Below are 57,671 nucleotides of genomic sequence, written 5' to 3' on the forward strand. Positions count from 1 at the left end.
TCCCGTATATAAGTTTTCGGGGCTCCATCCCTTCAGCCATTTGGTTTTCGGCCCACTGTCTTGCTGTCTACGCTTAAAGATAGGAGTTACCTCCAACCCTCCAAGACTCGCTACAGGTGAATGGCTAGTTCTTACCTGATGGGGTTCCCACCCATTATGGAATATCACCTATGCTCGGACGCTCTATACTTTCTTACCTTTTAAAGAAAACTTGGCTAGCACCAAGCCTTAGCGCAGGCGATCGCCTTAGTTGCGCTTATACTATAGAAAGTATTTTTTATACTTTCTTAACGTGTGAAATAAATGCGGTTACAATTCTATCTTTTCCGTTAATATCCTTGATGATCTCAACCTTAGCACGGGGTCCGAACGTCTCTCTCAACCTATCGCCAACGGTCTGCGCCTGATCATAACCTACTTCAAATGCAATGAACGCTTTTTCAGCGATTACAGAAGGAATTTCCTCTATCAGTCTATTGTAAAAAAGGTAGCCATCCTCACCGCCAACGAGCGCCCTCACCGGTTCATGCTCTCGAACGATGGACGATAAAGCCTCAATATCCGCTTCTGGAATGTAGGGTGGGTTTGACACGATCACATCAAAATGTTCAGTACCGGACTGAAACGGCTGAAGAAGATCGCCATGGATGAAGCGAACATCGGCCTGCAGACTTCTGCTGTTTTCAGTGGCAACTTGTAAGGAAGAAAGGGCGATATCGACACCTGTTACTTGGAGTTTTGGATTTTCAAGCTTTAGCGTTACTGCGATTGCCCCACTGCCTGTCCCGATATCAACTACGTTTAACGTTTGGTCAGCCGCAAAATAATCCTTGATACGTTCCAGGACAGCAAGTACGAGCTCTTCAGTTTCAGGACGCGGGATCAGCACCTCGGGATTCACAGTAAATTTTCGCCCGTAAAACTCCTCTGCGCCAATAATGTATTGGACCGGAACTCCATTAGCATGTTGTTCGATCATTTGTTTAAAAGCGTTTATTTCGGATTCTGTTAAAAGACGATCCAGCTTTGAAAGTAGCTCACTGCGTTTCATATCGAGGACATCGCCAAGCAAAAGCTCACCAGCCCTCGCTTCCTTTCCCTCTTTCGTTAAAAAAGAAGAAGCCCAGCTCAGGGCTTCGCTCACCTTCATCCTATTCATTAAGCATCTTCCCTCATTGCACTTGTCTGTTCTTCTAAAATCAACGCTTCAATAATCTCTTCAACTTTTCCCTGAAGGATTTGGTCAAGCTTTTGAATCGTTAATCCAATCCGGTGATCCGTTACGCGATTTTGTGGAAAGTTATACGTACGAATTCGCTCGGACCGGTCCCCTGTACCAATCGCTGACTTACGGTTGGCTGCGTATTCATCTATCGCTTCCTGCCGAAACTTATCATAAATACGAGCACGCAATACTTTCATTGCTTTATCTTTGTTCTTAATCTGTGACTTCTCATCCTGACATGAGACAACGGTACCTGTTGGTACGTGCGTTAAACGGACAGCTGACATTGTTGTGTTAACGCTTTGTCCCCCTGGTCCACTAGATGCAAACGTGTCGACACGAATATCTTTTTCGTGAATATCTACTTCAACCTCTTCTGCTTCTGGTAACACGGCAACAGTAGCCGTTGAAGTATGGATACGTCCACCTGATTCTGTGGATGGAACCCGTTGAACCCGGTGTGCACCATTTTCGTATTTAAGCTTCGAATAAGCACCCTGTCCATTGACCATAAAAATAATTTCCTTGTATCCGCCAAGCTCCGTATAGCTTGCTTCAATAATTTCAGACTTCCAACCCTGAACCTCGGCATAACGGCTATACATTTTGTAAAGATCTGCAGCAAACAACGCTGCCTCGTCCCCACCTGCTGCACCGCGTACTTCAATAATAACGTTCTTGTCATCATTCGGATCTTTTGGAAGAAGTAAGACTCTCAATCGTTGCTCGAGTTCTTCATGGCGGGCCTTTAATTCTGACAGTTCCATTTTAACCATTTCACGCATCTCTGCATCGAGTTTCTCCTCAAGCATTTGTTCTGCACCTTCACGTTCTTCGCTCACTTCTTTATATTCCCGGTACGTTGTTACGGTATCCTCGATGCCTGATTGTTCCTTCGAATACTCACGCAGTTTCTTCGTATCACTGATAACATCTGGATCACTCAGCAATTGGTTCAATTTCTCATAACGATCTTCTATCGACTGTAAACGTTCTAACACACCAGCTCACCATCCCACATAATGTTCATGCCTTTTCATTTATATTCAAGTTTAAGCGATAACACCAAGTCGATGTCCCGCAATCATGTTCTGAAAGAAAGAGTTGCTTAACATTCATATTATAGTATACGTCTACAAGACCGTCAAAGGCATTCATGAAGTGAAAGTGAAGAAATACTGTTTATAGAGGTTGTTCAAAGAGTAGCGGAGGAATTAGATTTTTGCATTTTCCTTTATTCTTGCGTAGTCACTCCTACTTTGATTCATACGAATTTCAGCTGTTAACGATTCAATTACGGTTTTTTCATCGGTTACAATACTAAACACATAGGAGGATGTTGCAAAGTGTCCAAAAAACTGTGTACAGCCTTCAAATCGTCGTTTTTCCGCAGAAGTTCCTGTCGGTTGATAAGGGACAATAAAGTTTCCCATCTCTTCATAAATAGGATCAAGTGGTTCGGTTTGGAGTCGTTTTATTAAGGCTGGGATATTTTCAGGTTCAGTAGTGCTCCATTCCAGCCCGTTCGCATCAATGTATAACATATGTACAAAAACCCCTTTCTTCTTGTATGTTTCGAAAGGTAAACCGCGTTCTTGAGTGTATAATAAAAGAAGTCAGCTAAAGCAATACTGTTAATAGAGGAGTTTTCCAAAAGAACTTTATGATTATAAAAGGAGCCGTGATGATTATGCGCTATGTGATTATTGGTGGGGATGCTGCAGGAATGAGTGCGGCGATGCAAATTGTTCGCAATGAACCGAATGCTCAACTTTTAACACTTGAAAAAGGCGGGATATACTCTTATGGGCAATGCGGGCTTCCGTATGTGATCAGTGGAGTAATTCCTGAAGCAGAAGATCTGATTGCGCGGGATGTTGAAACATTTCGTGAAAAATACGGCATTGATGCAAAGACATATCATGAGGTTGAACAGGTTGATATCGAAAAGAAAACGGTACATGGGACCCATTTAGAGACCGGAGAAGATTTTACATATGAGTATGACCGCCTACTGGTAGCAACAGGAGTACGACCTGTCATGCCCGATTGGGAGGGGATTGATTTACCTGGTGTCCATTCATTGAAAACGATTCCTGATGCAAAAGCGATCATGGATGACCTTAATCACGATGTGAAACAAGTAACCATTATCGGAGGCGGCTATATTGGTCTTGAGATGGCTGAAAGTTTTGTTCATGCTGGGAAGTCCGTTCGAATGATTGAGCGAAATGAACAACTGGCGAAGATATTCGATCAAGACATGGCGTCTTATATTCACGATGAAGCGAAGAATTACGGGATTGAGCTTTGTTTCAATGAACAGGTAGAGGGATTTGAGGGTGATGAGCGAGTCGAAGCTGTTATTACCGATCAGAAGAAGTATCCAACCGATCTTGTGCTTGTAGCAATTGGTGTCACACCGAATACTGAGTTTCTTGAAAAAACGCCTGTACTGCGAAACGAACGTGGCGCTGTTGTTGTGAATGCCTATATGCAGACGAATGTCGAGGATGTCTATGCTGCTGGGGATTGTGCGACACATTACCATCGCGTTAAGAGAATTAATGACCATATTCCACTCGGCACGACTGCCAATAAGCAAGGACGAATTGCTGGTCAAAACATGATCGATCAGGCTAAGGTATTTCGCGGTATTCTTGGTACTTCCGTCATCAAGTTTATGGATCTGACACTTGGCAGGACAGGGCTTTCAGAAAGAGAAGCAAAAGCATTGAACATCCCATACGACACGATAAAAACAGAGACGAAAGACATTGCGGGTTATTATCCTGGTGCAGAAAAATTACATGTAAAGCTTTTATATAATACAGAGAATCAGCGTGTTCTTGGCGGTCAATTTATCGGAAAGCATGGTGTGGACAAACGGGTCGATGTGTTAGCAATGGCGCTTTTTCATAAAATGACCTTACATGACCTTGAGGACCTCGACCTTAGCTATGCCCCACCGTATAACGGGGTTTGGGATCCAATTCAGCAAGCAGCAAGACGAACGAAGTAAGTTATTCTCTATGATGGATTGTGAAATTGAAAAACTGATGAAGTTGAGATGAAGCACAGGTTGTAGATTTGAAGTTAGATTCCTATCCACTGAATTTGGAGATGGACCTGTATTTTCGGAGTTACGATCGTATTTTTGGAGTTACGACCGTATTTTCGGTGTTGGACCTGTAAATCTGAAGTTAGACCTATATTTTCGGAGTTACGACCATAGTATCTCTCCTCTAGAATACAAATTAAAGACAAAACGGACAAATTCTGCTTTGATCTTATCATTTTTAATGAGTTTTTAAACTTTCACTTCTTCCCTAAGACCTAAAAAAGGGAACTTAGACTCTCTCTCCGCCAACATTTAGTTGAAAAAACGTTGATTTGGAGATCAAGCCTAATCCCTAATTGTCTAAACCTTAACTATCGGTTATCTAATCGAACATGCAGATCATATCGCGGTACGGAGGTAGCAACAGCCTGTTCAATTTTGTCACGAAGCTCTTTTTGTTCTGCTTTCGTGTAGCCACGGGGGACATTCACATGGACCCAAGCATTGTTTCCGTTAATAGTAACGAATTGTGGCATTATACCACTGGCGTCCTTTGCAGCTTCGCGAATTTTATCTTGATCATCACTGATCGTAAACCGTTTAGAGGTCAAATTTCGATAGCTGTTTGGGTTTTGGTTCGTGTCATACATATTGCTACGATCTTGTCCCTGGTTCGTCATGTGATAGTTAATAATCCCATGCCCGATTAGTGGATTTTTATCTTCTTTCGTTTCATATGCAGAGGGTTCCCTGCTGGAAATATCTTCTGTAGTGGGAGACTCCATAGGTGAACAAGCAGCCAAAAGTGAAACCGCACTTAAGAAAATAGCTTTTTTCATTGATTGACACCCCCGTACAATTAGCATAACCTGTCACGTTTTAAACTATACGAGGGTTACTGGGGTTCAGGTACTCACTTGAATCCTTATCTCCAAATGGTTTTGTGGTGGGTGTCAAGCAGAGAAACATAAAGGACCAGAAACCAACGCTCGGTTCTGACCCTTCAAGTTAATATGTTGTATTCGTTTGTTCTTTCGTGTTGAGGTTCGGATGTTCTGGTACTTCATGGCAATGTCTACATCTTGGTTCGTATGATTCCGAAGCACCAACCATGATAATTGGGTCGTTGTAGGATGCTGGGTTTCCATTAATTAATCTTTGTGTCCGACTTGCAGGGCTGCCGCATACTAGACAAACAGCATGCAATTTAGTTACACTTTCTGCTAATGCAAGCAATTCAGGGACCTGTCCAAATGGTTCTCCTCGAAAATCTTGGTCAAGACCCGCTGTTATAACGCGCTTACCTCGATCTGCCAGGTGCTGAATCACATTTATTATTCCATCGTCAAAAAACTGAACTTCATCGATCGCAACGACTTCTGTATCAAATGAAACAAGGTTTGAAATGTCTTGAGAGGACTTGACAGGTACTGCTAAAACCGATGTTCCATTATGTGAAACAACAGATTCTTTACTATACCGATTATCCATTAAAGGCTTAAAAACCTGAACCTTCTGTTTTCCAAACGTAGCACGTCGAACGCGTCGGATCAATTCCTCCGATTTCCCTGAAAACATACTTCCACAGATTAACTCGACCCAACCGTCCTTTTTCATTACATACATGCCCGTCTCTCCCTTCACCAGTTACCGATCCTTCTATATGAAGTTTTCTTTGTTTCCGCTTTTCTATGATGTCTAACTTCAACGCCCAGGTATTCGAGGTCGCTTCGATTCTTCCTCAAACACATAAAGCGTGTTGTGTTCCAGAATCTCCAGCGCTTGCACTAAAGCATAAGTGCAACTAAGGTAATCGCCTAAAAGCTTGGCGTTTACCAAGTTTTCTTTATCAAACCTGAACAGGGCGTTTCCGCTTTTCTATGATGTCTAGCTTCAACGCCCAGGTGTTCGAGGTCGCTTCGATTCTTCCTCAAACACATAAAGCGTGTTGTGTTCCAGAATCTCCAGCGCTCTTCACACCTGAACAGGGCGTTTCCGCTTTTCTATGTATTCTTTCTCTATTGTAACAAATCATAAGTGTAAATAATGAAGTGTTTATTGAACACTCACTTCTTTTAAAAGTAAAAAACAGGCAAGAGGGCGATCCCCTGCCTGTTTTGAGACCTTATTATTTAAGGTTGTATTTTTTCTTAAAGCGATCCACACGTCCACCAGCGTCTGCAAATTTCTGACGTCCTGTGTAGAACGGATGACATTCGGAACAAATTTCAACGCGAATATTTTCTTTTACTGAACCTGTTTCGAATTCATTTCCGCAGGCACAAGTAACTTTCGCTAATTTATAATTTGGATGGATTGCTTGTTTCATCCTTATTCATCTCCTTCTGCCCTGAACCCTTTAGGAACAGAGTTATTTACGCACATGATGTAGTATATCAAGATTTACTACAAATTTCAACACCCTTATTTAACAGTCATTTTCCGATTTTGTCCAGTACGTTCTTTTTCAAACATATCGAAAAACTCTTGATTCGTTTTTGTTTTCTTGATTCGTCTCATAAAATGATCTGCAAAATCGTAGGAGTCATCCATTGTTTTTCGGATTGCCCAAAGATGTTCAAGATGCTCTTTCGGAATAAGCATTTCTTCTTTTCTCGTTCCGGAACGACGGATATCGATTGCAGGGAAAATTCTGCGCTCTGCAAGTTTGCGGTCGAGGTGTAACTCTTGGTTACCTGTTCCCTTAAACTCTTCATAGATGACATCATCCATACGAGAACCGGTGTCGACAAGGGCTGTTGCCAGAATTGTTAAGCTGCCCCCATCTTCAATGTTACGTGCAGCACCAAAGAAACGCTTTGGTTTATGGAACGCTGCAGGATCGATACCTCCAGATAACGTTCTTCCACTTGGAGGAATTACAAGGTTATAAGCACGAGCAAGCCGAGTAATACTGTCCATCAAAATAACGACATCTTTCTTGTGCTCAACAAGTCGCATCGCACGCTCAAGAACGAGTTCTGCAACTTTTATGTGGTTTTCAGGCACTTCATCGAACGTTGAACTTACTACATCACCGTTTACCGATCGTTCAATATCCGTTACTTCCTCTGGTCGCTCATCGATTAACAGAACAATTAGCTCTGCTTCTGGATGATTCGTTGATACACTGTGAGCAATTTCTTTTAATAACATTGTTTTACCAGCTTTAGGAGGTGCAACAATTAATCCACGCTGCCCAAACCCAACTGGTGCAATCATATCCATGATCCGAGTTGAAATGTTTTTCGAAGTCGTCTCAAGGGTCATTTTTTGCTCAGGATACAATGGAGTTAGAGCTGGGAAGTGGACGCGTTCTTTCGCAGTATCCGGGTCTTCACCGTTCACTGCTGCTACGTGTAATAACCCATAATACCGTTCGTTTTCCTTCGGAGGACGTACTTTCCCTGACACTTTATCGCCATTTCTTAAATCAAAACGGCGAATTTGAGATGCGGAAATATAGATGTCCTCTGAACTTGGTGAATAGTTGATCGGTCGCAAAAATCCAAATCCCTCAGAAGAAATGACTTCTAGAATTCCTTCCATAAATGAGAGATCTTCCTTTTCGGCTTGAGCTTTTAAAATCGCAAAAATCAGTTCCCGTTTCGTTAGTTTACTGTAGTATGAGACCTTAAACTCACGGGCCTTTTCATATAAATCTTTTAGTTTCATATTTTCTAATTGTGATAAATTTAATGACATAGTACACCACTCTTTTATTCAATTTAAATGAGAACCCTACTCGAAAAAAGGATTCGTGTTTTTTCTGAAGTTCTTTCACAATAGATCGTAATTCTTCACAAGTCATGCAAGGGACAATTCTACCTACATTTTTATTAAAAAGGAAGTCATTTACCGTTTCATCACTGTTGACCTAGGAACATGCCTTCGGAAGGAAAAATGTTGTATGAAGTGATTACAGAAGTAGAGTTTGTTGAAGCAAATCATAAAGCTACTCTTATTTTACCCAATTTCACATCAATTAATCAAGAAAAAAGAGGTTGGCCTATTAAGAGTATCTTCTTGACCCTATGCAGGCCATCCTCTTTTTATACTTTTCTAACGTATGAAAAATAGAATAAGTTCGTCTTCCCTATCGCCTTTTCAATAAAGCTCTAGCGTGCTCAATATACTTTTTATGGCTTGATTACAAGATTAGGCTTCTTCTTTAGACTATGCCGACCATCAATAAAGCGGACCGTACCTGATTTAGCCCTCATAACAACGGATTGAGTTGTTCCGGCTGTTCCTTTAAAGCGGACTCCTTTTAAAAGCTCACCGTCTGTTACACCGGTTGCCGCAAAAATAGCATCTTCGCCTTTGACAAGATCGTTCATCATAAGCACACGACTCACATCAGAAATCCCCATCTTTTTGCAACGTGCGAGTTCCTTATCATCTTGAGGCAGCAGCTTTCCTTGAAGCTCACCGCCGAGACATTTGAGTGCTACAGCAGCCAAGACTCCTTCAGGGGCTCCGCCGCTTCCAAATAAAATATCCACTCCAGTATCTTCAAATGCGGTGTTAATAGCAGCAGCAACATCCCCGTCCTGAATTAATTTAATTCGGGCTCCTGTATCACGGATTTCTTCAACAATCTGCTCATGACGTTTTCGATCCAGTACCACTGCTACAATATCTTCGATGTCTTTATTTTTCGCTTGGGCCACTGCTTTTAGGTTGTCAATAATTGGAGCGTTAATGTCTACTTTACCAACAGATTCAGGACCAACTGCAATTTTCTCCATATACATGTCCGGTGCATGAAGGAGGTTGCCGTGATCTGCGACTGCTATGACTGCCAATGCATTCCATGTCCCACTGGCAACGATGTTCGTTCCTTCTAAAGGATCAACTGCAACATCGACACGAGGGCCAAATCCAGTCCCAAGCTTTTCGCCAATATAGAGCATTGGTGCTTCATCCATTTCACCTTCTCCGATAACTACGGTTCCTTTCATCGGTACTGTATCGAAAACATCACGCATGGCAGATGTTGCTGCATCGTCCGCTTCTTCCTTACGACCTCTTCCCATCCATCGTGCAGATGCAAGAGCTGCAGCTTCTGTGACACGAACAAGTTCCATTGATAAACTTCTTTCCATACCTTTCCCCTCCTACAGTAATTCTCTCTTAGCTACTAGGTAGCTTTTTGGACTTCCTCTTCCATGTCGAAATTTTCACGCCAAACCTTCGCACCAAGCCCTTTGAGCTTTTGAACGAGATTTTCATAGCCGCGATCAATATGTTCTAATCCCGAAACCTCTGTTACTCCCTTAGCCATTAACCCTGCAACAACTAATGATGCACCTGCCCTTAAATCAGATGCCTTTACTTTTGCACCTTCTAATGACGAAGGTCCGTTTATAATTGCAGAACGCCCTTCCACTTTAACATTAGCCCCCATACGACGCAGCTCGTCGATATGCTTGAAACGAGAACTGTAAATCGTATCGGTTACAATGCTTGTCCCTTCCGTACTTGTTAAAAGAGCAGTAAACGGTTGTTGTAGGTCTGTAGCAAATCCAGGATACACGAGCGTCTTGACATCGACACTGTTTAAACGATCGCTCCGTTTAACATATACCGAATCATCGGACTCATCGATATGAATGCCCATTTCTCTAAGTTTCGCAATCAATGACTCAAGGTGCAATGGAATAACGTTGTCGATCGTTACACCATTCCCCATTGACGCTGCCATAATCATATATGTTCCAGCTTCAATTCGGTCTGGAATGATGGAATGACGGCAACCATGCAGTTCGTCCACCCCATCAATTCGAATGACATCAGTACCCGCGCCTTTAATTCGTGCACCCATGCTTGTAAGCAAGGTGGCTACATCAATAATTTCTGGTTCCTTTGCAGCATTTTCAATAATTGTACGTCCTTTTGCGCGAACAGCTGCAAGCATAATGTTGATGGTTGCGCCAACACTAACTACATCTAAGTAAATTCTAGCGCCAACAAGTTCGTCAGCACGCAAATAGATCGCACCCTGCTCATTCGTCACTCGAGCTCCAAGTGCTTGGAAACCTTTTATATGTTGATCAATTGGCCGTGGACCAAGGTTACATCCACCTGGGAGTCCGATGACAGCCTTTTTAAATTTGCCAAGCATCGCGCCCATCAAATAATACGAGGCTCTTAGTTTCTTTACCTTTCCATTTGGAAGCGGCATCGAGATCATATTTTCTGGATTCACAGTGAGTGTATTGTCTTCGAGCACTGCTTCACCACCAATTTCCTCTAGTAAATCACGTAAGATGGCTACATCCGAGATGCTTGGGAGATAGTCAATCGTAACAGTCGAATCAGCAAGTATAGCAGCAGGGATTAATGCTACCGCACTGTTTTTAGCACCGCTAATTTGAACCGTTCCTTCTAATGGATGTCCACCTTCAATCATTAATTTCTCCATTGTCTTCTCCCTTCCTAGTCGTAAGAAGTCTATGTTGGCTTATCATTATTGTAAGCAAAAACCATCGTTTCATCCAATATTTTCCGGATTTTTTAAGATAGTCTTCTTCTTTTTAGATTTGATGTAACAAAAGGCCAATCTCTACAATTACTGTTGCCTAACATTCTCCTGGAAGTCTGATACATGAGAAGCCCTTTGAATGGTTTTGCAATCGCTTTCGTTTTTTGGGAATAAAAAGAAACGGGAAGCACACAGAATAGCATTGAGAATACTACCGAATAGCGGATCGGTTCCATCATCAAGTTACCGACTTTGCCAACCCTGTGTTTATCCCTTTACTTTTTTCAGCCTTGATTTTGAGCGCTTTTCCAATCTGCTAGGAATTTTTCAATACCTTGATCGGTTAATGGATGTTTGATTAATTGGGAAAGGACTTTTGCTGGTATCGTGGCAATGTGTGCACCGCGAAGAGCAGCTTCTGTAACGTGGATCGGGTGTCTGATAGATGCTGCAATAATTTCTGAAGGAATGTTGTGTACAGCAAAAATTTCTGCAATTTCAGATATTAAATTCAGTCCATCCTGACCGATATCATCAAGTCTACCGAGGAATGGTGACACGTAAGCAGCACCTGCTCGAGCAGCTAATAATGCCTGGTTAGCTGAAAAAATCAGCGTTACATTTGTTTTGATTCCTAATTCCGAAAACGTTTTAACTGCTTTCAAACCATCCATTGTCATCGGCACTTTAACGGTAATATTAGGTGCGATTGCGGCAAGTTCTTTACCTTCTTTAACCATTTCATCGTAAGTTAAACCAATTACTTCTGCGCTGACAGACCCTGAAACAAGCGATGTAATTTCTTTCAGGCGTTCATGAAAGTCTATACCCTCTTTCGCAACAAGTGATGGGTTTGTCGTTACCCCTGCAAGAGCTCCTAGATCGTGTGCTTCTCGAATCTCATCTATGTTTGCAGTATCGATAAAAAACTTCATCAATTCCACTCCTCTTTCGCCTGACTGATGTTCCAGATTCCTGTTCATCACATAGAGTTAAATAGATCAGTAAACATCAGTGTTTAATACAACATTGAAAAATTAATGTTGATAAAAATGAAGGAGTCTGACCCATGAAGAATCAGCCCCATCTAATATTCTTTAATTTATGCTTTATTGGAAGAACCAAACTCACGCATTTTTCCTTTAACTGTTTCCTTAATCGCATCACGTGCAGGTCCTAAATACTTACGAGGATCAAATAGTTCTGGTTTTTCGCTTAAAACTTCACGTACTGCTTTTGAAGCAGAGATTTGGCTTTCTGTATTTACATTAATTTTTGAATGACCGTAAGAAATCGCCTTCTGGACGTCCTTAGTCGGAATTCCAGTTCCACCATGTAGAACAAGCGGTACACCTGTAAGTTCGTTGATTTCTTTCATGCGATCAAATCCAAGGTTTGGCTCCCCTTTATAAGGTCCATGTACAGAACCAAGTGCAGGGGCAAAACAGTCGACACCCGTTTCGTTAATTAGTTTTTCACATTCAGCTGGAATTGCATAGGCCGCTTCTGCATCTTCAACAACAAGATCATCCTCTTGACCACCAATGCGACCAAGCTCAGCCTCTACTGATACTCCAACCGCATGCGCAACCTCCACTACCCTTTTCGTAAGAGCAATGTTTTCATCAAGTGGGTAATGTGATCCGTCAATCATAACAGAAGTAAACCCTGCATGAATCGCCTCTACACACTTTTCAAAACTAGATCCGTGATCAAGATGAATCGCTACAGGTACGGTTACGTTATAATCTTCCATTAATGCTTCGACCAACTTGACCACGGTCTTGAAACCACCCATATAACGAGCTGCACCCTCAGAAACACCGCAAATTAATGGGGACTTTTCCTCTTCTGCTGCTTGAAGAATAGCTTGTGTAAATTCCAGATTGTTCAGGTTAAACTGACCGACTGCATATCCTTCAGCCTTACCCTTTTCTAACATCTCTTTCATTGAAACTAAAGGCATAACTAATTTCCTCCTTAAAAACGGGCTTATATATCCCTTATATTCTACATGATGGAGCATCTACTCCACATCATTTCTAGCTAACAAAACCAATTATAGCATATCAATTTTAAGGAGGAACCGCAATGTATCACGCCTTTCACTGTGTAAACGCTACCATCGAACTTATGCCTGTATAATTAATAGTTTATGATTTTTTAAAAAAGCGGAAGCGCCCTCGAACACCTGGGCGCTGTAGCTAGACATCACAGAAAAGCGGAAGCGCCCTGTTCAGGTGTGACAAGCGCTGGAGATTCTGCAGCACAACACGCTTTTTGTGTTTGTGGAAGAATCGAAGCGACCTCGAACACCTGGGTGCTATAGCTAGACACCCATCTATGCAGCAAATTTCCATACTTTCTTTGCTTGCAAAAAAGCTCGAACTACTGCTTTACGACCGTATTGGCAAATGTTTCCTGACTACATCACGAATTTCATCAATATCGAAAGGCTTGGCAAAATGAGTAATCGCCCCCAGGTCCATTGCTTCATGAATCATGTCCAATTCACCATAGGCAGTCATAATAATGACGTTTACACTTTCATCAACTTTTTTTACTCTGCGTAAAATTTCTAGCCCATCCATCCCAGGGATTTTCATATCAAGAATGAGTAAATCCGGTTTTTCATTTTTCACGATTGATAATGCCTGAACACCGTTTGCTGCTTGATACGTTTGATAGCCTTCTTTTTTAAAAATTTCATTTAGCAAAATCCGTATTCCGTATTGATCATCGACGATTAAAATTTTACCTTTCATTACAATATCACACCCTAATTTCATGTTGATGTTAGTGCATTCATCTGTATCTATTAATGTATTTCGTGAAGTATCTACAAAATCCTTCTGTGTCAACAAAATATTCCAATTTTCGCACTCGCGATGGATTACGTTTCATGCTGATGCAGAGGGCGGTTATACTAGCAGTAGAGGTGAGAAAAGATGTTAAAAATATTTACAACCCAATTGTTTGGGGTCTTTCGCAACATCCAAGAGAAGAATGAGGAGACCATCGAGGATTGTTCACGGTTAATCGCCCAAACGGTTACAGCCGGTGGGAACATATATCTTAAAGGATTCGATGAACTAGGAGCAGTTACAACCGCAGCAATTGTAGGTGACGAAAAACTTCCGAGTGTCGCCCCTTATAATAACGAAATGAGTCTCGGACCTACCGATTGCTTACTTATTTTTACCAAAACAAGCGATGATCCGCGCTTAGAGGAAATGTTAGCAATAGCCCATCGTTCAGGGGCTTCTTTCATAACTGTTGGTGCCATTGTCGAAAATGAAGAACTCATAAATAAGGACTTCCATATCGACACGACCCTTGTCCAAGGTCTTGTCCCAACAGAAACAGGAGATCGTAGCGGATATCCGACTGTAATGTGCGGGCTCTACATTTATCATGCACTCGTTTTTAATACACTCGAAATGCTAGAAGAATACAACGATTAATTTAATATAATAAAAAATATTATTAATTTTAATATTTTAGAAGGAATATGTTAAGTAGTGCAGAATTACTATCTTTAGAACGAAAATTGTCGTTCTACCCGCCTATATGCCCAACAGTCAAATCCCATAACCCTCCCATTCACAGCCCACACCCCTTAACTCCTCAAACAATGGACGTTTGCGAAGTGTTCATTCCAAAGTGAACACAACTCGATTTGATACTGCTTACTTGACTGTAACAGGGTCCACAATACATATGTGGTACGGACCAGAACTGGTTATATTCGATTGTTCCCCCTCGACCAATCGATATAGCCTTTTTTTGGTTGTTCATAAGGTTCGTTAATGGTGCAAAGGGGCTAACTCAAAAGTTTGCAACAGAACTTTTTTGATCAGCCGCTTTTTAGATTAGACATTTCGGTTCCGGTCCTTACTAAGAAGAGAAAAGACTCTCCACCATCCTGTGGGTGGTAACGTTTCGCGGCAAAAACCATCTCCGCGGCATATAGCCAAGTTCCGCGGCAAAATCAACTTTATCGCGCCAAGTTGCCTCGGTTCCGCGGCAAACTATCTTTTCACGGCTAAATTCTTTGGTGAAGAACCGGAAAAAACCTGACTTTATACGTTTTAAGGACGTTTTACACGTGTTTTGTAATCGTTCCATAAAATAGGGCCCATAAACTGAGATAATGACTTCAAAACAGAGAATTCAGGCATCTGCAACACAACATTTTGACGTTATTAAACCTAGATATTACAAAAACTACGTTAGACGTATGGATCCGGATACTTTTGAGTCAGCCCCTTTGATCAGCCTATTTTATTTCAGTGGTTTAACTGCTGGCAAATACTTAAATCTAGCAGGAAGATCGCTTATTTGGCTATAAACTCGAGTTGGCTAGAAATGTGTTGCAGCTAGAGAGTGCATTTATGCATTCAAAAAAGGACGATCCACAAAATGGTTCGTCCTTTTCTTTCAAGTAAAGAAAGTATAAAAATTTGCTGCATAGAAGTGATGTCTAGCTTCAGCGCCCAGGTGTTCGAGGTCGCTTCGATTCTTCCACAAACACAAAAAGCGTGTTGTGCTGCAGAATCTCCAGCGCTTTTCACACCTAAACAGGGCGCTTCCGCTTTTCTTGTTTATTTTTTTAATGAAGCGCGGATAAAGTCACGGAATAATGGCTGCGGGCGAGTTGGTCTTGATTTAAACTCTGGATGGAACTGACATGCCACAAACCATGGATGGTCCTTCAATTCAATAATTTCAACAAGTCTGTCGTCTGGACTTGTGCCAGAAAAGAGGAATCCGGCATTCTCCATCTCTTCACGGAATTCGTTATTAAATTCATAACGATGACGGTGTCGTTCGTAAACCACCGCTTCTTCATAAGCAGCCATTGCATTTGTATCCTCTTGCAGCTTACAAGGATAAAGGCCGAGACGAAGTGTTCCGCCAAGATCTTCAATATCTTTTTGTTCAGGAAGCAAGTCAATGATCGGGTGTGTTGTCATAGGATTAATCTCTGCAGAGTGCGCATCCTTGTATCCCAATACATTGCGAGCAAATTCAACGGATGCGAGTTGCATACCAAGACAAATGCCAAACATCGGAACCTTTTGTTCACGTGCGTAACGGATGGCTGCAATTTTCCCTTCGATGCCTCTATCTCCAAAGCCACCAGGGACAAGGATTCCATCAGCACCCTTCAACAGCCCCTCGACATTTCCTTCTGTCACAGTTTCAGAATCGATCCAATCAATTTCAATATCGGTATCGAACTCATAGCCAGCATGTCGAAGTGATTCTACAACAGAAATATATGCATCTGGTAACGATACGTATTTCCCAACTAAGGCAATTTTTGTAGTCGTTTTCAGATTACGTACTTGGTTAACAAGTGCTTTCCATTCCGTCATATCTGCTTCATTACAATCGAGCTTCAAATGTTTACAAACAAGCTTGTCCAAGTTTTGCTTTTGGAGGGCGAGGGGAACCTCATACAACGTATCTGCATCCATAGCTTCGATAACTGCATCAGAATCAATATCACAGAATAATGCAATCTTGTCTTTCATATCTTGTGCGAGCGGCATTTCATTACGAACGACAATGACGTTTGGCTGTATACCAAGACTGCGCAGCTCCTTCACACTATGTTGTGTCGGTTTAGTTTTCATTTCACCCGCTGCTTTAATATATGGAACGAGCGTACAATGGAGATACATCACATTTTCCGCACCGACATCACTCTTAATTTGTCGAATTGCTTCTAAGAACGGCAAGCTTTCAATATCCCCAACTGTGCCTCCTATTTCAGTGATAACAACATCAGCCTTCGTTTCTCTTCCGGATCGGAAAACACGTTCCTTAATTTCGTTCGTAATGTGCGGGATGACCTGTACAGTTCCGCCTAGGTAATCCCCTCGACGTTCCTTTTTTAGTACCGTCGAATAAATTTTCCCTGTCGTTACATTGCTGTATTTATTTAGATTAATATCGATAAAACGCTCATAGTGCCCTAGATCAAGGTCTGTTTCAGCACCATCGTCGGTTACGAAAACTTCCCCATGCTGATATGGGCTCATCGTTCCAGGATCGACGTTGATGTATGGATCGAACTTTTGAATCGTTACACTGATTCCTCTATTTTTCAGAAGACGGCCTAGTGATGCTGCCGTGATTCCTTTTCCGAGTGAAGATACTACTCCCCCAGTAACAAAGATGTACTTTTTACTCACGTTTAGTTCCCCCTAGAGATCGAGTTTGATTTTCGTGTCTAAAATTCTCTCTTAACAGTATGCCGAATATACCTGCTTTCAAAACGGAGTGCTTGCAGTCTTCTATTTTTAGTTTCATTCGGTGACTTTTTGAACATCCTTCAATAAGAGTTCAAAAATTGACGAATCAGAAACAAGAAGTTCAACTAGTTCGTAACGTCCTGTTACAACGTTGAACTGACTCACATCGTGTGAGCCCAAGGCACGACAGTTTTGAGGACCAGAACGTATATATAATACGTGAGGCCCGGAAAAACCGAGTAACGCAGAAATTCGCCGTTTATCAACGAGCAGTACTTACATATAAACTACGAGTTGTACCGAGGAAGCTTACATCCTAGAATACACTTGTAGACGCAGGTACATGGGCTCTTGGTGACTTTTTGAACATCCTCTAACAAATAAAAAAAAACAAAAGCGACACCAACCCTACAAAAAAAGGGGGGCACTTTTGTTTTGATATCAAAATGGGTTATTATTCAATTTAAAAATAGACTATAAGTAAAGCCCAAAAATGATTCTATCGGCTTTCCTCATAATTGTCAAGGTCAACTATTTATCTTTCTTCGCGTCATCTTCTAAATCGTACTCATCTTCATACTCTTCTTCATCTTCATCTTCTTCGTCATCATCACCATCAGTTTCCACTTCACTATCGACTGGATAATCGATAAATTCTTCGTCTGCAGCGTCAACATCTTCTTCGTCATCATCTATATTGTCTTCATCAAGGTCATCATAGTCTTCTTCGAGGTCTTCATAGTCTTCAAAATCCATATCGTCATCGCCGGCCTTCGCCTTGGCCTTTTTACGCTTTTTTGGTTTAATTGTTGTAGCAAGTTCTTCCTCACTACTTTCGACCGGATACCATGATTTTAATCCCCATTGATTGTCGCCGATACATACGAAACGCCCATCAATATTAATGTCGGTGTAAAATTGAGCAATGCGTTGTTTTTGCTCCTCTTTGCTCATTTCACGGATTTTTGCTACCTGATCCGCTAATTCAGTGAATGGAACTGGCTTCTTAGTTTCTCGAAATATAGTAAGTGCGATGTCAAGCATAGAAACTTCTTTTATTTCTTCCTTCGTATACGTATCCAACATACAGGCACGTCCTTTCTACTCATCTATCGAATCAATTGGTCCTATAAGAGGTTGTTTATAGTGGCCAATTGGCAAACAAAATTCAATCATACCATTCATTATAAACAAATTTTCGGAAGATATGCTATAGGTAGGCATCATTTTTTTAGCTTTGTTTTCATACGAAGAACCACCTCGGTCAGAAACTGAAAATCGAAGTGGTCCTTTTTATACGATTTGATGCTTTGTACTACATATTGCGGCGATACTTCCCGCCTACTTCATATAACGCACGTGTGATTTGTCCGAGACTGGCGTATTGGACCGTTGTCATCAATTCATCAAACAGGTTCCCACCGGATAACGCTACCTGCTTCAAACTACGCAATGCTTCCGTTGTTTGACCCTCGTGCTTTTGTTGGAATGCTTGTAAATTGTCAATCTGTTGTACCTTTTCCTCTTTCGTTGCACGTGCCAACTGAATGTTAAAGTCTTCTTCAGATGGTGGATTCGGATTCAGGTACGTGTTCACTCCAATAATTGGTAGTGTTCCATCATGCTTCTGCATTTCGTAATACATCGATTCTTCTTGGATCTTTCCGCGTTGATATTGGGTTTCCATTGCACCAAGTACACCGCCACGGGAATTGATACGTTCGAACTCTTGTAAAACGGCTTCCTCGACAAGGTCAGTCAGCTCTTCAATGATAAACGATCCTTGTAAGGAGTTTTCATTTTTAGCCAGACCGAGTTCCTTCGTAATGATCATTTGGATCGCCATCGCACGACGAACCGATTCCTCTGTCGGTGTCGTAATCGCTTCATCATAAGAGTTGGTATGCAGCGAGTTACAGTTATCATAAATCGCCATTAATGCCTGTAATGTCGTTCGAATATCGTTAAAATCAATTTCTTGAGCGTGTAGAGAACGGCCTGAAGTTTGGATATGGTACTTCAGCTTCTGACTTCGCTCATTCCCTTTATATTTATTTTTCATAATCGTCGCCCAGATTCGTCTCGCTACCCGGCCAATCACTGTATATTCCGGATCAAGACCATTACTGAAAAAGAATGAGAGATTCGGAGCAAACGTATCAATGTCCATACCACGGCTTAAATAGTATTCAACATACGTAAATCCATTCGCGAGTGTCAAGGCGAGCTGTGTGATCGGATTCGCTCCAGCTTCAGCGATATGGTAGCCGGAAATCGATACAGAATAATAGTTTCGAACTTTGTGGTCGATGAAGTACTGCTGGATATCTCCCATCAGGCGCAACGCGAACTCGGTTGAGAAGATACACGTATTCTGTCCTTGGTCTTCTTTTAAAATATCTGCTTGCACGGTACCGCGAACGACGGCCAACGTCTTTTCTTTGATATCGTTTGCTTCTTCGTCTGTCGGCTTACGACCATTTTCTTCCTCACAACGGTTAAGTTGCTGATCGATCGCTGTATTCATATACATCGCTAGGATAATTGGTGCTGGACCATTGATCGTCATTGAAACCGAGGTCGAAGGTGAGATTAGGTCAAAGCCGTCATACAGCTTTTTCATGTCCTCAAGTGTACAAATGCTTACACCACTTTCGCCGACCTTTCCGTAAATATCTGGACGGTAATCAGGGTCTTCCCCATATAACGTTACCGAATCAAACGCCGTACTTAAACGCTTCGCTTCCTCATCCTTCGAAAGGTAGTGAAAACGACGGTTCGTTCGCTCTGGTGTTCCTTCTCCGGCAAATTGACGTTTCGGGTCCTCTCCTTTTCTCTTAAAAGGAAAGACTCCTGCTGTGAACGGGAATCGACCAGGAACATTTTCAAGCATCGACCAGCGGATGATTTCTCCCCAGTCTTTATACTTCGGAAGTGCGACCTTAGGAATATTAAGGCCCGATAAGCTTCTCGTCTTCAATTCTGTGACAATTTCTTTATCCCGAATTTTAGTGACAAGCTGATCCTGAGTGTATTGCTCTTTAAGTGTATCCCATCCATCAAGGATTTCCTTCGTTTCAGGATAAATCTTCTTTTCATAGCCGCCTTTTAAATCAGTGAGTGTCTTGATCGTGATGTCACCGTTTTCAGTTGTTTCCCCAATGGCTTCAAGCGTCCCGTTGATCTGGTATACCTTTCTCGCTGTCTCAGATTGCTCTGCGACAAATTCATGATAGTTACGAACAGTCTGAACGATCTCGTTGAGGTACCCTGTTCGATCAGGTGGGATAATCATGTTTTGCTTTTCGACCTTCCCATCACTGTTAAAAGATGTCTTCCATCCGAGATCAAACTTTTCGTTCAACACGTTTACAAGGGCATTGAAAAGGATATTTGTTCCTTCATCGTTAAATTGGCTAGCAATTGTTCCGTATACTGGCATTTCATTAAGATCCTTATCAAAAAGCATTCGACTGCGTTGATATTGTTTCTTTACATCTCTTAATGCGTCTTCGGAACCTTTTCGATCAAATTTATTGATGGCAATCAGGTCAGCATAATCAATCATATCGATTTTCTCAAGCTGGGAAGGTGCACCGAATTCACTTGTCATCACATACATTGATGCATCTGATATTTCCGTGATTTCTGCATTCCCTTGCCCAATGCCGCTTGTCTCGACAATTATCAGGTCATAGCCTGCTGCTTTTACGACCGCTAATGCATCTGAAATTGATAGGGATAGCTCTGTTTTCGAGCCTCGTGTTGCGAGACTACGCATATAAACTCGCGGGGAGTGGATCGCATTCATTCGAATCCGGTCACCGAGGAGTGCCCCACCCGTCTTTTGCTTAGTTGGGTCGACAGAAATGATCGCGATCGTCTTATCCTCGTACTCCGTTAAAAAACGGCGCACTAATTCATCGGTTAATGAGCTTTTTCCAGCTCCTCCAGTACCTGTAATTCCGAGCACAGGAACGTCATGCGCCATTTCCTTCATCTTTGTAAGGGCCTTTTCTGCTGTAGCTGCCATTTCATTTACGGCTTGCCGTTGATTTTCTGCAACGGTAATTAGCCTTGCTACTGCCCCTGGCTCGCGAGTTTGCAACCGATCCATTTCATCATTTAGCTGGGTGTAGGTCGGGAAATCACAATCTTTGATCATCCCATCGATCATACCTTGTAGTCCAAGTTCACGACCATCATCTGGTGAGAAAATGTGAGCAACACCATATTCATGCAGCTCTTTAATCTCCTTAGGGATGATTACTCCACCACCGCCTCCATAGACACGGATATGGGAAGCATCGTGTTCTTTGAGCAAATCGATCATATATTTAAAATATTCGACATGGCCGCCTTGGTAGGATGAGATCGCAATTCCTTGCACATCTTCTTGAATCGCAGCCTGAACAACTTCGTCAACGGATCGGTTATGCCCGAGATGAATGACTTCCGCTCCGCTTGCTTGAATAATTCTTCTCATAATGTTGATGGAAGCGTCGTGTCCATCGAACAAACTAGCAGCTGTGACAAAACGAACATGGTTCTTCGGTTTGTAAATTTCTGTTTGCATCTGCCTTTCTCCTTTCTGTGAAAAAACGTTAGTTCCGTTTTTGTACGAGCCATTCAGATCCCCTACACCGAGCTTTTCTCTGTTTCTGTCTGAGTCCGCCCCAAATCAATTCCGTGCATGAGCAATTGAATTTGCAGCTCGGTGTATTCTTCGAGTGTATATTCTTTCTGTAATACCCAGCGCCGGAATGTCCACATCTGTCCTTGGATTAAAATGTTGTGGGCCAATAGACTGACTTCCTTTTTAGAAAGTGATAAATGACCTGCCTCCACTGAGCGCTGAATCAATGCTTCAAACATCCCAGTCATTTCGATCTCTTTTCGCAAGACATAAGGCAATGCCTCATTGGAAAGAGACTTTACTTCCTGATACATGACAAGAACCTCATCCTGCATCTCATCTACTACTTTAAAATACGCAGCGATCGCTTCTCTGAGCCTGTTCATACCTGGCTGATCCATAACGATCTCGCTTTGTAGGCGAGTACGCACTTCGTCGTAAATTGAATCACATACGAGGTAAAGAACATCTTCTTTCGTGCGGATGTATTCATACAGCGTCCCTATACTGAATCCTGCTGCTTTTGCAATTTCTCTCGTTGTCGTCCGGTGAAACCCTTTATCCTTAAAAAGGGTAACGGCTGCTTTTACCATTTCCTCACGACGTTTTTGAATGAGCTTCTCGTCTTTAACTAACGACGGTACATTTTTTTTACCCAACCTCATCCCTCTCTCGTGTTGGTATCGTTTCGAACTGAGCTTTTCCATTCCGATAAAATATTTCCGGCTGCTGTATAGGGATCGATTTCCCCCGAGCGAACCTGGTCTCTCCACTTACCATGCTGGTACTTCTCTTCAACCTCTTTCACGAGCTCATAATGTACAACCTCAAGAACTTCCTGCTGAAGGATTCGGTTCCGCTTACGCTCACCTTCACCACTTTCCTGAAGATACTCCTCATGCTTCTCAACTTGTTCCCAAACCTCTGCCAATCCTTTGTTCTCAATTGAAATGGTCTGAACGATTGGAGGACGCCATGGTGAATCGTGTTTAACAAGATCGAGCATACCTTCTATCTCAGTCATCAATTTAGATACTCCTGGTAAATCAGCTTTATTAATAATAAATAGGTCGGCAATTTCCATAATTCCCGCCTTAAATACTTGAACGACATCGCCGCTTCCAGGATTTAATACGACAGCCGTTGTATCAGCGATCTTCATGATGTCAAGCTCCGACTGCCCAACGCCAACGGTTTCAACGAGAATAACGTCAAACCCATAGGCATCCATTACACGAACCGTTTCTTTTGTCGTTCTAGCAAGACCACCAAGACTACCACGGGTCCCCATACTACGAATGTACACACCTGGATCTGTAAAATGCTCCGCCATACGAACACGATCGCCAAGTAGTGCACCACCGCTAAACGGACTCGTCGGGTCAACCGCTACGATTCCAACCGTCATCTCTTTTGCACGCAAAAACTGTACAAACCGATTGACGAGCGAGCTTTTCCCCGCCCCAGGAGAGCCCGTTATTCCGATCACATGGGCTCCCTTGCGGTGAGTATGGAGATCCTGCAAGATGGTCAGCTTATCAGGATGATCGTTCTCTAGGTAGCTGATTCCTCTTGCCAATCCTCTTAAATCCTTGTTCACTATCCGTTCAGCGAGGGCGTGCATTCATGGTCCTCCTTACGTAACCTTGCTCTCAATTTTTGTCTAGCTCCAGCGCTCAGCCTCTCGCAGCACTTCAAACCCCCTGCGGCGGCCACAGCCTCCTCGGTGGTCCTCCAGTGTCCTTCGCGGCTACCCGGAGCGCTTGCGCTTTTCTTGTCTAGCTCCAGCGCTCAGCCTCTCGCAGCACTTCAAACCCCCTGCGGCGGCCACAGCCTCCTCGGTGGTCCTCCAGTGTCCTTCGCGGCTACCCGGAGCGCTTGCGCTTTTCTTGTCTAGCTCCAGCGCTCAGCCTCTCGCAGCACTTCAAACCCCCTGCGGCGGCCACAGCCTCCTCGGTGGTCCTCCAGTGTCCTTCGCGGCTAACAGAGCGCTTGCGCTTTTCTTGTCTAGCTCCAGCGCCCAGCCTCTCGCAGCACTTCAAACCCCCTGCGGCGGCCACAGCCTCCTCGGTGGTCCTCCAGTGTCCTTCGTGGCTAACAGAGCGCTTGCGCTTTTCTATCAATCAGCTAAAAGCATTCTAGAAATAACAAGACGTTGAATTTCATTCGTTCCTTCATAGATTTGAGTAATTTTCGCATCACGCATATAGCGCTCTACCGGGTAATCCTTCGTATAACCATATCCACCAAAAACTTGTACCGCTTCGGTTGTAACTTCCATTGCTGTATCTCCAGCGTAAAGCTTCGACATTGCAGATTCTTTTCCGTACGGAAGCCCTTCGCTTTCTCTCCACGCAGCTTGATACGTTAAAAGCCTAGAAGCCTCTATCTTTGTCGCCATGTCTGCTAGTTTAAAACCAACACCTTGCTGCAAGCCGATTGGTTTTCCAAACTGTTGACGCTCTTTCGCATAACTGACCGATGCATCAAGTGCACCTTGAGCAATTCCGACTGCTTGAGCAGCAATTCCGTTACGGCCGCCGTCAAGTGTTTGCATCGCAATTTTGAACCCTTCCCCTTCTTCTCCAAGACGGTTTTCAACTGGCACACGACATTCTTCAAAAATAATTTCAAGCGTAGGGGACGAACGGATACCCAATTTCTTTTCCTTTTTACCAAATGAAAAGCCTGGAGTTCCTTTTTCAACAATAAATGCTGTAATTCCTTTATGCTTGCTGTCCGCATCAGTAACAGCGAAGACAACATAAATCTCAGCATCGCCACCATTTGTAATAAAGATTTTTGAACCGTTGAGGATATATTCTTCACCCTCTAGACGAGCCGTTGTTTTCATTTTTGCTGCGTCCGATCCAGATCCAGGCTCTGTTAAACCATAGGCACCAAGCTTTTTTCCTTCCGCCATTGGACGTAGGAATTTCTGCTTCTGTTCCTCAGTTCCAAATTTATAAACAGGCCATCCAGCGAGAGACGTATGAGCAGATAGTGTTACCCCTGTTGAAGCACATACACGTGAAAGCTCCTCCACCGCGATGACATAACTTAAGTAATCAGATCCGATTCCACCATATTCTTCCGGCCAAGGAATCCCGGTAAGACCGAGCTCTGCCATTTGATCAAATAGCCCCCGATCAAAACGCTCCTCTTCATCACGTTCAGCCGCAGTTGGTTCTACTTCATTTTTCGCAAAATCACGAACCATTTTTCTTAACATTTGATGTTCGTCTGATAATTGAAATTGCATATTTCCCTCTCCCTTTTCAATGATGTCTAGCTGCAGCCCCCAGGTGTTCGAGGTCGCTTCGATTCTTCCACAAACACAAAAAGCGTGTTATGTTGCAGAATCTCCAGCGCTTGCACTAAAGCATAAGTGCAACTAAGGTAATCGCTAAAAAAGCTTGGCGCTTACCAAGTTTTCTTTATCACACCTAAACAGGGTGCTTCCGCTTTTTTTAGTTGTTCATTAGATGTTTACTAATAACAAGATGTTGAATCTCACTTGTACCCTCGTAGATTTCGCATACCTTTGCATCACGGAAAAGGCGCTCTACCGGATAGTCTTTCGTGTACCCATAACCGCCATGTACTTGCACCGCTTCAATTGCCGACTTCATTGCAATAGTAGATGAGAACAGCTTTGCCATTGAGGCTTCTTTCCCACATGGTTTTCTATTCGTACGTAAATCTGCTGCCCGGTAGGTCAGGAGCTTAGCTGCTTCAACCTCTGTAGCCATGTCGGCGAGCTTAAATCCAAGCCCTTGCTGCAATCCGATTGGCTTTCCAAACTGTTTCCGTTCCTTTGCATAATCAGTTGAATAGTCAAGCGCTGCTTCAGCAATACCTAATGCTTGCGCCGCGATGCCAATCCGTCCAACTTCAAGGTTAGCCATCGCAATTTTGAAGCCCATTCCCTCTTCACCAAGGCGGTTTTCGACAGGAATCTTTGCATCCTCGAAGTTTAGCTGGCATGTGTTCGAACCATTCAAGCCCATTTTCTTTTCCTTTTTGCCAATTTCGAATCCAGGTGTATCTTTTTCGACAATGAATGCTGTAATGCCACGACTTCCCTCATCTGGATCCGTTATCGCAAACACAATGTACGTATCCGCTTCTCCAGCATTCGTAATAAACACCTTTGAGCCATTGATAATGTAATGATTATCCTTCCGCACTGCCTTTGTTTTCAAGCTTGCTGCATCAGAGCCTGCCGATGGTTCTGTAAGACCGAACGCACCAAGATACTGCCCACCGGCTAGCTTCGGAAGGTATTTCTGCTTTTGTTCCTCAGTTCCAAAATAGAGAATCGGGTGTGTTCCGACCGACGTATGGACGGATAAAATAACACCGATTGTTGCACTCACACTAGAAAGCTCGTTGATTGCAATAATATAAGAAGTGAAATCCATTCCAGCCCCGCCATATTTCTCAGGAATTGGAATACCCATTAAGCCAAGTTCACCCATTTTGTTAATAACCTTTCGTGGAAACTCGTCTGTTTCATCCATCTTCTCAACGATTGGACGGATTTCTGTTTCCGCAAAATCTCGGACCATTTTCCGCATCATGTCGTGTTCGTCTTTAAAACGAAGGTTCATACTAATCCCCCTGGCTCAAGTATTTAGCTGTATTCGTAAAATCCTTTTCCTGTTTTCTTTCCGAGCCAACCCGCTTTCACGTACTTACGTAATAATGGACACGGGCGATACTTGTCGTCACCAAAACCTACATGAAGCGTTTCCATAATATAGAGACATGTGTCCAAACCGATAAAGTCAGCAAGTGTAAGCGGTCCCATTGGATGGTTCATTCCAAGCTTCATTACTTCATCAACTGCCTCAGGTGTAGCTACGCCCTCATAAACCGTGAAGATCGCTTCATTAATCATTGGCATTAACACTCGGTTGGAAACGAACCCTGGGAAATCATTTACCTCCACCGGAACTTTGTTCATTGACTTCGTCGCCTGTTCAATCGAATTGTATACCTCATCAGTCGTTGCTAGTCCGCGAATAATTTCAACAAGTTTCATAACCGGAACCGGATTCATAAAATGCATCCCGATCACTTTCTCTGGACGCTTTGTTACTGCTGCGATTTCTGTAATTGGAAGTGAAGATGTATTGGTTGCAAGAATCGTATGCTCAGGTACGATTTCATCTAATTTTGAAAATAGCTTGGATTTCACTTCAAGGTTTTCAACAATTGCTTCCACAACCAAATCTACATCGGAAGCATCCTCTAATTGTGTCGAAGGTGTAAGGCGATTGAGGATTACATCTGCCTCCTCCTTCGTCATTCGGCCTTTTTCAACCTGACGATTCAAGTTCTTCGAAATATGCCCCATACCTTTCTGGACAAATTCCACATCTAAATCATTCAAAACAACATTATAATGCGCTTGTGCAAATACCTGGGCGATTCCTGATCCCATCTGTCCTGCTCCGATTACCATTACTTTATTGATTCCCATCATTCTCCTCCTCCAAAGTTTTGAATCTCTGTTTTGCTAAGGGTTTAGTAAAGGAAGTTCGACTAAATCATCACGCCGTGTGATTCCGTCGAACTGACTCACATCGTGTGAGCCCTAAACCTGAACCATAACGGCATCACCCTGGCCGCCTCCACTACAAATCGCAGCAATACCGATTCCGCCTCCACGACGCTTCAACTCGTGGATGAGGGTAATGATAATTCTTGCTCCACTTGCACCGATTGGATGGCCAAGTGCAACAGCTCCGCCATTTACGTTTACCTTTTCAGGATCAAGGTCAGCAATTTGAGAGCTGGCAAGAGCGACAGCAGCAAATGCTTCGTTTACTTCAAAGAGGTCAATTTCCGATAGTGTTTTACCGGTTTTCTTAAGTAATTCATTTATTACCACACCCGGTGTTTGTGGGAAGTTTTCAGGTTCCATCGCAATTGCAGTGTGTCCAAGAATAGTAGCCATTACGTCTCTGCCTTCTTTTTTGGCACGTTGCTCCGACATGAGCACGAGTGCACCTGCACCGTCATTCACACCAGGAGCATTTCCTGCCGTAATCGTTCCATCTGCACCGAAGACAGGCTTTAATTTTGCTAATTGTTCAAGGTGGGTACCTTTCCGCGGTGCTTCGTCCTCATTGACGAGAACTGGCTCGCCTTTTCGTTGCGGTACTTCTACTGTGACAATTTCTTCCGCAAATTTCCCGTCACTGATTGCGGTTACCGCTCGTTGATGACTGCGGAATGCCCATTCGTCCTGCTGTTCACGGGTAAGGTTAAATTCCTTCGCTGTTGAGTTTCCGTACGTCCCCATATGGACACCTTTAAATGAACACGTTAGCCCATCATCGACCATCGAATCTTTCACTACGGCATCCCCCATTCGAAATCCCCAACGTGCTTTCGGCATAAGATACGGTGCATTGCTCATTGATTCCATTCCACCTGCGACAATGACCTCTTCATCACCTGCTCGGATGATTTGATCCGCCATTGTTACACTCCGCATTCCAGATGCACATACCTTATTGATGGTTTCTGTTTTCACAGCCCACGGGATTCCAGCATTGTTTGCTGCCTGTCTTGATGGGATTTGTCCCTGTCCTGCTTGAAGAACGGAACCGATAATCACTTCACCGACTTCCTCAGATGAAACTCCTGCTCGACTTAATGCTTCTTTTATCGCAATTCCACCAAGTTTTGAGGCTGATAACGAGCTTAATGCTCCGCCAAATTTTCCAAATGGTGTCCTTACACCACTGATGATGACCGTTTTACCCATTTTAAATATCCTCCTTTTAAAAAATGAAGTACAGATGAGGCGAATTCTCTCGAACGAACGCTCAATCGGCTATTAAGTAAAGGGATTGGCAGAACCGGGGATGATAATTCGACCATGAAATGTGATATTGTGGCCGCAATCATGTTAATTGGGACACGGAGTCTAATATCGACCACTGATGCAATTATTTCGACCACGAAATCAATTATATCGACCACTGATCAGAATATATCGACCACGCATCCTACTTTAGAACTATATTCGCTGCCAATATTAAGTCTGCCAGTTCCCATTTTATATGAAAATTGTAAGTTTGTTGCAGTGTTGTCTAGCTCCAGCGTCCAGCCCCTCGGATCACTTCAGTCCCCTGCGGCGGCGACAGCCTCCTCGAGGACCTTCCAGTGTCTTTCGGGGCTACCAAGGGCGCTTCCGCTTTTCTCTGTCTAGCTCCAGCGTCCAGCCCCTCGGATCACTTCAGTCCCCTGCGGCGGCGACAGCCTCCTCGGGACCTTCCAGTGTCTTTCGGGGCTACCAAGGGCGCTTCCGCTTTTCTCTGTCTAGCTCCAGCGTCCAGCCCCCTCGGATCACTTCAGTCCCCTGCGGCGGCGACAGCCTCCTCGGGACCTTCCAGTGTCTTTCGGGGCTACCAAGGGCGCTTCCGCTTTTCTTACACGTTAAGAAAGTATAAAAATACTTTCTATAGTATAAGCGCAACTAAAGCTCAGCCGGCGCCAAAGGCTTGGCTTTGCCAAGTTTTCTTTATTATTGAGCAATTTTTTGTTCCTGACCGATGACAGAACGTTCGAGAATCTCAACGACATCAAGCGTTTGGATACTATCCTCTACTTCTTTTGCTTTTGTTCCATCACTTAGCATGGTTAGGCAATATGGGCAACCGCTTCCGATCATAGTTGGATTCACTTCCATCGCCTGCTCTGTTCTTGCCACATTGACACGGTGACCTGCATCTTCTTCTGTCCACATCAATCCACCGCCAGCGCCACAACACATTCCATTTTGACGGTTGCGGTTCATCTCAACGACAGTAACACCCGGAATCGCTTTTAAAATATCACGTGGTGGTTCATATACCTCGTTATAGCGTCCGAGATAGCACGAGTCGTGGTAGGTGATTGTTTCATTGACTTCATGAGTCGGATTCAGGCGGCCTTCCTTAATCCACTGTGCTAATAATTCTGTATGATGGTGTACTTCAACACCCTCGAGCCCAAAGTCAGGATATTCATTTTTAAATGTGTTGTATGCATGCGGATCAATCGTTATGATCTTTTTCACATTATGCTTTTCAAATAACTCGATGTTTTTCGTTGCAATCTCTTGGAATAAAAACTCGTTTCCAATTCGACGAGGCGTATCCCCTGAGTTTTTCTCTTTGTTACCGAGGATCGCGAACTTGATACCTGCTGTGTTCATAATACGTGCCAGTGATAATGCGATCTTTTGGCTACGGTTATCATAAGAGCCCATGGAGCTGACCCAGAACAAGTATTCAAACTCTTCTCCACTTTTTTCTACTTCTTTTACAGTTGGAATGTGAACATCCTCATGTCCATCACGCCAGTTATCCCGCTCTTTACGGCTTAAGCCCCACGGATTACCTTGACGCTCAATGTTTTGAATAGCACGCTGACCATCGGAATCCATTTTTCCTTCTGTTAATACAAGATAACGACGCATATCAATAATCTTGTCGACATGCTCATTCATAACTGGGCATTGATCTTCACAGTTGCGACACGTCGTACAAGCCCAAATCTCTTCTTCTGTAATGACATCACCGATAAGGTCGATCGTATATTCAAATCCACCGCTGCCTTCTGCAGTAGCTGCAGTTTCTTCAATTCCTTGTCCTTTAGCTGCAGCAGCAATTTGATTCCCTTCCGTGCCCGCAAAAGCAAAACCTGGAACCCAAGGTGTACGTGAGGTTACCGCCGTACCTTTTTCAGTCAAATGATCACGGATTTTAATAATCAAATCCATTGGCGAAAGCATCTTCCCTGTTCCTGTAGCAGGACAAACATTCGTACAACGTCCACATTCTACACATGCATATAGATCGACAAGCTGTTTCTGGTTAAATTCTTCAACCTTCCCAACACCAAATGTTTCTTGGCTTTCATCCTCAAAGTCAATCGCCGATAGACGACCAACTTTATGTGTTCGTCCAAGAAAAACATTAATTGGACCAGCAATTAGATGGGCGTGCTTCGATTGAGGCACATACACTAGGAATGTTAGTAGGATTAAAAGGTGAACCCACCAAGATACGTAAAAGAGTACAGCGGCTCCGGTTTCGCCAACCCAACTGAATAAAAACGCAATTGAGCTTGCAACCGGTGCTGTCCAAGTGCCTTCTAGATCATGCCAAATGATTTCCATACCGTTTCCGAATAGTACAGATAACATTAAACCACCAATGAATAGCAAAACGAGTCCTGCTTTAAATCCTCGTTTTAATCGAACGAGCTTCTCAATATAACGGCGATAGAACGCCCAAACAACGGCAACGAGAATCATTAACGATATAATCTCCTGGAACAATGTAAATGCTGGATAAAGCGGACCTAATGGCAAATGCGAGCCAGGTGCTAGGCCTTTCCAAATCATATCGATCGCTCCGAATTGAACCATTAAAAAGCCATAGAACATCATGACATGGATGATTCCGCTTTTCTTATCTTTCAAAAGCTTTTTCTGACCGAATACATTCACAAGAATCGCATGTAGACGTTCTTTCATCGTATGATTAAATTCTGCCTTCTTTCCAAGCTTGATGTATTCGTATCTCGTTTTGACGACATAAGCAAAAAGATAAACTCCGTAAGCGGTTACAAAAAGAAACGCAATCCAATTAATGAGTAACAATGTATCCACTTTCTCAACTCCCTTCAGTTTTTCATGCAGTAATGGAATAATCCAACTAAATGATCTATTCTGAATGAAAATAATTTTCTGACACAATTATAGCACAAAATACACTGAATGAGCATTCAGTCAATGCTTTTTAATAAGAATTTTTTTCGCGGATCACTATTAATTGTTCAAAAAGTCTCTATTAAACAAATTCAAACAAGGAATTTTCATACATTAACGACATAAGGAGATACTACACTTAGTGAGTCTGGACGTTGGAGGTGTGGTAGAGCATGTGGATTGTTTTTGTCATTGTCGTTGGCCTTGTGATCTGGGCCGTTCTTGACTTTTATTTCGGAGGACAACGACATAAAATGGAAAAAGACAGGCTCTCCCTCTCACCTAAAAAAGGGAACGCCGAGTTTTTCTCCACTGGTGATCCTTTTTTCGCAAAGCTGTTTGAGGATTTAAAACAAGCAGAGTCCTTTATTTTTGTACAGTTTTATATTGTTCGTGACGATTTGATTGGAAAAGAAATGCTGCAAATTTTAAAGAAAAAAGCATCAGAAGGGGTTGAAGTATATTTACTTGTCGATTCAATTGGAAGCAAGCTCCCCACGAACACGGTTGACAAACTTAAGGATGTTGGTGTGTTTTTTGCCTATTCCCAACGTCCGAAATTGCCCTTTCTTTTATATTCATTAAACCGAAGAAACCACCGAAAACTTACGGTTATTGATTCGAAAATTGGATATATTGGCGGTTTCAATGTTGGTGTAGAGTACCTTGGCCGGGACCCCAAACTTGGTAAGTGGCGAGATTATCACCTTAGGCTTACAGGTGATGTGATAGAAAGTTTTCTCGAAATCATTTCATTTGATTGGAAAAAGGCGACGAAAGAAGACCTTTATCCACCGGTCCACAAATCTACAAACAGCAGTACGGAGCACTTTCAAATGGTTGCAACAAACGGGGCATATATCGAACATTTTTTCATGGAATTTATCGAGAAGGCTGAAAAATCCATTTTTATCGGCACACCCTATTTCATTCCTGGACCAAATTTGGTTAAGACACTGATCAAGGCGGTGAAACGCGGAGTAAGGGTCACCCTTTTAATCCCGATGAAGGCAGATCACCCTTTTGTAAAAGAAGCCGCATTTCCATATTTCTTGCCGTTACTGCATGCTGGTGCTGAAGTATATCGTTATTATCCAGGATTCTATCATGCAAAGGTATTGATGATTGATCGGAAGGTTTGCGATATCGGGACAGCGAACTTTGATAAACGAAGTTTTTATTTTAATGATGAAGTCAATTGTATTTTTGAATCACCTGCACTGATCAAGGAAATTGAAAAGGTGATTGCCTTCGATATAGAGGAGTCCGAACGATTAACATTGACTGATGTAGGGAATCGTTCCATATTACAGCGTGGTAAAGAAATAGTTGCTCTTTCGATTTCAAGGTTTTTATAATAAGATAAAGTTTTGTTGAAGTTTAAAAAGGAGGGAATGTCGATGTGGCTTGCCTTAGCAACAGGAGCAATCGCAGGCTCCTCCGTGTTTCTAGGAGCATTAACAGGCATATTTGTGAGACTTCGTGAAATGTACATTGCGGTCATTATGGCATTTGGTGCAGGAATACTTCTCGGAGCCTCCGTCTTTGAACTATTGACAGAATCCGTTGAAATGGGCGGTCTAATTTTCACCTCCACAGGCTTTCTATTGGGAAGCCTCATTTTCACTGGATTTAATCTTTATCTGGCCAAAAAAGGTGGACACAAGCGGAAAAGTTCGGACGTTAAGCCATCTGGACACTCTGGTAAAGCGATTCTTTTTGGTACAATACTCGATGCGATACCTGAGTCTGTAATAATCGGGGTGGCGATCCTTCAAAATGGCACGATCGGCTGGCTACTCGTGATTGCTGTCTTTATTAGCAATTTTCCGGAAGGTTTATCCAGCAGTGTGGGCTTAAAGAAGAATGGCTATTCCAATAAGAAAATTTTAGTGATGTGGGGGGTCGTTTGCATTCTTGCTGGTCTCAGCTCACTGGCGGGCTATTTTTTCTTTGAAGATACTAGCCCCCAAACAATTGCGATGATCAGCTCGTTTGCTGCAGGAGGAATCATTGCCATGGTGACAGATACGATGGTCCCGGAGTCCTTCCGTAAAGGGGGGCCGCTTGTTGGTTTTGTTACCTCACTCGGACTATTAACATCACTAATCCTAACGCACTTTCAATAAGGATCAACTAAGGCATTAAGTAATTTATAAGGTTATAAAACCTTCGCCTGAATGAAAGTATCGATCATATGGTTTAGTTGGTCCGATTTCCGCGTCGGGAGCTCATGAAAGGCATGCCGTACGATGGCGATGTTGGCATTTTTCAAATGGCGTTGATAGTCCGATGCATGGGCCCTCGTATAATGTGCAAATTGCCCATACATAGCTAGAAATGGGATGTCGATCATTGATAACTGATTTAAGCAGGAGTAAGTGAGGGCGGCTTGGTAAAAGTCGTGCCAATTCATCGGATCTGATCGAATCATCGATTGTACTAGATGAGCACGCTCTGTTTTTGTTTTGGCATGAGCAGTCCCAATAATATCCGCAAGCTGCTTAGGTGCAGTCTTCGTAAACCAAAGGCCGGCTTGAAATTCAAGTTTTAATAGAGAGGTTTTCACACGTGGAAATCCACCGCTTAATAAAAGGCTAAGTGATCGTTCTGGATGGGAAATGACAAAATGCTGTGCAACAGAACACCCAGCTGAATACCCTACAACGATTGCCTTTTCGACACCTAATTGATTAAGTACAGCGTGAAGTTCATCAGATAATGCTTCGATTGTAACCGGTTCCTCAAAAGTCGAGCTATATCCGCTACCACACATGTCGTAAGTGATCACACGATATTTGTCGGATAACACCTTTTGATTATGAAAAACAGCCTTGCCCATACCAGGTGGATGCAAGAAAACGATTGGTATCCCCTTTCCGGAGTCTGTATAACTTACCTTTCGATTATGTACAGAAATAATAGTCAAGGGGACCCTCTCCTTCTTCTCATTGGTGTTAGTCAGTTCATCATTAAAGGTACCACTGAAACGACAAATTTATACCTAAAGAATAGCGGAAGCGACCTCGAGCACCTAGGCGCTGAAGCTAGACATTACCTCTCTGTGGTAAATTTTTTATACTTTCTTATCCCTCAACAAAAAACGGGTGGCACTAGCATAGAGAACTGGGCATCATTCAATGCACACAATCCTCTATTCGGCCACCCATTTGCATGGATCTTCCTAAATTACATAAATAATCATCAGATGTAGATTTGACTTCCTATCTTCTGTTTAGTGACTTATCCATACATTCTTTACGTTCTACATTTTCTCTGGTGCAGAAACTCCGATTAGCTTCAGCCCGTTTTCAAGCGTATGCTGAACAGCCTTCATGAGCGCAAACCGAGCCTGACTTTGTTGTGGATTTTCATCATCCAGAACCCGTTCAGCATTATAAAAGCTGTGTAACGTCGATGCTAGTTCATATACGTAGTTCGTTATCCTGTGGGTAGTTAGAGTATGCGCAGCTTCGGCTATAGCTTCTGGAAATTCCCCCAGCTTTTTCAAAAGATCATATTCCTTTTCTGAGCGGATCGAAGAAAGGTCGACATCATCAAAGGAATACCCTTTTTCTTTTCCTTGGCGGAGCATACTGCAGACTCGAGCATGGGCATATTGCACGTAATAAACAGGGTTTTCATTCGAGCGTGATACAGCAAGGTCCATATCAAAGTCAAGGTGAGAGTCCGAGCTACGCATCGCAAAGAAATATCGTGTTGCATCAATTCCGACTTCCTCCATAAGATCTCTCAAGGTTACCGCCTTACCAGTGCGTTTACTCATTTTGACCTTTTGCCCATTTTGGAATAAGCTGACGAGCTGAATAATTTGTATTTCGAGCTGTTCGCGATTGTATCCTAGTGCTTCAAATGCTGCCTTCATTCGTGGAATGTATCCATGGTGGTCAGCGCCCCAGATATTAATTACTGTTTCAAAGCCACGTTGTAGCTTATCATAATGATAGGCGATATCAGGTGTCAGGTATGTGTAGGTACCATCATTTTTGATTAAAACTCGGTCTTTATCATCGCCAAAATCACTCGTACGGAACCAAGTCGCCGCATCTTTTTCATAGGTAACACCTTTTTCGTTCAGTAATTCAAGGGCCGTATCGATTTTCCCTGATGTATACAGGGATGTTTCCGAATACCACTCGTCAAATTCGACACGGAAATCAGCGAGGTCATCTTCAATCTTTTCAAGTTCCTTTTTTAGACCGAATTCACGGAAAAAGCGAAGTCGCTCTTCTTGGTTGAGTTCTAGATATTTGTCTCCATCCTTGTCCACAATTTCCTTTGCAAACCCAATGATATCTTTACCAAAATAGCCATCCTCAGGCATTGGAGCCTCTTTGCCGAGTTGTTCCAAATAACGCGATTCAATGGAAAGAGCCAGATTATGAATCTGGTTTCCTGCGTCATTAATATAATATTCTCTCGAAACTCGGTAGCCTGCTTTTTCAAGGATGTTGCAAAGTGTGTCGCCTACTGCTGCTCCTCGGGCATGGCCTAGATGCAGGCTTCCCGTTGGATTGGCTGAAACAAACTCAATCTGTACCTTCTTGTTGTTCCCTACATTCGTCGAGCCATATTCTTCAGCAGACTGGATGATTGCTGGGATTAAACCTGTCAAATAATGATTATCTAGATAAAAGTTAATGAAGCCCGGACCTGCAACCTCGATTTTCTCGATCGATGCTTTCGAACGGTCAAAATGCGCGACCAATTCTTCTGCAATTTGGCGAGGAGCTTTCTTTGCGATTCGTGCAAGCTGCATCGCCATATTCGTCGCGTAATCGCCATGATCCTTATTTTTTGGGAGCTCAAGAATAACTTCCGGCATCTCCTCCTTGGATACTAATCCTGCTTTAACGACTGCTTCACCAATTTCAATTTTCAACTTTTCTTTTACTTGTTCAACAATGTTCATGTCGATTCCCCTTTCAGCTTGATTGACAACTGGTGGCGTCCAGTCTTTTCCCCTTCAAACAGGACATCGTATTCGAGTGATAAGCTCCCCCGTTTGGTTCGCTCGTTCCAATCAAACTCCATCGTTTTCGTATCCATGGCGATCTGAATAGGGCCATAAACGCTTCCATATGTCCCGGCTGTCAATGTTCCTGGTATAAATTGCTGTCGCATCGATACTGCTCCACGTCTAATAATGGTCGCATCATCGTTCGTTATTTTAATGGTCGTGTTCACTTTGTCTGATTCGTTTATTTCCTCATCGTAACGTATGTATATAGCCGTTTCCTTCTCATAAAGGTTTCCAAGAGCGGAAAACTGAGTCTCTTCATTTTGCCCCGACTGATCTGAGATGGAATGAAACGTTACTGTAATGGGCGTAGAAGCGTCCAAGCTATTCACATCCCTTTTTTGATTCTTTTATACTTTCTTTACTCATTTAAAAAGGAGGACTGACTTCTGAAACAGCCATCACCTTTAACCTTGCTATTATAACAAAGAAAACTCAGCAAAGCCAAGCCTTGGCGTAGCTCAGCTTAGTCATCAATGAGATGGAACATGGACTTTACACTTGCACTATAAAACGTATTTTTATACTTTACCATTAAAAACCCTTACCTCTTTCAAGCAAGTCGGGAAAAAGGTAAGGGTTCCCTTGTTAAAATTGACATTTTGAATACCCGAGACTATTTTAGGAATCATTTGAGACAAACTCGGCGTTTTTTAGTCGGAATTCTGAGATATCAGCCGACCTCGGGATTTATCAGCTAAACACCAAGCTTACCAGCCGAACATCGTGTTCATAGGCTTATTAGATTGGCAGTAGGATGTCCACCCTCGTCCCTTTCTGTTTACTACTTGAGAACTCTATACTCCCCCCATGGTCCTTAATAATTTTGAAACTGATCATTAGCCCTAATCCAGTGCCCTTTTCCTTCGTTGTATAAAAAGGTTCTCCAAGCCTGGACAATATATGCTCTGGTACTCCGGGGCCCTCATCTTGAATCCTTATCAACAGCTGCCCTTCCTCCATTTTGGAACAGCTAATAACAATCTTTCCTCCGCCAGGCATAACCTCAATTGCATTTTTTATCAAGTTGATAAATACTTGCTTGATTTGATTTTCCTCACATTCAATCTCTGCACTTGCAGCGGTAAGATTTTCGACAAAACGAATGTTGTTCATATTCGCCTGTCCCTCGAGCAGTTTCAAGACATGACGAATCATCGAACCAATCTTTTTTCTTTCATAGCTAATACTTTGTGGTTTAGCCAACACAAGCAATTCACTAATAATTAGTTCAACACGATCTAATTCTGATAAAATAATTTGGTAATAATGATCCTTTGTACCAAGACCGAGTTTCATCATTTGAATAAAGCCTTTTATTGAGGTCAAGGGATTACGAATTTCATGGGCAACAGCCGCCGCAAGCTCACCTACGACCGTTAGCTTTTCAGACCTTCTCAACATTTCCTCCGACCGTTTCTCATCTGAAATATCTCGTAAGATTCCATACATTCCGATAATAATGTTGTCTACAATTAATGGAAATCCAACTACCGTGACGTCAATGATTTTGCCATCTTTTCGTTTCATTCTCTTCTCAAATTCAATGGCATTTCCTTGAAAGATCTCCGTGTATTTTTTTGAAACATCTGACTTATCTTCCGGTAAAAGGAAATTTCCATAATTCTTACCCAACTGTTCTTCACTCGTATAGCCGGTTATTTTTCTAATCGCTGGATTAACGCTAGTCAATTCGCCTTTTAGGTTGATCGAATAAATACCGTCGGGATTATGCTGAAATAGAGACTTGTATTTACGTTCGCTCTGCTGTAGAGAACGTTTCGCTCTGTTTTTCTCGGTTACATCACGAAAAACTGCAAGCACAAGCGTTTTCCCTTTGTCGATAATCGGGATCGACTTTCCTTCCATTTCAAGAATTTCACCATCCGGTCGAACAATCTTCATCGGAAACAATTTTTCAACACGGAGCCCCTCCATCACATATTGCACACGTTGACGTGAATCACTACGGTCATCAATATGGATAAATTCACTAATCTCTCTACCGATCACTTCTTGTTTATTTCTGAACCCAAGTGTGCTAACGGCTGCATCGTTTATATAAACAATTTGTTTCGAATCATGTAAGCAGATTGGATCTGGGGAATTTTCAACCAACTGCCGATAGCGATATTCAGATTCCTTAAGTGCCTCCTGCGCTCTTTTTAAGTCCGAGATGTTTCTAGCAATCCCATATGCACCCGCTAGTTTACCATCTATAAAAATCGGGAGGTGACGAAATTGAAACTCAATGTCTTCCCCAGACTTCGTTGTCAAGGTCATTTCAAAAGTAATCCGTCTCCCCTTCTTCACCTCATCCAAGCATGAGAGAGCATGGTGATCTTTTGAGGATAATAGATTCTCTACAAAGCATTTCCCTACCAGTTCTTCTTTCTTGTACCCAATAGTTGCAACAACCGCTGGGTTAACATCGGTAATCAACCCTTCTAAATCAATGGAAAAGATCGGAACCGAGTTGTGATAAAACAGGGATTCATATTGTTGGTAAGCGCGTTCATTCAACTGCATAAATAGCGGGTTTTCAGTGTCATTATCGATCCTTGTTAAGAGATCAACCCGGCCATCCCCCTTTACGAAATAACAAACAGACACATCCAGACCTAATTGATTGTGCTTTAATGCGACAGTATGATGCCACCTCCCATTATTTGCCGAGTTGAATTCTATAATCGGTAAAAAGTCTCTAACCTTCTGTCCAACTATTTCCCTGTTGTCTACCTCAAATAGATCCACCGCTGTTTGATTCACATAAGTAACTCTGGCATCACCATCTACCTGGATAAAACCATCAGATAGGCAGTCCAAGAGGCTTTGATTGAACTCTAATGTTACTGCTGACGTCCGTTCCACTATACACTTCTCCTTTAAAGGTTGTTCAAAAGGCAACAATGATACACTATGATTTTGATTCATCAACTTCTTGAACATTTCCTTTCACCCAAACTCTACTACCTAGTTATTTGACTTTGGAATTGATTTTCCTTCTATTGTCGAGATAACCAACATTTTTTACCACTTATTACTAGGAAATTTTCCCTATTGACGGATAAAACCACTTAGTAGTCCTGTTCCTTTCACCTGAGAAATGATAAAGGCTGGCTCTTACGGAGACCCCTTCTCCCCACTTTGGGTAGTACAGGTTCTTCGACTTAGAGTCAGCCTCATTTTTATTTTAAATTTCAATTCATACTCGTTCATTTACTAGATGTAGGTTATTTTACCCAGCCTAACAACATTTCACGAATAAACTTACTTGCTGCGATTGGCGTTTGCTCAGAAGGGTCATAGATGGGGGCGACCTCTACAAGATCGCCACCAATCACGTTCACATCCGACTTTGCAATTAGATGAATTGCCTCTAGTAGTTCCTTTGATGTGATACCTCCTGCTTCTGCCGTGCCTGTGCCTGGCGCATGAGCAGGGTCAAGTACATCTATGTCAATCGTCACATATACATTCCGGCCTGCGAGCTTAGGCAGCACTTCCTTCAAAGGCTCCGCAACATCGAACTTTGCCATATGCATTCCGGATTCTTTTGCAAATTGGAATTCCTCCTGCATGCCAGATCGGATACCAAACGAATAAACATTTTCCGGTCCAATCAATGCACACGCTTTACGAATCGGCGTGGAGTGGGATAAAGATTCTCCTTCGTACTCTTCTCTTAAATCAGCATGAGCGTCAATATGAATGATTGCGAAATCGTCGTATTTTTTTTGAAACGCTTTAAAAATGGGCCATGATACGAGATGCTCTCCTCCAATACCTAGAGGGAATTTCCCCGCTTCAAGAATGTTATCAACGTACTCCTCAATCATATCAATGCTTTTCTGCGGATTCCCAAAAGGAAGTGGAATATCACCAGCATCATAAAATTTCACATCTTCTAAAATTCGATCCAAATAAGGGCTGTACTCTTCCAGCCCTAATGAAACTTCTCGGATTTTTGCCGGACCAAAACGTGAGCCTGGACGAAAGCTAACTGTCCAATCCATCGGCATTCCGTAAATGATCACCTTACTTTCTTCTAAATTGGGGTGACTTTTAATAAATACATTTCCTGAATATGCCTCTTCAAAGCGCATGACAAAGCCTCCTATTTAATGAGGTCACGGACAAACTTTGGCAGGGCAAAGGATGCTGTGTGAAGCTCTTCTGTGTAATATTTCGTATCGATCTCATGAAAACGGTCTTCTTTTACTGTTAATGGGTCGTACTTCTTAGATGCAATCGTGAACGTCCATAGACCACTTGGATACGTTGGGATGTTTGCTGTATATAGACGCGTGATTGGGAAAATTTCTTTCACATCACGATATACTTTGGAAATGAGATCTGCCTTGAACCAAGGGTTGTCCGTTTGTGCAACGAAAACGCCATCCTCTTTTAACGCTTTAGAAATCCCTTCATAAAAGCCTTTTTCAAACAACTTTACTGCAGGACCCACCGGTTCAGTTGAATCGACCATAATAACATCGTAGGCATCCTCGCTTTTTGCAATATGCATGAAGCCGTCATCGACCTTTACTTCGACACGAGGGTCATCAAGAGCCCCAGCGATGCTTGGTAAATACTTTTTCGAGTATTCAATCACCTTTCCATCAATTTCAACGAGTACAGCTTTTTCAACGGATGGGTGCTTAAGTACCTCACGTATCACACCACCATCTCCACCCCCAACAACGAGAACGTGTTTCGGGTTAGGGTGTGTGAAAAGCGGGACGTGTGCCACCATTTCGTGATAAACGAACTCATCCTTTTCCGTTGTCATAACCATTCCATCGAGAACGAGCATGTTTCCGAACTCTTCTGTTTCAATCATATCCAACCTTTGAAAATCCGTTTGCTCCGTATGTAGTGTCTGCTTTACCTTGGCTGTAATTCCAAACTTTTCTGTTTGCTTTTCTGTATACCATAATTCCATTTATATCACCTCGGGATTTATTCTAAAATAATCATCTGCCTGAAACTTATTAAGCATTTTAACACAGTCGAACTGCCGTATCGAATCTTTAATAATGACAATCGATAGTGCTGATTACTCCAATAGTCAGTTGGACAACCTCTTTAATTTTCATAACGTGCAAGAAAAGTATACTTGAATCCTCGATTTTTTCAATATATTTTTCGAGTCTGCCACTATTTCTCCGTATATTTACGACTCCGAATGCAATTTATTAAAGGAAAGAAGCAAGAGTAAGAGGCTGATTTAATTATTTCAACCATGGTCCTTGGATAATTCGGCCACGAAATCCGATAATTCGATCACAGAATGAATTATTCCGGCCACGTATTCCATTAATTCGTCCACATATCAAATTATTTCGGTCACACATAGTAAAAAAGTCTCAATACCCCACTGGAAACATCATTGCGCTTGTAAGTCTCTTTAAATCATGGATTGAACGTTTAGAAACTATGAAACCCTCCCATACTAGTAAAAGGATGTGGATTGGGGGTTCGCCTTATGGAAATCATTACAGTGGACGGCCTAATGAAAACGTGGAGATGGGTTTGGCTTTGGCTTCGTACTTTAATAATATTCTCCCTTCCGTTCGTTATAATTGGGCTGCTATTTATCGTCTATATTCATATACTTGGTCCACCACCGTTGCAGGTCCCTCAAACAACGGTCTTTTATGGTGCAGACGGTTCGATCGTCGGGGAAAATGAACCATCAGGCCATAACCGTCACTGGGTAAAGTTTGATGACGTGTCTCCAGAAATGATTGATGCGACCATAGCCATTGAGGATCGTCGATTTTTCGACCATCACGGATTTGATTATAAACGAATTGCAGGTGCCATTATTGCCGATTTAAGGGCTGGCGCAAAGGTCCAAGGGGCGAGCACCATCACACAGCAGTACTCTCGAAATCTTTTTTTGGTACCGGATAAAACATGGGAAAGAAAGCTAAAAGAGGCTTATTATACGGCGAGAATTGAAGCAAATTACACGAAGGAAGAAATATTACAAGGCTATTTAAATACGATTTATTACGGTCATGGAAACTATGGAATCGAGGCCGCTGCAAGGTATTATTTTGGAAAATCTGCAGATGAATTGAACATTGCCGAAGCTAGTATGTTAGCGGGTGTACCAAAGGGACCTTCCTATTACAGCCCAATTGATCATTTTAAAAGCGCCAAGGAACGTCAAAAGATCGTACTCGATGCAATGGTAGAAACGAAGAAAATTTCTCAAGAGCAAGCGAAGGCTGCTTTTCAAAAACCGCTCGAGATTATTGGATCAAGTTCATTGCCAAAGGACAAAGCAGCCTATTTCCAAGACGCAGTTGAGTATATTCTCAAAAATGAATTAGGACTTGATAAAGAGGAAGTAAAAATGGGCGGTTATCACGTGTATACAACGCTGGATCCTGAAATGCAGAAGGCGGCAGAGCGCTGGGTTGAGAAGACGATTCCGGATACATCAAATATTCAAGTCGCCCTAGCGGCTGTCGATCCAAGAACAGGGAGTGTAAAGGCGATGGTCGGCGGAAGGTCCTATAAGGAAAGCTCTTATAATCGTGCCACACAAGCGAAACGAGCACCGGGGTCTACTTTCAAGCCGTTTCTATATTATGCAGCAATGAAAAATGGCTTTACACCTTCAACCTTATTAAAGAGTGAACGAACGACATTCCGAATTGGAGAAGATGAAACCTACACACCTGAGAACTTCGGAAACCTGTACGCGAATGATGAAATAACAATGGCTCAAGCATTAGCCTTATCCGATAACGTATATGCAGTGAAAACCAATCTATTTATTGGACCTGAAAAGCTCGTTGATACAGCTCAAAAGCTCGGCATTGACAGCAAGCTTTCACCGATTCCGTCACTTGCACTTGGAACAAAACCTGTTGGAGTGCTTGAAATGGTTTCCGCTTATGGCGTGTTTGCTAACAATGGGAAAAAGACTGAGCCAAGTTTCATCAAAAAGATTGTTGATTACAAAGGGGATGTTATCTTTGAACGAGAGGTCGAGGAAAAACAAGTCATCGATCCCGCCTATGCTTTCGTGATGACAGACCTTCTACGCGGGGTATTTGATGAACGGTTGAACGATTATTCAAGGGTAACCGGGGCCTCGGTCAATCATCTCATTACAAGACCAACAGCCGGAAAAACGGGTTCAACTGATTATGATAGCTGGATAATCGGTTATACCCCACAGCTTGTTACAGGGGTTTGGACAGGATACGACGAAGGAAAGAAACTCCACCCGTTTAATGATGTCCTTTACTCGAAGAACATTTGGGCTCACTTTATGAAGGATGCTTTAGAGGATAAGCCTGTCGCGAAGTTCCACAAACCGGATGGTGTTGTCGGAGTTTATGTGAATCCGGATAACGGTTTACTCGCAACAGAAGCGTGTCCGGTCAAACGATTTTCATATTACATTGCAGGAACAGAGCCTACTAAGCACTGCAAGGATCACCTGCCAAATCAACATAAGGAAAAGGGAAAATCGTCCCCGAAACAGGAAAAAGAAAATCCCGGATTCTTCAAGGGAATTTGGAATTGGTTCGGTGGTGATTAACGAATTCATTTAGGTGAAACGGTTTAACTAGTTCTTATAATGTAAAGAAAACTTGGCTAGCGCCAAGCCTTAGCGCTGGCGATCGTCTTAGTTGCACTTATACTATAGAAAGTATTTTTATACTTTCTTAACGTGTGAAAAAGGAGCCAACAAATTGTCAGCTCCTTTTTCGTGTCCTAGTACTTTGTGTATAAAAGAGTACCTATAGTTTACTCCATTTTCCCAGTGTCGCACAGACCTTTTTATCAATGTTCAAAAAAGATTCATAAAGGATAAGAAAAGCGGAAGCGACCTGTTTAGGTGTGATAAAGAAAACTAGGTAAACACCGAGCTTTTGCGAAGGCGGTTACCTAAGTTGCACTTATGCCCGTGGTACAAGCGCTGGAGATTCTGTAACATAACACGCTTTTTGTGTTTGTGGAAGAATCGAAGCGACCTCGAACACCTGGGCGCTGCAGCTAGACATTACATCTATGCAGCAAAATTTCATAACTTTCTTTACTTGTTAAAAACAGCCCTGTAAAAAGTTAGTCGTTCTTTGAAAGGGCATGTTTCAGTTCATCACTGGACCTGGACCAAAATTCTTCATTGTGTCCAATCAGAAATTCCTTTAATAATTGTTTTGATTTGTCATCCATACGATCAACTACAATACGATTTTTCATCGCTTTATCCATATTGTTCACATGCTCAGGCATACTTTTATAGCCTCTTCGTGCCTCAGCATCAACCTGTAATTCACATGCACCAATTCCTGCGTAATATGGACCGTCATTTTTCGAATCCACCATTACCCATACAAGCCAGTACAACTTCGGGTTCGGTGCATCCTCTCGATTGGCTGTAAACTTTATTCGCTTTTCAACAGAACTTCGTGCGTGGAGAGCACCCATATCTATGAATGCCTCCCCGTCTTCCGGACTGACGAACACAGGGGTAAGGTTATTTAAACTAATTGTACCTACCCCATAACCACCATGGCCATCTGTAGAATCACCACTTAAAATCGTAAAACCTTGCTTCTTTTTAGGTTTATTGTCATCTTGATTGTTATTATTGAAGAGATTTTTCACGCTCAGAACCTCCTAGTCTCAGAGAAATGTATGGTTTTATCTTACCATACAATTGGATGTTCAAAAAAGTCCGGTAAAAATTATCTGTGGAAGTTCCATATGTACCTGCATCTACAAGCTTTTCTAGAAGTGTTTATATGTGTTTATGGATATCCACTTGCATTTACGATAAAAAACGAATAATATATTGGTTGTGTCATAATAACGTTCGTATTTGGGGGTCTTTTCTCATGATATCGAAGTGGTTTAAGCTACAAGAACATCAAACAACGGTTAAAACAGAACTAATCGCTGGCTTAACAACGTTTTTAACAATGGTATATATCGTAATAGTGAACCCTGGAATTTTAGGTGATGCGGGTGTACCATTCGATGCCGTCTTTATGGCTACAATCATCGCAACCGTGATTGGAACACTTTGGATGGGATTGTTCGCGAATTATCCGATCGCAATCGCACCGGGAATGGGCTTAAACGCATACTTTGCTTACTCCGTTGTTGGAGGAGCAGATAACATATCGTATGTTGTTGCATTCGGAACTGTTTTCATTTCAGGTATCTTATTTATGATTCTTTCATTAACTCCTTTTAGAAAAAAATTAATTGAAGCGATTCCGGCGAATCTTAAGCATGGAATAACCGCTGGAATTGGCCTTTTTATTGCTTTTATTGGATTACGCTTGACGGGCCTCGTCGTTTCCCACCCGGCAAACCTTGTCGGACTTGGTGATCTTCACTCTCCGACCGTTATCTTAACGCTTGTCGGGCTTGCGATTACTCTTGTATTAATGGCATTGAACGTGAATGGAGCACTATTTTTCGGAATGCTAGCGACAGGCGCAATAGCTTATTTTACTGGACAATTAGAGTTCTCAAAAGGGTTTATTGATGCACCGCCGATGCCGGAAGCCTTTATTTTCGGAAGCCCAATCACTGCCTTAACCGATATGATTCAATACGGCTTGTACGCTGTGGTCTTTTCGTTCTTACTCGTTACGATCTTTGATACAACTGGGACAATGATCGGGGTTGCAGAGCAGGCCGGTTTAATGAAAGGAAATAAAATGCCGCGTGCTCGTCAAGCATTGTTGGCCGATTCTGTCGCAACAACAGCCGGTTCCATTTTCGGAACAAGTCCAACGAGTGCCTATATTGAATCCTCCTCAGGTGTTGCTGCAGGAGGGCGTACAGGTCTTACTAGTGTGGTCGTAGCTCTCCTCTTCATTCTCGCGGCATTCTTTTCACCACTTGTGCAGGCGATTTCCGGACTCGCTGCAATAACTGCACCGACGTTAATCATTGTCGGAAGCTTGATGCTTGGTAGCCTTGCAAAGATTGATTGGAATACACTTGACGAAGCATTTCCGGCATTCTTGATTATCTTGACGATGCCATTAACATCAAGCATTGCAACAGGTATTGCCCTCGGATTTATCTCCTATCCGTTGCTTAAAGGGGTCAAAGGGAAGTGGCGTGAAGTTCATCCGCTCGTTCTATTGTTTGCTGTGTTGTTCTTCATCCAGCTTGCCTTTTTACCACATTAAGACGGCAATATAGCAAACAGTAGTCCCTTTTCCATCTTAGTAGGGGCTGGAACTATCTCAAAGGGCTGACTCAAAAAGTTCCATTGCGAACATTTGAGTCAGCCCCTATAGTATTAGTTCAACTAAGGCGATCACCAGTGCTACAACTTGGTGCTAACAAAGTTTTCTTTTTAACGGTCTTTCTACTTTCTACAGTTCATTTTCAGGTAAGTAATCCTCAAGCTTGAGCATACGCTTCTGTGCGGGACGTGGACACGATAGATTATAGTTGAAGATCTTCTTGTTAATCTCCTCAACTGACTTTCGGATATTGTATTCATTTTTGTATTCAGAGAGTTCAGCTTTTCGCTTTTCGATTTCCTTGTCTAATTGGATCCATGGAGGCAGTAGATTATTTTCTTTCAACGTTTTGTTCAACTGTCGTTCTGGGTTATAAGTTAAGTCCCCATCAAGCTGGAGTGGCTTCCCCTTCCCTTTCAGGTTATCAAAGGCTCCCTCTTTTTCAGCTCTACGAATAATTTCACCGATATGGTCCTGATAGTGGAATTCGTCTTGCATTAAAATATCACGTTTCTGCTGCTCTTTTGACAATTCATCATCTTTTGGACTCACAGTCATCCCTCCTTACCTTATGTATACGCTTTCATCCCCGATGTTCCTCTAAGATAAATGAGCAAAACTGTGGCAAAAGGATGACAAAAATAATTAAGAAAAGCGCAAGCGCCCTGCTTAGCCACGAAGGTCACTGGAAGACCGACGAGGAGGCTGTTGCCGCCGCAGGAGGCCTGAAGTGATCCAAGTGGTTGGGCGCTGAAGCTGGACATTACATCCATGCCGCAAACTTTTATACTTTCTTAACGTGTAAGAAAAGCGGAAGCGCCCTGCATAGGTGCGACAAGCGCTGGAGGTTCTGCCACATAACACGTTTTTTGTGTTTGTGGAAGAATCGAAGCGACCTCGAGCACCTGGGCGCTGGAGCTAGACATTGCATCCATGCAGCCAAATTTTATACTTTCTGAACGCAAATTCGAAACGCATTCCTACAGATCGTCAAACCCATTATCATCAGAGACTTTTGTATATTGTCTTGATTTTTGTTCGAAAAAGTCACTCTTTCCGTCATTAATTGATTCATATGCTTTAATCCATGGCATCGGATTTTTCCTATGATCCGGATAAGGACGATTTCCTCCCAGCTGATTCACGCGTTTGTTTGCCATGAACTTAATGTAAGCATCTAATTCAGTTGATGAAATCCCCGGAAAACGGTCCCCTAAAATATAGTTACCCCATTTTATCTCTAAATCAGCTGCCTCCATAAACGTTTTTTCAACAAACTCGTTCGCCTCTCGAACATCCAATGAAAACTCCTCACGAACGGCATCGAAAATTTTCGTAAACAGATGGACATGCAATTGTTCATCTCGATTAATGTAGTTGATCATTGTTGACGTAGATACCATCTTCTGATTTCGGGCAAGATTGTAAAAGAAACTAAATCCAGAATAAAAATTCAATCCCTCCAACACTACATCGTAAACGATAGAGCGTAAAAACGTTTCTGGTGTAGGATTTTTCGTAAATGCGTCATACCCATCAATAATAAATTCATTTCGTTCCCGCAAAACGTTATCGTGCTTCCAGTATTCAAAAATTTCATCCTGCTTTGATTTATCGACAAGACTTGATAGGACATAGGAATAAGACTGATTGTGCACAACCTCTTGAAATCCAAGAACTGTCATTAACGCGGTTAAACTGGAGTCGGTTATATAATTGGCTACACGTCCGGCATAATCTGTTTGAATACTGTCCAAAAACGCCAGCAATCCAATGATTTTATTAAACGATTCCTGTTCATCAGAAGAAAGCTCAGCGTATTGTTTGCGGTCGCTCGACATATTGATCTCGAACGGTGTCCAGAAGTTGGCGAGCATTTGTTTATATAACGGATAAGCCCACGGATATCTCACATCATCCCAGTTCAGCACATTCGAGCTCTGACCATTTAAAATCCCTGTAGACGCATTCGGGGATTTTGGATCATACAGCTTCCGTTCGATGATTGTTTCATTTCCTTTTATAATTGAATTAGCTTTCACATGAGTCACACCCTTCAAAATCATCCTGAGAGGTTGAACGTACATAATAGGTTGTTTTTAATTCGGAATCCCACGCTGTTAAATGCAGATCAAGCAGTTCTTTTGCCTTTATATCGTGCCGCACATATAGATTGAATGATACCGATTGGTCAATATGTCGCTGACGGGCTGCATTTTGGCGGATACTCCACTTTTGATCGATGTCGTATGCACTCTTGTAATACCAAGTCGTTTCTGGTGATAGGTCTGGTGCTGTTACAGGGATCTTAAAGTTCTTCTTCTCTTCGGCATATTGCTTCCGGAAAATCGGATCGATGCTTGCTGTTGAGCCTGCAATGATACTAGTTGATGCATTCGGTGCAACTGCGAGTAACCAGCCATTGCGGATTCCGGATTCATTCAGCTTGTGCTGGACAGCGTCCCACCTTAATCCCGTGTACCCTCTACTTTCAAAATACCGACCTGTATCCCAGTCACTTCCTTTGAAGACCGGGTAAGCTCCTTTTTCAGCAGCCAGCTCCACACTTGCCATCACAGTTAAGTAATGGATGTCTTCGTAAAGCTGGTCCGCATAAGCGACTGCCTCTTCAGACTCCCATCGGATTGCTTGTTTTGCTAGGAGATGGTGCCATCCAAACGTCCCGAGTCCAATCGCACGGTATTTTTCATTTGTAAGTATCGCTTGTTTTACTTCAATTTTCGTTGTATTCAATTCGATTACGTTATCAAGCATGCGCACCTGTATCGGAATCACCCGCTCCAGAACATTGTCTTCAATAACGCGTGCAAGCGACAAACTCGATAAATTACAAACGACAAAATCTCCTGGCTGCTTTGTAATAATAATTTTACCGTCAACGGTTTCTTCCTCTTCCACAATAGTTGGAGACTGATTCTGAGTAATTTCCGTACATAAATTTGTACAATAAATGATTCCTTCATGACGGTTCGTATTCCAGCGGTTCACCGTATCCTTGTAAAACATGAACGGCCCACCCGTCTCGAGTTGTGAAACCATAATTCGCTTCATAATATCAATAGCAGGTACACATTTCTTTGAAAGGATGGGGTGATTCACGCATTGATCATACTTCTCCCGAAAGCTTCCCTTACCTTTTTCTTCATCATAAAAGTCATCGAGCTCAAAGCCCATGATGTTTTTCACTTCATGCGGATCAAATAAGTACCAATCTTCCCGGTTTTCGACTTTTTCCATGAAGAGGTCCGGTATGACAACTCCAGTAAACAGGTCATGCGTTCGTTGGCGTTCATCACCATTGTTCAATTTCGAATCCAAAAACGAGAAAATATCCATCCCGAATACAGGATAATAAACCGCAATCGCTCCGTTTCTTTGCCCAAGCTGATCGACGTTTACTGCGGTCGTATTCAATTGCTTCATCCAGGCAATGACACCACTCGAGGTATTTTTATATCCTCTAATATCGGAACCTTTACTGCGGATTTTACCAAGGTAGACGCCGATTCCGCCTCCTGCCTTGCTTAGCATTGCAATGTCCGTGTTTGAATCATAAATTCCTCTTAAGCTATCATCAACGGTGTCAATAAAGCAGGAGCTTAGTTGGCCATGGGCTTTGCCGGCATTTGTGAGCGTAGGGGTAGCAACAGTCATGTACAGATTAGAAAGCGCCCAATAAGCTTCTTTAACAAGTTCTAGTCGTTTCGATTCAGACTCTCGGCTCATTAACGTCATCGCGATAACCATCCAACGTTCCTGGGGGAGTTCGTATAAATTCCCATCGTAGTCACGTGCAAGGTAACGGTCTGCAAGCATTCGAACACCTGCGTAGGTGAACCGTTCATCCCGGGAAGGTACAATGACGGACTCAAGCTCGTTAATCATTTGCTCGGAATAGGATTCCAACAATGACCGGTCGTAAATTTTCAAGTCAACAAGCCGTTCAATTAATGCATAGAAGTTCCCATAAGCGTTGTCTTGATTCCGATTATGAGCCGCTTCTTTATAAAGAGTTTCCGTATAAAATTGTGAACACACGTACGTCCATTCAGGCTGTTCCTGTGTCACATTGGAGAGTCCGTTTAAAATGAGCAGGTTAAGAATGTCCGGTTCGTTTTCAGCACCTGATGTCCGAGCTTGTTCAAGTATTTTTTCCACAAACTCGTTTACTGCTAATTGTGGAAAATGATTAGCAATTGTTTTCAAGAGCTGTTGAAGTTCGTTTGAGATCGTGTATTGAGCTTGTAACGTAGTCATGCGATATCCTCCTTGAATAATATGCATTTAATAGTTGTGAAGATAAAGCGCAAGCGCCCTGGTTAGCCACGAAGGTTACTGGAAGGCCACTGAGGAGGCTGTCGCCGCCGGAAGAGGACTGAAGTGATCCAAGTGGTTGGGTGCTGGAGCTAGACATTGCAACTGTGCAGCAAAAATTTATCTTTTCTTGTGCAATAAAAAAACCACCCGGATAATCGAGTGGTCGAAACGATGACATTAGAAAATTAGAACCGAAGATAGATAGACTTGTAAACTACATGAAGTCATAATCCAGTCCTTACGTCAACGTTTCACTCCTCAATCCCCGAAGAAATCGAAACGATCGAAAACAGGCAGGTCTACTGACTTATGCTTCTTCCTACTAGGATCCTTCCCATATAAGCGCCTTTTAAAAGGGGTTGTTCAAAAAGTCCGGTTTATTCTCCTTTTCGAACACACATTACAAGACTAACTTATACAGTGGCATATTCCGTTCGTCCACAATTACAGTTGCGGGGACAGCTCTGGACTTCACACCAGATTCCCTATTATGAGATGGCTTACTCTCGTAGCACACTCTCACCCGTTCATCGATTTTTCAATATATTGTGTTGTTACAATAAACTTATCACTAAATATAGTATGTGTCTAGCTTTTTATAATCTCTAAATCTACGAAGCTGAGATGTTGGTCCTTAGTTCTTCAATGTATCGAAAAGCTTCCTCAATCTCTTCATCGGTATATTTTTGCTTTTGCTTTACTGTTTTTACTTTTTCAACAACCTCTTCCTTAGCTAGGTGGTCAAAATACATAATTGTCGAGATCAGTTCTAAGATCCGTGAAGGCTGTTCATTCATTGAAGTTACACATGTCTTAAGTGAGGCGAGATCCATCTCGTAATGTTTAAGAAACCCCCCACCCTCGTCGGTTAATATATAACGATATTGATAATAACCTCCGACCTTCTCCTTCGTCTCCTCTAGAAAACCTAGATTACAAAGCTCCTCAACACGCAACGTTAGTTCCTCTGAATATGGCCCGTAAAAGTGAAATTGATATTTTTCGCAAAATGGAAAGTTCAGCTTTTTAGCGATATAGACCATCTTCTGAAGTTTCTTACGCCCCACAACTTCCCTCGCATAATCGAACATTGCAATCAACCTCGCGTGATGTTCAAGCACGACGAATCCCCTCCTATAATTCTAATATTTCTCCGATCTTTTTCCTTAACCCTTTATCGTGTATTCCGTCAATTAAATCGGCTGGATAATAAAGCTTATGGTCTGTCCGTTTCTTTCCGGAAATTGCCTCAACGATCGTTGATTCCCGAGAAAGCTCCCTGTATTCCCCTTTTTTCGTAAGCAAATGGATTGGCAATCGCTCTTCTTCTTCTCCTGGCCGGTAAAAATCGTATGGGAGATCAGAGGATGAATCGACAATCAGGTAATAATCAGGGTCAATCTTCGCCTGAACAAAATACGTATGGAGCTTATGCCACGCATTCATATGAACAGTAGGGTTGAACTCCATGTATTTAAACAGACGTCGATTCGAAAACCGCTCGCATAAATCCCGTAAAATTTCGTCCTCTTCCTCTTGCCACGCTTGGAAATAATATTGAATAATTCCTTCATCGAGCTTTATGTAATCGTCTAGGTCGACTTTATCATTAAATAATGTAATAAAATGAAGCGGCTCAAACTTAAATAAATAACCTTCCTCATACAGCGCCTTCGCACGATGAAGAATTTTAGATAAAATAACCTCAGCACTTCTCGTAACAGGGTGAAAATAAACCTGCCAATACATCTGATAGCGGCTCATAATGTAATCCTCTACTGCATGCATCCCACTGTGTTTAATAACAACTTGATCCTCCTGCGGCCGCATGACACGCAAAATACGTTCAATATCAAACTGACCATAACTTACACCTGTAAAATAAGCATCGCGTAACAGGTAATCCATTCTATCGGCGTCGATCTGGCTTGAAATCATGCTGACGACCAGTCTATTTTCATAAGTCTTAGCGATAACTTCAGCTACCTTTTTCGGGAAATCTTTATCTACTCTTTTTAATACATGATTGACTTCAGTTTCGCCAAGAATAATCTGCTGTGTGAAATTCTCATGGTCAAGACCGAACACCTTTTCAAACGAATGGGAGTATGGACCATGGCCGACGTCATGCAACAACGCTGCAGATAGACAGAGTAACCGTTCATCGTCATTCCAATGTGGCCTACCTTTAAATATTTCACTGATACGACGTACAATTTCATAAACGCCTAGCGAATGGCTGAATCGACTGTGCTCAGCCCCATGAAAGGTAAGAAACGTCGTCCCTAACTGCCGAATCCTCCGTAAGCGTTGGAATTCCTTCGTTCCGATCAAGTCCCAAATGAGGCGGTCACGTACATGGACATAACGGTGGACAGGATCCTTAAATACCTTTTCTTCATCTAGTTGTTGCAGCTTATAGTTCATTGTCCCGACTTTTCCCCCTTTCGTACTTTAAAGAATACGTGCACTATATATGCAGTTCGCACCTCGTCTAGGCACATCCATTTTTTCTATATGGTGATTCATTATGTACATTATTTTCTCACGACAATACCTAATTATATATTCTTCATAACCAAATGAAAACCTCCCCTCCCGAATCGAATTGTTCCAGTCTCTAAATTTAACTAATAAATTCGGCCACGGAATCTGCTAAACCGATCACGGATTGAATTATATCGGCCACGCATCACGATATATCGATCACAGATTGAATTATATCGCTCACGCATAGTAAAATGGTCCTGTATTCACTTTGATGAAAAAATTTAAACTCCTAATATAAGCAAAAAATTACCGTTCTTCTAGAAATACACATAAAAAGTGACGCAATAGCAGGATTAACCTTACTACTGAGTCACTTTTTCGTGTTATCGGAACATCTGGATATTCAATTGACCAGCAATACTCTAATACAAATTCCTACTTTTATTAAATATCCATATCGGGTATATGCTGTGGTTTGCCGCCGTGCTTTTCTTCAGATTTTGCAACGATGACTGCACAAGCTGCATCTCCTGTAATGTTCACTGCTGTTCGCGTCATATCAAGCAAGCGGTCAACACCAAGTACAAGGCCAATCGCTTCGACTGGAAGTCCAACTTGCTTTAGAACCATCGCAAGCATGATCAGTCCTACCCCCGGCACACCTGCTGTACCGATACTAGCAAGAACTGCCGTTAAAACAACCGTGATGAGCTGTACCAACGTAAGTTCGATTCCGTATACTTGGGCGATAAAGATCGTTGCGACACCCTGCATGATCGCGGTACCATCCATATTGATCGTCGCACCAAGCGGTTGTACGAAGCTACTGATTTGCTTCGGTACTTTCAAGTTTTCCTGAGCCGTTTTCATCGACACTGGTAACGTACCACTACTGCTCGAAGTACTGAATGCAACAGACATCGCTGGTGCAAAACCTTTAAAGAAGGCTAGCGGATTCATTTTACTTAGCAAGGCTATCGAACTTCCGTACGTCAGCACTGCATGAATAAGCAATGCAAGCAGCACGGTACCGAAATAGAGTCCCATCGCCTGCAGCGCATCAATTCCGAAGCTCCCGACCGCGGAGGCAATCAATGCAAAGGCACCATAAGGAGCCGTCAACATTACGATGTTTACGAGGTACATCAATATGTCATTACCTTCTTCTAAGAAACGATAAACCGTTTTCGTCTTCTCTTTCAAAATGGCTACTGCAAACCCTACAAAAACAGCAAAAGCAATGATTTGTAGCATGTCACCTTTAGCCATTGCGTCAACAGGGTTTGTTGGAATGATATTCAAAATTGTCTCTACAACAGGTGGTGCTCCAGAACCTTCTTCAAAAGTAGCGTCAGCTGTATCGAATCCTCCACCTGCTCCTGGTTGGATCGCATATGCTAAAATAAGCCCAATCACAATTGCAATTGTGGTCGTAATTAGGAAGTAACCGATTGTCTTCCCACCAATACGACCTAGCTTTTTCGGGTCACCGATTCCTGCTGCACCAAGTGCAATCGAGAAAAAGACAATCGGAACGACAAGCATTTTAATAAGATTTAAGAATAAAGTCCCTACCGGATTCAATACATACTTATCTATAACCTCAAAGGCTCCAGGTGCAAATAAATTGAGTACAATACCAACAACAATACCCAAGATTAAACCAATGATAATTTGAACACTTAATTTCATCTATTTTCCTCCCTCTACATTTCCACTACGCTATATTTTCTAATGCAAACCGTAACTTGTCAAATGTAAATATTAAGAAATACGTATGATTATACACAGTTCACCGTGTTAACGTATTGATATGAAAGCGTTCACAAAAATATAACCTCCTACTTAAAATCATAGTTTAGTGCTTTTTTCCTAGTAAGCTAAAGACCAGTTTTGGACCTACCCTTATGTAATCGATAAATAAGATCAAGGTACTATTCCCGTTTTCAACTTAAATTAATCACAAAATTGTGATATTTTTCTAAAAATAAATGACAGTACACACTATGATATAATAAGACGGTTAAGATTGTAAAAGGAGTAGTACGTATGATTAAACAACACCCGTTTTCTACCGAACTTTTCAAACAGCCAACTTGGCGTATTATAGATCAAACAACACTAGGTTCTTCCTTTCATGCACTTCAATCATTTGCAATGGATGATACGTTATGCACATCAATCGGCAGTGAAGATTCCCCGCCTACCGTACGTTCTTGGGTTCATCCACGCACAGTCGTGTTAGGAATACAAGACAGTCGCCTACCCCATTTATCGGATGGTGTTCAATACTTGAAGGACCATGGCTATGAGGTCATTGTACGAAATTCTGGCGGGCTTGCTGTGGTACTAGATGAAGGGGTATTAAACCTTTCTTTGATCGTTCCAGAAATAGAGAAGAAAATTGATATCGATTCCGGATATGAAGCACTAGCTTACCTAACTGAACAACTGCTGTCTCCATATGGGATAACGTTTGAAACAAAGGAAATCACAACTTCCTATTGTCCAGGAAAATTTGATTTAAGCGTTGGTGGAAGAAAATTTGCAGGTATTTCGCAGCGCCGTTTACGTGGTGGGGTTGCGGTCCAGATTTACTTATGCGTAACAGGATCTGGTTCCGCCCGTGCTGAACTAATAAAGGGCTTTTACGAGCGATCTCTTCAGACGACCGAAACGAAGTTCACCTATCCATCAGTCGATCCAAAGGTTATGGCATCGTTAGCTGAATTAACCGAAGAACCGATTCAAATTTCCGACTTGATGAAGGAGCTTTTTTCATTTTTAAAGGATCAAGGTTCTGAGCTTATGTCTTCACAGCTAACCATTTCTGAAATCAATTTGTATGACTTTTATTTAAAGCGTGTCATCGAACGTAATGAAAAAGCGATCGACCCCAATTAGGGAATCAATCGCTTTTGACTGTTTCTTAACCCTGTAAAGCCTGCATTGCTGTAATTAACGCAAGCTTGTACACATCTTCTGAATTGCATCCTCTTGAAAGGTCATTAACCGGTTTGTTTAGACCTTGTAGTATAGGCCCTATTGCTTCAAATCCCCCGAGACGCTGCACCATTTTATAGCCAATATTACCCGATTCAAGCCCTGGAAATACGAATACGTTCGCTTTCCCTGTTAATGCAGAATTCGGTGCTTTCTTCGCGGCTATCTCTGGTACAAACGCAGCATCAAATTGGAGTTCTCCATCATACGGAAAGTCAACTTCAAGCTCATCTAGCATCTGTACAGTTTCAACAACCTTATCTGTTTCATCCGATTTTGCTGAACCCTTTGTCGAGAAGCTAAGCATTGCAACCTTAGGATCTATCGCAAACACACGTGCAGTTTCGGCACTAGCTGTAGCAATTTCGGCAAGATCTGAGGCAGAGGGGTTTATATTAATTGCGCAATCTGCGAAAACATACCTCTCCTCTTTTTTTACCATTAAGAAGGCACCTGATGTACGCTTGATCCCCTCTTTTGTTTTTATAATCTGTAAGGCTGGCCGAACCGTATCCGCAGTGGAGTGTGAGGCCCCGCTAACGAGACCATCTGCTCTCCCAGTATATACGAGCATCGTTCCGAAATAATTGACATCCTGTAAAATTTCTCGAGCTTCTGGTTCGTTTACTTTTCCTTTTCTACGTTTCATAAAAAGGTTTACAAGCTCATCAAATCCTTCATATGTTTCAGGTGATATGATATCAACATGATCGAGGTTGACACCTGTTTTTATAAAGGATTCCCGGACTAAATCCGTATTCCCGATTAGAATGGGCTTTATAATTTTCTCATTAGCAAGACGAGCTGCAGCTTCTAAGACTCGTTCATCGTTTCCTTCGGGAAAAACAATTGCTGGATAGGACAATTTTAACGTTTCCTCCATTTTCGAAAACATTGTACTCATCAAAGTCCTCCTTACGATTCTCTATTTTCAAATCAATTACTATTCTTTAAGACTTATCTCTCTTCATTTCCAAGAATACTCCTTTTTAACCGTTAACGAAACCAATATTATTCAGGAAAACGCTTTACCGTAAAATGTTGTTAACTTGTTAATTTTCAAAGATTTTTGAAACCTGTTGAACAGACATCCGTAAATGTTAGAGGA

The 57,671-nt window shown here is 42.3% G+C and carries 43 protein-coding genes and 1 riboswitch; of the genes, 7 read left to right on the forward strand and 36 right to left on the reverse strand.

All coding sequences use genetic code 11. The annotated features are described in order from the left end of the window. Positions 1 to 277: 277 nt before the first annotated feature. The 3 genes from prmC to NON16_RS04900 form a co-directional block, all read right to left on the reverse strand. On the reverse strand, positions 278 to 1,150 hold the full coding sequence (prmC, locus tag NON16_RS04890; protein WP_257347666.1) for a peptide chain release factor N(5)-glutamine methyltransferase: 873 nt from the start codon (positions 1,148 to 1,150) through the stop codon (positions 278 to 280). Positions 1,151 to 1,158: 8 nt separating this feature from the next. Beyond that, positions 1,159 to 2,226: a peptide chain release factor 1 gene (gene prfA / locus NON16_RS04895; RefSeq protein WP_257347486.1), complete on the reverse strand. Its 1,068-nt coding sequence runs from the start codon at positions 2,224 to 2,226 to the stop codon at positions 1,159 to 1,161. 213 nt (positions 2,227 to 2,439) lie between these two features. Continuing rightward, the gene (locus NON16_RS04900) at positions 2,440 to 2,769 is read right to left on the reverse strand and encodes a hypothetical protein (protein WP_257347487.1); all 330 of its coding nucleotides are present in this window, start codon (positions 2,767 to 2,769) and stop codon (positions 2,440 to 2,442) included. Between the two features lie 146 nt (positions 2,770 to 2,915). Between NON16_RS04900 and NON16_RS04905 the strand changes: the two genes are divergently transcribed. Then, positions 2,916 to 4,247 (forward strand): CoA-disulfide reductase, encoded by a 1,332-nt coding sequence (locus NON16_RS04905; protein ID WP_257347488.1) that lies wholly within the window; start codon positions 2,916 to 2,918, stop codon positions 4,245 to 4,247. Between the two features lie 410 nt (positions 4,248 to 4,657). Here NON16_RS04905 and NON16_RS04910 read toward each other — a convergent pair whose 3' ends face one another. The 9 genes from NON16_RS04910 to NON16_RS04950 all read right to left on the reverse strand — a co-directional run bounded on the left by NON16_RS04910 (position 4,658) and on the right by NON16_RS04950 (position 13,538). After that, positions 4,658 to 5,125 (reverse strand): hypothetical protein, encoded by a 468-nt coding sequence (locus NON16_RS04910; protein WP_257347489.1) that lies wholly within the window; start codon positions 5,123 to 5,125, stop codon positions 4,658 to 4,660. Positions 5,126 to 5,294: 169 nt separating this feature from the next. Next, positions 5,295 to 5,912 carry a thymidine kinase gene (locus NON16_RS04915; protein WP_257347490.1) on the reverse strand — a complete coding sequence of 206 codons (618 nt, stop codon included), beginning with the start codon at positions 5,910 to 5,912 and terminating at the stop codon, positions 5,295 to 5,297. 502 nt (positions 5,913 to 6,414) lie between these two features. Further along, on the reverse strand, positions 6,415 to 6,615 hold the full coding sequence (gene rpmE / locus NON16_RS04920) for a 50S ribosomal protein L31 (protein ID WP_257347491.1): 201 nt from the start codon (positions 6,613 to 6,615) through the stop codon (positions 6,415 to 6,417). A gap of 95 nt (positions 6,616 to 6,710) precedes the next feature. Beyond that, positions 6,711 to 7,991: a transcription termination factor Rho gene (gene rho, locus NON16_RS04925; protein ID WP_257347492.1), complete on the reverse strand. Its 1,281-nt coding sequence runs from the start codon at positions 7,989 to 7,991 to the stop codon at positions 6,711 to 6,713. 434 nt (positions 7,992 to 8,425) lie between these two features. Beyond that, a complete protein-coding gene (glpX, locus tag NON16_RS04930) occupies positions 8,426 to 9,394 on the reverse strand; it encodes a class II fructose-bisphosphatase (protein WP_257347493.1) in 969 nt (322 codons plus the stop codon). A 35-nt stretch (positions 9,395 to 9,429) separates the two neighbouring features. Beyond that, positions 9,430 to 10,713 carry a UDP-N-acetylglucosamine 1-carboxyvinyltransferase gene (murA, locus tag NON16_RS04935; protein ID WP_257347494.1) on the reverse strand — a complete coding sequence of 428 codons (1,284 nt, stop codon included), beginning with the start codon at positions 10,711 to 10,713 and terminating at the stop codon, positions 9,430 to 9,432. 344 nt (positions 10,714 to 11,057) lie between these two features. Then, entirely contained in the window at positions 11,058 to 11,708 is a 651-nt protein-coding gene (fsa, locus tag NON16_RS04940; RefSeq protein WP_257347495.1) for a fructose-6-phosphate aldolase, read from the reverse strand. A gap of 167 nt (positions 11,709 to 11,875) precedes the next feature. Continuing rightward, positions 11,876 to 12,739 (reverse strand): class II fructose-1,6-bisphosphate aldolase, encoded by an 864-nt coding sequence (gene fba, locus NON16_RS04945; protein ID WP_257347496.1) that lies wholly within the window; start codon positions 12,737 to 12,739, stop codon positions 11,876 to 11,878. A gap of 430 nt (positions 12,740 to 13,169) precedes the next feature. Beyond that, complete coding sequence (locus NON16_RS04950) at positions 13,170 to 13,538, reverse strand: response regulator (RefSeq protein WP_257347497.1); 369 nt, start codon at positions 13,536 to 13,538, stop codon at positions 13,170 to 13,172. A gap of 183 nt (positions 13,539 to 13,721) precedes the next feature. Here NON16_RS04950 and NON16_RS04955 point away from each other — a divergent pair, with 183 nt between their 5' ends. Then, positions 13,722 to 14,237, forward strand: coding sequence for a DUF2529 domain-containing protein (locus tag NON16_RS04955; RefSeq protein WP_257347498.1), 516 nt, complete (start codon positions 13,722 to 13,724; stop codon positions 14,235 to 14,237). A gap of 1,140 nt (positions 14,238 to 15,377) precedes the next feature. On the opposite strand, the gene pyrG is transcribed toward NON16_RS04955, so the two are convergent. The 10 genes from pyrG to NON16_RS05005 form a co-directional block, all read right to left on the reverse strand. Continuing rightward, positions 15,378 to 16,976, reverse strand: a complete 1,599-nt coding sequence (gene pyrG / locus NON16_RS04960; protein ID WP_257347499.1) for a CTP synthase — start codon at positions 16,974 to 16,976, stop codon at positions 15,378 to 15,380. A gap of 591 nt (positions 16,977 to 17,567) precedes the next feature. Further along, on the reverse strand, positions 17,568 to 18,122 hold the full coding sequence (rpoE, locus tag NON16_RS04965; RefSeq protein ID WP_257347500.1) for a DNA-directed RNA polymerase subunit delta: 555 nt from the start codon (positions 18,120 to 18,122) through the stop codon (positions 17,568 to 17,570). A 229-nt stretch (positions 18,123 to 18,351) separates the two neighbouring features. Continuing rightward, on the reverse strand, positions 18,352 to 21,612 hold the full coding sequence (gene icmF / locus NON16_RS04970; protein WP_257347501.1) for a fused isobutyryl-CoA mutase/GTPase IcmF: 3,261 nt from the start codon (positions 21,610 to 21,612) through the stop codon (positions 18,352 to 18,354). 62 nt (positions 21,613 to 21,674) lie between these two features. Then, positions 21,675 to 22,331, reverse strand: a complete 657-nt coding sequence (locus NON16_RS04975; RefSeq protein ID WP_257347502.1) for a TetR/AcrR family transcriptional regulator — start codon at positions 22,329 to 22,331, stop codon at positions 21,675 to 21,677. 2 nt (positions 22,332 to 22,333) lie between these two features. After that, positions 22,334 to 23,296, reverse strand: coding sequence for a methylmalonyl Co-A mutase-associated GTPase MeaB (gene meaB / locus NON16_RS04980; protein ID WP_257347503.1), 963 nt, complete (start codon positions 23,294 to 23,296; stop codon positions 22,334 to 22,336). Positions 23,297 to 23,791: 495 nt separating this feature from the next. Then, on the reverse strand, positions 23,792 to 24,934 hold the full coding sequence (locus tag NON16_RS04985; protein WP_257347504.1) for an acyl-CoA dehydrogenase: 1,143 nt from the start codon (positions 24,932 to 24,934) through the stop codon (positions 23,792 to 23,794). 208 nt (positions 24,935 to 25,142) lie between these two features. Further along, complete coding sequence (locus NON16_RS04990; RefSeq protein WP_257347505.1) at positions 25,143 to 26,285, reverse strand: acyl-CoA dehydrogenase; 1,143 nt, start codon at positions 26,283 to 26,285, stop codon at positions 25,143 to 25,145. Between the two features lie 23 nt (positions 26,286 to 26,308). Continuing rightward, on the reverse strand, positions 26,309 to 27,160 hold the full coding sequence (locus NON16_RS04995) for a 3-hydroxybutyryl-CoA dehydrogenase (protein ID WP_257347506.1): 852 nt from the start codon (positions 27,158 to 27,160) through the stop codon (positions 26,309 to 26,311). Between the two features lie 114 nt (positions 27,161 to 27,274). Continuing rightward, entirely contained in the window at positions 27,275 to 28,453 is a 1,179-nt protein-coding gene (locus NON16_RS05000; RefSeq protein ID WP_257347507.1) for an acetyl-CoA C-acetyltransferase, read from the reverse strand. 762 nt (positions 28,454 to 29,215) lie between these two features. Continuing rightward, positions 29,216 to 31,348, reverse strand: coding sequence for a (Fe-S)-binding protein (locus NON16_RS05005; protein ID WP_257347508.1), 2,133 nt, complete (start codon positions 31,346 to 31,348; stop codon positions 29,216 to 29,218). Positions 31,349 to 31,620: 272 nt separating this feature from the next. On the opposite strand from NON16_RS05005, the gene cls reads away from it, so the two are divergent. Beyond that, positions 31,621 to 32,805 carry a cardiolipin synthase gene (gene cls, locus NON16_RS05010; RefSeq protein ID WP_257347509.1) on the forward strand — a complete coding sequence of 395 codons (1,185 nt, stop codon included), beginning with the start codon at positions 31,621 to 31,623 and terminating at the stop codon, positions 32,803 to 32,805. Between the two features lie 42 nt (positions 32,806 to 32,847). Next, positions 32,848 to 33,576 carry a ZIP family metal transporter gene (locus tag NON16_RS05015; protein WP_257347510.1) on the forward strand — a complete coding sequence of 243 codons (729 nt, stop codon included), beginning with the start codon at positions 32,848 to 32,850 and terminating at the stop codon, positions 33,574 to 33,576. A gap of 32 nt (positions 33,577 to 33,608) precedes the next feature. Here NON16_RS05015 and NON16_RS05020 read toward each other — a convergent pair whose 3' ends face one another. The 6 genes from NON16_RS05020 to speE all read right to left on the reverse strand — a co-directional run bounded on the left by NON16_RS05020 (position 33,609) and on the right by speE (position 41,433). Then, the gene (locus tag NON16_RS05020; RefSeq protein ID WP_257347511.1) at positions 33,609 to 34,376 is read right to left on the reverse strand and encodes an alpha/beta fold hydrolase; all 768 of its coding nucleotides are present in this window, start codon (positions 34,374 to 34,376) and stop codon (positions 33,609 to 33,611) included. A 336-nt stretch (positions 34,377 to 34,712) separates the two neighbouring features. After that, a complete protein-coding gene (argS, locus tag NON16_RS05025; RefSeq protein WP_257347512.1) occupies positions 34,713 to 36,380 on the reverse strand; it encodes an arginine--tRNA ligase in 1,668 nt (555 codons plus the stop codon). After that, positions 36,377 to 36,811, reverse strand: coding sequence for a YwiB family protein (locus NON16_RS05030; RefSeq protein ID WP_257347513.1), 435 nt, complete (start codon positions 36,809 to 36,811; stop codon positions 36,377 to 36,379). Before NON16_RS05030 ends, argS begins: the two co-directional genes overlap by 4 nt. Positions 36,812 to 37,229: 418 nt before the next feature. Further along, a complete protein-coding gene (locus NON16_RS05035) occupies positions 37,230 to 39,359 on the reverse strand; it encodes a PAS domain-containing sensor histidine kinase (protein WP_257347514.1) in 2,130 nt (709 codons plus the stop codon). 362 nt (positions 39,360 to 39,721) lie between these two features. Next, on the reverse strand, positions 39,722 to 40,594 hold the full coding sequence (speB, locus tag NON16_RS05040; protein WP_257347515.1) for an agmatinase: 873 nt from the start codon (positions 40,592 to 40,594) through the stop codon (positions 39,722 to 39,724). An 11-nt stretch (positions 40,595 to 40,605) separates the two neighbouring features. Next, positions 40,606 to 41,433 (reverse strand): polyamine aminopropyltransferase, encoded by an 828-nt coding sequence (gene speE, locus NON16_RS05045; protein WP_257347516.1) that lies wholly within the window; start codon positions 41,431 to 41,433, stop codon positions 40,606 to 40,608. A 543-nt stretch (positions 41,434 to 41,976) separates the two neighbouring features. Between speE and NON16_RS05050 the strand changes: the two genes are divergently transcribed. Next, complete coding sequence (locus tag NON16_RS05050) at positions 41,977 to 44,055, forward strand: transglycosylase domain-containing protein (protein ID WP_257347517.1); 2,079 nt, start codon at positions 41,977 to 41,979, stop codon at positions 44,053 to 44,055. A gap of 527 nt (positions 44,056 to 44,582) precedes the next feature. On the opposite strand, the gene NON16_RS05055 is transcribed toward NON16_RS05050, so the two are convergent. Continuing rightward, positions 44,583 to 45,128: a YwhD family protein gene (locus NON16_RS05055; protein ID WP_257347518.1), complete on the reverse strand. Its 546-nt coding sequence runs from the start codon at positions 45,126 to 45,128 to the stop codon at positions 44,583 to 44,585. 230 nt (positions 45,129 to 45,358) lie between these two features. Here NON16_RS05055 and NON16_RS05060 point away from each other — a divergent pair, with 230 nt between their 5' ends. Further along, positions 45,359 to 46,672 (forward strand): NCS2 family permease, encoded by a 1,314-nt coding sequence (locus NON16_RS05060; protein ID WP_257347519.1) that lies wholly within the window; start codon positions 45,359 to 45,361, stop codon positions 46,670 to 46,672. Between the two features lie 189 nt (positions 46,673 to 46,861). Here NON16_RS05060 and NON16_RS05065 read toward each other — a convergent pair whose 3' ends face one another. From NON16_RS05065 to NON16_RS05090, 6 genes are all read right to left on the reverse strand, one after another. Then, positions 46,862 to 47,284, reverse strand: a complete 423-nt coding sequence (locus tag NON16_RS05065; RefSeq protein WP_257347520.1) for a DnaJ family domain-containing protein — start codon at positions 47,282 to 47,284, stop codon at positions 46,862 to 46,864. A gap of 428 nt (positions 47,285 to 47,712) precedes the next feature. Next, positions 47,713 to 48,774 carry a ribonucleotide-diphosphate reductase subunit beta gene (locus tag NON16_RS05070; RefSeq protein ID WP_257347521.1) on the reverse strand — a complete coding sequence of 354 codons (1,062 nt, stop codon included), beginning with the start codon at positions 48,772 to 48,774 and terminating at the stop codon, positions 47,713 to 47,715. Continuing rightward, a complete protein-coding gene (locus tag NON16_RS05075) occupies positions 48,764 to 51,010 on the reverse strand; it encodes a ribonucleoside-diphosphate reductase subunit alpha (RefSeq protein ID WP_257347522.1) in 2,247 nt (748 codons plus the stop codon). The genes NON16_RS05070 and NON16_RS05075 overlap by 11 nt, the downstream gene beginning before the upstream one ends. A gap of 336 nt (positions 51,011 to 51,346) precedes the next feature. Next, positions 51,347 to 51,612, reverse strand: a riboswitch (cobalamin riboswitch). A 69-nt stretch (positions 51,613 to 51,681) separates the two neighbouring features. Beyond that, a complete protein-coding gene (locus NON16_RS05080) occupies positions 51,682 to 52,191 on the reverse strand; it encodes a YwgA family protein (protein WP_257347523.1) in 510 nt (169 codons plus the stop codon). A 13-nt stretch (positions 52,192 to 52,204) separates the two neighbouring features. Next, complete coding sequence (locus NON16_RS05085) at positions 52,205 to 53,497, reverse strand: HD domain-containing protein (RefSeq protein WP_257347524.1); 1,293 nt, start codon at positions 53,495 to 53,497, stop codon at positions 52,205 to 52,207. 507 nt (positions 53,498 to 54,004) lie between these two features. After that, on the reverse strand, positions 54,005 to 55,252 hold the full coding sequence (locus tag NON16_RS05090; protein ID WP_257347525.1) for a dicarboxylate/amino acid:cation symporter: 1,248 nt from the start codon (positions 55,250 to 55,252) through the stop codon (positions 54,005 to 54,007). A 357-nt stretch (positions 55,253 to 55,609) separates the two neighbouring features. Here NON16_RS05090 and lipL point away from each other — a divergent pair, with 357 nt between their 5' ends. Further along, positions 55,610 to 56,464 (forward strand): octanoyl-[GcvH]:protein N-octanoyltransferase, encoded by an 855-nt coding sequence (gene lipL, locus NON16_RS05095; protein WP_257347526.1) that lies wholly within the window; start codon positions 55,610 to 55,612, stop codon positions 56,462 to 56,464. A 25-nt stretch (positions 56,465 to 56,489) separates the two neighbouring features. On the opposite strand, the gene pta is transcribed toward lipL, so the two are convergent. After that, positions 56,490 to 57,467, reverse strand: coding sequence for a phosphate acetyltransferase (gene pta / locus NON16_RS05100; protein ID WP_257347527.1), 978 nt, complete (start codon positions 57,465 to 57,467; stop codon positions 56,490 to 56,492). Between the last annotated feature and the right edge of the window lie 204 nt (positions 57,468 to 57,671).

Origin of the sequence: Pseudalkalibacillus decolorationis (assembly GCF_024609785.1) — a bacterium.
In the GTDB taxonomy this organism is placed as follows: Bacteria; Bacillota; Bacilli; order Bacillales; family Fictibacillaceae; genus Pseudalkalibacillus; species Pseudalkalibacillus decolorationis.

What these genes read in the sequence shown, in the direction of transcription:
- NON16_RS05050 (WP_257347517.1), top strand. Translation starts at nt 41,977, where the DNA reads ATGGAAATCATTACAGTGGACGGCCTAATGAAAACGTGGAGATGGGTT.
- prmC (WP_257347666.1), bottom strand. Translation starts at nt 1,150, where the DNA reads ATGAAGGTGAGCGAAGCCCTGAGCTGGGCTTCTTCTTTTTTAACGAAA.
- NON16_RS04990 (WP_257347505.1), bottom strand. Translation starts at nt 26,285, where the DNA reads ATGAACCTTCGTTTTAAAGACGAACACGACATGATGCGGAAAATGGTC.
- speE (WP_257347516.1), bottom strand. Translation starts at nt 41,433, where the DNA reads ATGGAATTATGGTATACAGAAAAGCAAACAGAAAAGTTTGGAATTACA.
- NON16_RS04905 (WP_257347488.1), top strand. Translation starts at nt 2,916, where the DNA reads ATGCGCTATGTGATTATTGGTGGGGATGCTGCAGGAATGAGTGCGGCG.
- NON16_RS04900 (WP_257347487.1), bottom strand. Translation starts at nt 2,769, where the DNA reads ATGTTATACATTGATGCGAACGGGCTGGAATGGAGCACTACTGAACCT.
- icmF (WP_257347501.1), bottom strand. Translation starts at nt 21,612, where the DNA reads ATGCAAACAGAAATTTACAAACCGAAGAACCATGTTCGTTTTGTCACA.
- murA (WP_257347494.1), bottom strand. Translation starts at nt 10,713, where the DNA reads ATGGAGAAATTAATGATTGAAGGTGGACATCCATTAGAAGGAACGGTT.
- pta (WP_257347527.1), bottom strand. Translation starts at nt 57,467, where the DNA reads ATGAGTACAATGTTTTCGAAAATGGAGGAAACGTTAAAATTGTCCTAT.
- NON16_RS05085 (WP_257347524.1), bottom strand. Translation starts at nt 53,497, where the DNA reads ATGAACTATAAGCTGCAACAACTAGATGAAGAAAAGGTATTTAAGGAT.
- NON16_RS04995 (WP_257347506.1), bottom strand. Translation starts at nt 27,160, where the DNA reads ATGGGAATCAATAAAGTAATGGTAATCGGAGCAGGACAGATGGGATCA.
- NON16_RS04985 (WP_257347504.1), bottom strand. Translation starts at nt 24,934, where the DNA reads ATGCAATTTCAATTATCAGACGAACATCAAATGTTAAGAAAAATGGTT.
- fsa (WP_257347495.1), bottom strand. Translation starts at nt 11,708, where the DNA reads ATGAAGTTTTTTATCGATACTGCAAACATAGATGAGATTCGAGAAGCA.
- NON16_RS05000 (WP_257347507.1), bottom strand. Translation starts at nt 28,453, where the DNA reads ATGGGTAAAACGGTCATCATCAGTGGTGTAAGGACACCATTTGGAAAA.
- NON16_RS04950 (WP_257347497.1), bottom strand. Translation starts at nt 13,538, where the DNA reads ATGAAAGGTAAAATTTTAATCGTCGATGATCAATACGGAATACGGATT.
- argS (WP_257347512.1), bottom strand. Translation starts at nt 36,380, where the DNA reads ATGAACATTGTTGAACAAGTAAAAGAAAAGTTGAAAATTGAAATTGGT.
- fba (WP_257347496.1), bottom strand. Translation starts at nt 12,739, where the DNA reads ATGCCTTTAGTTTCAATGAAAGAGATGTTAGAAAAGGGTAAGGCTGAA.
- glpX (WP_257347493.1), bottom strand. Translation starts at nt 9,394, where the DNA reads ATGGAAAGAAGTTTATCAATGGAACTTGTTCGTGTCACAGAAGCTGCA.
- NON16_RS04955 (WP_257347498.1), top strand. Translation starts at nt 13,722, where the DNA reads ATGTTAAAAATATTTACAACCCAATTGTTTGGGGTCTTTCGCAACATC.
- rho (WP_257347492.1), bottom strand. Translation starts at nt 7,991, where the DNA reads ATGTCATTAAATTTATCACAATTAGAAAATATGAAACTAAAAGATTTA.
- meaB (WP_257347503.1), bottom strand. Translation starts at nt 23,296, where the DNA reads ATGCACGCCCTCGCTGAACGGATAGTGAACAAGGATTTAAGAGGATTG.
- NON16_RS05075 (WP_257347522.1), bottom strand. Translation starts at nt 51,010, where the DNA reads ATGACTACGTTACAAGCTCAATACACGATCTCAAACGAACTTCAACAG.
- rpoE (WP_257347500.1), bottom strand. Translation starts at nt 18,122, where the DNA reads ATGTTGGATACGTATACGAAGGAAGAAATAAAAGAAGTTTCTATGCTT.
- NON16_RS04910 (WP_257347489.1), bottom strand. Translation starts at nt 5,125, where the DNA reads ATGAAAAAAGCTATTTTCTTAAGTGCGGTTTCACTTTTGGCTGCTTGT.
- NON16_RS04915 (WP_257347490.1), bottom strand. Translation starts at nt 5,912, where the DNA reads ATGTATGTAATGAAAAAGGACGGTTGGGTCGAGTTAATCTGTGGAAGT.
- NON16_RS05060 (WP_257347519.1), top strand. Translation starts at nt 45,359, where the DNA reads ATGATATCGAAGTGGTTTAAGCTACAAGAACATCAAACAACGGTTAAA.
- NON16_RS05090 (WP_257347525.1), bottom strand. Translation starts at nt 55,252, where the DNA reads ATGAAATTAAGTGTTCAAATTATCATTGGTTTAATCTTGGGTATTGTT.
- speB (WP_257347515.1), bottom strand. Translation starts at nt 40,594, where the DNA reads ATGCGCTTTGAAGAGGCATATTCAGGAAATGTATTTATTAAAAGTCAC.
- rpmE (WP_257347491.1), bottom strand. Translation starts at nt 6,615, where the DNA reads ATGAAACAAGCAATCCATCCAAATTATAAATTAGCGAAAGTTACTTGT.
- cls (WP_257347509.1), top strand. Translation starts at nt 31,621, where the DNA reads ATGTGGATTGTTTTTGTCATTGTCGTTGGCCTTGTGATCTGGGCCGTT.
- lipL (WP_257347526.1), top strand. Translation starts at nt 55,610, where the DNA reads ATGATTAAACAACACCCGTTTTCTACCGAACTTTTCAAACAGCCAACT.
- NON16_RS05015 (WP_257347510.1), top strand. Translation starts at nt 32,848, where the DNA reads ATGTGGCTTGCCTTAGCAACAGGAGCAATCGCAGGCTCCTCCGTGTTT.